This window comes from Streptomyces sp. NPDC088194, assembly GCF_040702025.1.
In the GTDB taxonomy this organism is placed as follows: domain Bacteria; phylum Actinomycetota; class Actinomycetes; order Streptomycetales; family Streptomycetaceae; genus Actinacidiphila.
On the sequence record NZ_JBFBIV010000019.1, the window covers coordinates 1 to 57,146 of the forward strand.

General features: G+C 72.7%; 49 protein-coding genes and 1 pseudogene (1 of these 50 running past the window's edge). 31 read left to right on the plus strand and 19 right to left on the minus strand.

Annotated elements, in window-relative coordinates; all coding sequences use genetic code 11:
- Positions 1-24: 24 nt before the first annotated feature.
- On the minus strand, positions 25-1,392 hold the full coding sequence (locus tag AB0399_RS12880; RefSeq protein WP_366411281.1) for a kelch repeat-containing protein: 1,368 nt from the start codon (positions 1,390-1,392) through the stop codon (positions 25-27).
- Positions 1,359-3,695, minus strand: a complete 2,337-nt coding sequence (locus AB0399_RS12885; RefSeq protein ID WP_366411282.1) for a carboxypeptidase regulatory-like domain-containing protein — start codon at positions 3,693-3,695, stop codon at positions 1,359-1,361. Before AB0399_RS12885 ends, AB0399_RS12880 begins: the two co-directional genes overlap by 34 nt.
- 546 nt (positions 3,696-4,241) lie before the next feature.
- Between AB0399_RS12885 and AB0399_RS12890 the strand changes: the two genes are divergently transcribed.
- Positions 4,242-5,348 carry a LuxR C-terminal-related transcriptional regulator gene (locus AB0399_RS12890; protein ID WP_366411283.1) on the plus strand — a complete coding sequence of 369 codons (1,107 nt, stop codon included), beginning with the start codon at positions 4,242-4,244 and terminating at the stop codon, positions 5,346-5,348.
- On the plus strand, positions 5,335-6,513 hold the full coding sequence (locus AB0399_RS12895) for a hypothetical protein (RefSeq protein WP_366411284.1): 1,179 nt from the start codon (positions 5,335-5,337) through the stop codon (positions 6,511-6,513). Before AB0399_RS12890 ends, AB0399_RS12895 begins: the two co-directional genes overlap by 14 nt.
- Before the next feature lie 44 nt (positions 6,514-6,557).
- On the opposite strand, the gene AB0399_RS12900 is transcribed toward AB0399_RS12895, so the two are convergent.
- Both AB0399_RS12900 and AB0399_RS12905 read right to left on the minus strand, forming a co-directional pair.
- Positions 6,558-8,084: a sulfatase-like hydrolase/transferase gene (locus AB0399_RS12900; RefSeq protein WP_366411285.1), complete on the minus strand. Its 1,527-nt coding sequence runs from the start codon at positions 8,082-8,084 to the stop codon at positions 6,558-6,560.
- Positions 8,084-9,259, minus strand: a complete 1,176-nt coding sequence (locus AB0399_RS12905) for an ROK family transcriptional regulator (protein ID WP_366411286.1) — start codon at positions 9,257-9,259, stop codon at positions 8,084-8,086. Before AB0399_RS12905 ends, AB0399_RS12900 begins: the two co-directional genes overlap by 1 nt.
- 192 nt (positions 9,260-9,451) lie before the next feature.
- Between AB0399_RS12905 and AB0399_RS12910 the strand changes: the two genes are divergently transcribed.
- The 3 genes from AB0399_RS12910 (at position 9,452) to AB0399_RS12920 (ending at position 14,620) form a co-directional block, all read left to right on the plus strand.
- Positions 9,452-10,945, plus strand: a complete 1,494-nt coding sequence (locus AB0399_RS12910) for a sugar porter family MFS transporter (protein WP_366411287.1) — start codon at positions 9,452-9,454, stop codon at positions 10,943-10,945.
- A gap of 95 nt (positions 10,946-11,040) precedes the next feature.
- Positions 11,041-13,302: a DUF4838 domain-containing protein gene (locus AB0399_RS12915; RefSeq protein ID WP_366411288.1), complete on the plus strand. Its 2,262-nt coding sequence runs from the start codon at positions 11,041-11,043 to the stop codon at positions 13,300-13,302.
- Positions 13,303-13,741: 439 nt separating this feature from the next.
- Positions 13,742-14,620, plus strand: a complete 879-nt coding sequence (locus AB0399_RS12920) for a formylglycine-generating enzyme family protein (RefSeq protein WP_366411289.1) — start codon at positions 13,742-13,744, stop codon at positions 14,618-14,620.
- Positions 14,621-14,699: 79 nt separating this feature from the next.
- Here AB0399_RS12920 and AB0399_RS12925 read toward each other — a convergent pair whose 3' ends face one another.
- On the minus strand, positions 14,700-15,329 hold the full coding sequence (locus AB0399_RS12925) for a TetR/AcrR family transcriptional regulator (protein ID WP_329372701.1): 630 nt from the start codon (positions 15,327-15,329) through the stop codon (positions 14,700-14,702).
- Positions 15,330-15,428: 99 nt separating this feature from the next.
- Here AB0399_RS12925 and AB0399_RS12930 point away from each other — a divergent pair, with 99 nt between their 5' ends.
- The 4 genes and pseudogenes from AB0399_RS12930 to AB0399_RS12945 form a co-directional block, all read left to right on the plus strand.
- On the plus strand, positions 15,429-16,091 hold the full coding sequence (locus AB0399_RS12930) for a CatB-related O-acetyltransferase (RefSeq protein WP_366411290.1): 663 nt from the start codon (positions 15,429-15,431) through the stop codon (positions 16,089-16,091).
- Between the two features lie 84 nt (positions 16,092-16,175).
- Entirely contained in the window at positions 16,176-17,387 is a 1,212-nt protein-coding gene (locus AB0399_RS12935) for a macrolide family glycosyltransferase (protein WP_366411291.1), read from the plus strand.
- A gap of 144 nt (positions 17,388-17,531) precedes the next feature.
- On the plus strand, positions 17,532-17,837 hold the full coding sequence (locus tag AB0399_RS12940; RefSeq protein ID WP_366411362.1) for a hypothetical protein: 306 nt from the start codon (positions 17,532-17,534) through the stop codon (positions 17,835-17,837).
- Positions 17,750-17,947, plus strand: a pseudogene (locus tag AB0399_RS12945) (hypothetical protein); the annotation flags it as partial. The gene AB0399_RS12940 and the pseudogene AB0399_RS12945, both read left to right, overlap by 88 nt.
- A gap of 23 nt (positions 17,948-17,970) precedes the next feature.
- Here the strand turns inward: AB0399_RS12945 and AB0399_RS12950 are convergent.
- A complete protein-coding gene (locus tag AB0399_RS12950; RefSeq protein WP_366411292.1) occupies positions 17,971-18,549 on the minus strand; it encodes a TetR family transcriptional regulator in 579 nt (192 codons plus the stop codon).
- A gap of 80 nt (positions 18,550-18,629) precedes the next feature.
- Between AB0399_RS12950 and AB0399_RS12955 the strand changes: the two genes are divergently transcribed.
- The 3 genes from AB0399_RS12955 (at position 18,630) to AB0399_RS12965 (ending at position 20,163) form a co-directional block, all read left to right on the plus strand.
- Positions 18,630-19,403 (plus strand): oxidoreductase, encoded by a 774-nt coding sequence (locus AB0399_RS12955; protein WP_366411293.1) that lies wholly within the window; start codon positions 18,630-18,632, stop codon positions 19,401-19,403.
- A 33-nt stretch (positions 19,404-19,436) separates the two neighbouring features.
- On the plus strand, positions 19,437-19,805 hold the full coding sequence (locus AB0399_RS12960; RefSeq protein WP_366411294.1) for a VOC family protein: 369 nt from the start codon (positions 19,437-19,439) through the stop codon (positions 19,803-19,805).
- 148 nt (positions 19,806-19,953) lie between these two features.
- On the plus strand, positions 19,954-20,163 hold the full coding sequence (locus AB0399_RS12965; RefSeq protein ID WP_366411295.1) for a hypothetical protein: 210 nt from the start codon (positions 19,954-19,956) through the stop codon (positions 20,161-20,163).
- On the opposite strand, the gene AB0399_RS12970 is transcribed toward AB0399_RS12965, so the two are convergent.
- Complete coding sequence (locus AB0399_RS12970) at positions 20,154-20,342, minus strand: hypothetical protein (protein ID WP_366411296.1); 189 nt, start codon at positions 20,340-20,342, stop codon at positions 20,154-20,156. The two genes, AB0399_RS12965 and AB0399_RS12970, sit on opposite strands and share 10 nt — an antisense overlap.
- A gap of 490 nt (positions 20,343-20,832) precedes the next feature.
- On the opposite strand from AB0399_RS12970, the gene AB0399_RS12975 reads away from it, so the two are divergent.
- Together AB0399_RS12975 and AB0399_RS12980 are read left to right on the plus strand one after the other, a co-directional pair.
- Complete coding sequence (locus AB0399_RS12975) at positions 20,833-22,863, plus strand: PQQ-binding-like beta-propeller repeat protein (RefSeq protein ID WP_366411297.1); 2,031 nt, start codon at positions 20,833-20,835, stop codon at positions 22,861-22,863.
- Between the two features lie 452 nt (positions 22,864-23,315).
- Positions 23,316-24,149 (plus strand): PIG-L family deacetylase, encoded by an 834-nt coding sequence (locus tag AB0399_RS12980; RefSeq protein WP_366411298.1) that lies wholly within the window; start codon positions 23,316-23,318, stop codon positions 24,147-24,149.
- A gap of 118 nt (positions 24,150-24,267) precedes the next feature.
- On the opposite strand, the gene AB0399_RS12985 is transcribed toward AB0399_RS12980, so the two are convergent.
- Together AB0399_RS12985 and AB0399_RS12990 are read right to left on the minus strand one after the other, a co-directional pair.
- A complete protein-coding gene (locus AB0399_RS12985) occupies positions 24,268-25,497 on the minus strand; it encodes an amidohydrolase (RefSeq protein WP_366411299.1) in 1,230 nt (409 codons plus the stop codon).
- 66 nt (positions 25,498-25,563) lie between these two features.
- Entirely contained in the window at positions 25,564-26,241 is a 678-nt protein-coding gene (locus tag AB0399_RS12990; protein WP_329372720.1) for a FadR/GntR family transcriptional regulator, read from the minus strand.
- A 246-nt stretch (positions 26,242-26,487) separates the two neighbouring features.
- Between AB0399_RS12990 and AB0399_RS12995 the strand changes: the two genes are divergently transcribed.
- From AB0399_RS12995 to AB0399_RS13035, 9 genes are all read left to right on the plus strand, one after another.
- Positions 26,488-27,450, plus strand: a complete 963-nt coding sequence (locus tag AB0399_RS12995; protein WP_366411300.1) for a TIM barrel protein — start codon at positions 26,488-26,490, stop codon at positions 27,448-27,450.
- Positions 27,447-28,319 carry an ABC transporter permease gene (locus AB0399_RS13000; protein WP_366411301.1) on the plus strand — a complete coding sequence of 291 codons (873 nt, stop codon included), beginning with the start codon at positions 27,447-27,449 and terminating at the stop codon, positions 28,317-28,319. The genes AB0399_RS12995 and AB0399_RS13000 overlap by 4 nt, the downstream gene beginning before the upstream one ends.
- A 14-nt stretch (positions 28,320-28,333) precedes the next feature.
- Positions 28,334-29,350, plus strand: coding sequence for an ABC transporter permease (locus tag AB0399_RS13005; RefSeq protein WP_329372726.1), 1,017 nt, complete (start codon positions 28,334-28,336; stop codon positions 29,348-29,350).
- Between the two features lie 28 nt (positions 29,351-29,378).
- Entirely contained in the window at positions 29,379-30,422 is a 1,044-nt protein-coding gene (locus tag AB0399_RS13010; protein ID WP_329372727.1) for an ABC transporter ATP-binding protein, read from the plus strand.
- A complete protein-coding gene (locus tag AB0399_RS13015) occupies positions 30,419-31,504 on the plus strand; it encodes an oligopeptide/dipeptide ABC transporter ATP-binding protein (RefSeq protein ID WP_366411302.1) in 1,086 nt (361 codons plus the stop codon). Before AB0399_RS13010 ends, AB0399_RS13015 begins: the two co-directional genes overlap by 4 nt.
- The gene (locus AB0399_RS13020) at positions 31,501-33,132 is read left to right on the plus strand and encodes an ABC transporter substrate-binding protein (protein WP_366411303.1); all 1,632 of its coding nucleotides are present in this window, start codon (positions 31,501-31,503) and stop codon (positions 33,130-33,132) included. The genes AB0399_RS13015 and AB0399_RS13020 overlap by 4 nt, the downstream gene beginning before the upstream one ends.
- A gap of 206 nt (positions 33,133-33,338) precedes the next feature.
- Complete coding sequence (locus AB0399_RS13025; RefSeq protein ID WP_366411304.1) at positions 33,339-34,412, plus strand: TIM barrel protein; 1,074 nt, start codon at positions 33,339-33,341, stop codon at positions 34,410-34,412.
- Positions 34,413-34,463: 51 nt separating this feature from the next.
- Positions 34,464-35,279: an aspartate/glutamate racemase family protein gene (locus AB0399_RS13030; RefSeq protein WP_366411305.1), complete on the plus strand. Its 816-nt coding sequence runs from the start codon at positions 34,464-34,466 to the stop codon at positions 35,277-35,279.
- Positions 35,280-35,346: 67 nt separating this feature from the next.
- Positions 35,347-36,843 carry a chlorohydrolase family protein gene (locus AB0399_RS13035; protein ID WP_366411306.1) on the plus strand — a complete coding sequence of 499 codons (1,497 nt, stop codon included), beginning with the start codon at positions 35,347-35,349 and terminating at the stop codon, positions 36,841-36,843.
- Positions 36,844-37,390: 547 nt separating this feature from the next.
- Here the strand turns inward: AB0399_RS13035 and AB0399_RS13040 are convergent.
- A complete protein-coding gene (locus tag AB0399_RS13040) occupies positions 37,391-38,419 on the minus strand; it encodes an FAD-binding oxidoreductase (protein ID WP_366411307.1) in 1,029 nt (342 codons plus the stop codon).
- Between the two features lie 260 nt (positions 38,420-38,679).
- On the opposite strand from AB0399_RS13040, the gene AB0399_RS13045 reads away from it, so the two are divergent.
- Positions 38,680-39,606: a DUF4862 family protein gene (locus AB0399_RS13045; RefSeq protein WP_366411308.1), complete on the plus strand. Its 927-nt coding sequence runs from the start codon at positions 38,680-38,682 to the stop codon at positions 39,604-39,606.
- A gap of 150 nt (positions 39,607-39,756) precedes the next feature.
- Here the strand turns inward: AB0399_RS13045 and AB0399_RS13050 are convergent, their stop codons facing one another.
- Both AB0399_RS13050 and AB0399_RS13055 read right to left on the minus strand, forming a co-directional pair.
- Positions 39,757-42,333, minus strand: a complete 2,577-nt coding sequence (locus AB0399_RS13050; RefSeq protein ID WP_366411309.1) for a glycosyl hydrolase family 28-related protein — start codon at positions 42,331-42,333, stop codon at positions 39,757-39,759.
- Between the two features lie 123 nt (positions 42,334-42,456).
- On the minus strand, positions 42,457-42,735 hold the full coding sequence (locus tag AB0399_RS13055) for a hypothetical protein (protein ID WP_366411310.1): 279 nt from the start codon (positions 42,733-42,735) through the stop codon (positions 42,457-42,459).
- A 400-nt stretch (positions 42,736-43,135) separates the two neighbouring features.
- Between AB0399_RS13055 and AB0399_RS13060 the strand changes: the two genes are divergently transcribed.
- Positions 43,136-43,357, plus strand: a complete 222-nt coding sequence (locus AB0399_RS13060) for a choice-of-anchor Q domain-containing protein (protein ID WP_366411311.1) — start codon at positions 43,136-43,138, stop codon at positions 43,355-43,357.
- A 49-nt stretch (positions 43,358-43,406) separates the two neighbouring features.
- Here AB0399_RS13060 and AB0399_RS13065 read toward each other — a convergent pair whose 3' ends face one another.
- Positions 43,407-44,813 carry an alpha/beta fold hydrolase gene (locus tag AB0399_RS13065; RefSeq protein ID WP_366411312.1) on the minus strand — a complete coding sequence of 469 codons (1,407 nt, stop codon included), beginning with the start codon at positions 44,811-44,813 and terminating at the stop codon, positions 43,407-43,409.
- 69 nt (positions 44,814-44,882) lie between these two features.
- On the opposite strand from AB0399_RS13065, the gene AB0399_RS13070 reads away from it, so the two are divergent.
- A complete protein-coding gene (locus AB0399_RS13070) occupies positions 44,883-45,485 on the plus strand; it encodes a TetR/AcrR family transcriptional regulator (RefSeq protein WP_366411313.1) in 603 nt (200 codons plus the stop codon).
- Positions 45,486-45,707: 222 nt separating this feature from the next.
- Entirely contained in the window at positions 45,708-46,319 is a 612-nt protein-coding gene (locus AB0399_RS13075; RefSeq protein ID WP_366411314.1) for an AAA family ATPase, read from the plus strand.
- A gap of 126 nt (positions 46,320-46,445) precedes the next feature.
- On the opposite strand, the gene AB0399_RS13080 is transcribed toward AB0399_RS13075, so the two are convergent.
- Positions 46,446-47,396, minus strand: coding sequence for a hypothetical protein (locus AB0399_RS13080; RefSeq protein WP_366411315.1), 951 nt, complete (start codon positions 47,394-47,396; stop codon positions 46,446-46,448).
- 513 nt (positions 47,397-47,909) lie between these two features.
- On the minus strand, positions 47,910-48,353 hold the full coding sequence (locus AB0399_RS13085) for a MarR family transcriptional regulator (RefSeq protein WP_329372759.1): 444 nt from the start codon (positions 48,351-48,353) through the stop codon (positions 47,910-47,912).
- Between the two features lie 313 nt (positions 48,354-48,666).
- Here AB0399_RS13085 and AB0399_RS13090 point away from each other — a divergent pair, with 313 nt between their 5' ends.
- The 3 genes from AB0399_RS13090 (at position 48,667) to AB0399_RS13100 (ending at position 51,148) form a co-directional block, all read left to right on the plus strand.
- Entirely contained in the window at positions 48,667-49,440 is a 774-nt protein-coding gene (locus AB0399_RS13090) for an SDR family oxidoreductase (protein WP_366411316.1), read from the plus strand.
- Between the two features lie 188 nt (positions 49,441-49,628).
- A complete protein-coding gene (locus AB0399_RS13095) occupies positions 49,629-50,498 on the plus strand; it encodes an SDR family oxidoreductase (protein WP_366411317.1) in 870 nt (289 codons plus the stop codon).
- Entirely contained in the window at positions 50,495-51,148 is a 654-nt protein-coding gene (locus AB0399_RS13100; RefSeq protein ID WP_329372765.1) for a hemerythrin domain-containing protein, read from the plus strand. The genes AB0399_RS13095 and AB0399_RS13100 overlap by 4 nt, the downstream gene beginning before the upstream one ends.
- A gap of 695 nt (positions 51,149-51,843) precedes the next feature.
- On the opposite strand, the gene AB0399_RS13105 is transcribed toward AB0399_RS13100, so the two are convergent.
- Complete coding sequence (locus tag AB0399_RS13105; protein ID WP_329372769.1) at positions 51,844-52,323, minus strand: STAS domain-containing protein; 480 nt, start codon at positions 52,321-52,323, stop codon at positions 51,844-51,846.
- Between the two features lie 127 nt (positions 52,324-52,450).
- Here AB0399_RS13105 and AB0399_RS13110 point away from each other — a divergent pair, with 127 nt between their 5' ends.
- Positions 52,451-52,765: a helix-turn-helix domain-containing protein gene (locus AB0399_RS13110; protein ID WP_329372771.1), complete on the plus strand. Its 315-nt coding sequence runs from the start codon at positions 52,451-52,453 to the stop codon at positions 52,763-52,765.
- A gap of 185 nt (positions 52,766-52,950) precedes the next feature.
- Here AB0399_RS13110 and AB0399_RS13115 read toward each other — a convergent pair whose 3' ends face one another.
- The 3 genes from AB0399_RS13115 to AB0399_RS13125 form a co-directional block, all read right to left on the minus strand.
- Entirely contained in the window at positions 52,951-54,060 is a 1,110-nt protein-coding gene (locus tag AB0399_RS13115) for a glutamate--cysteine ligase (protein ID WP_366411318.1), read from the minus strand.
- Positions 54,061-54,317: 257 nt separating this feature from the next.
- Positions 54,318-55,343 (minus strand): glutaminase A, encoded by a 1,026-nt coding sequence (gene glsA / locus AB0399_RS13120; protein ID WP_366411319.1) that lies wholly within the window; start codon positions 55,341-55,343, stop codon positions 54,318-54,320.
- 96 nt (positions 55,344-55,439) lie between these two features.
- On the minus strand, positions 55,440-57,146 hold the 3' portion of the coding sequence (locus tag AB0399_RS13125) for a helix-turn-helix domain-containing protein (protein ID WP_366411320.1). It continues 66 nt past the right edge of the window; 1,707 of the gene's 1,773 nt are visible here — the last part of the coding sequence; its start codon lies off the right edge, out of view; the stop codon is at positions 55,440-55,442.

The following is a 57,146-nucleotide window of genomic DNA, read 5'->3' on the forward strand; positions in this document are numbered from 1 at the left end:
GGCCCGTTCCGGGCGGGGAGGTCCTCAGCCGCCCGTCGGGTGGCCGGCGGGCCGGGCCGCGACCGTCAGCGTGACGGGCAGCGGCGCGATCGCGTGCAGCGCGTCGCTCTCGAATCCGAGCGACCCGGCCACGGTCCCGGGGCGGTCGCCGCTCAGCCGTACGGTCACGGTGACCGAGCGCCCGGCCGGGACGGTGACGGTGCCGCGGCTCAGCGAGAGCCACGGCAGGTGGACGGGTCCGGCCTGGTCGTAGCCGGTGAGCCGGTAGGCGCCGGTCAGGGAATCGTCCGCGGTGACCCCGCCGACCGAGTAGAGCCCGGTCGCCCCGGCACCGTAGTACTGCGGCCCCGGCAGGTCCGGCAGCTGGGCCCACCAGTCGGCGGCCGGGTCGTAGGCGAAGGCCCGGGCACTGGCGGCCTGGCCGTCCTCGACGATGCCGCCCGCGACGACCAGTTCGCCGTTCGCCGTGGCGGCCGTCGCGCACTGCGCGTCGACGGGCAGCGCGGCGATACGGTGCCAGCGGTTCGCGGCGGTGTCGTACCCGAAGGCGTCCGTGGTGGCGCCACCCGCGGTGACGCCGCCCGCGCAGTACAGCTGCCCGCCGGTCGCGCCGCACTGCGTGTTCATGATGTTCTCGGGGTAGTCGGCCGCCTTGCTCCACGTGTCGGTCGCGGGGTCGTAGACCGCGACGACGGCGGTGGCGTCGGCGCCGGTGGTGAGCCCGCCCACCTCGTAGATCCTGCCGTCGAGCACGGCGGTGGCACCGGCGATCGTGTACGGGTCGGGCGCGGCCTCGGTCCAGCTGTCGGTGGCCGGGTCGTAGACCTGGGTCGCGGGCTGCACCGTGAGCAGGGGTCCGACACCGCCGGTGACGTAGAGCTTCCCGCCGACGAATCCGGACCCGGCCGCGGCGACGGCGTGGGGTGCGTCGGCCTTCCGCTGCCACGCGCCGCTGCTCGGGTCGTAGGCGTAGAAGGTGTTGGTGACGTCCTCGGTCCCGGCGCCCAGGCCGGCGTAGACGACGCCCTGGTCGGTACCGGCGACGCCCTGCACGGACGGGGTCGGCAGATCGGGCAGGCCGGTCCAGGCCGGCGCCGGGGCACCGGTCCGCGCGGCGGCCGGGGCCGTGGAGGTCCCGTGCGGGGCGGCGGTCCTCGTGCTGCCGATGCCGTGCCCGGCCCGGGCGGCCGCGGCCAGAACCGAGGCCAGCGGCCGGGCGGTGCCCTGCTTCAGCGGCACCGCCTGCTTGGTGGCGGGGACCCCGGACGGCGCGGACGGCGTGCCAGCCGATGCGGCGCCGTCCGATGCGAACTGGTCGATGCGGACGGTCGCGGGGCCGTCCCCGGAGTTGGTGAGGGTCAGCTTCCTGGTCGCCGAGCCGTGCGGGCGCACGGTCGCGCGGCCAGCTTCACCGAGGCGCGCGCCTGGTCGTAGTAGACGAGCGAGCCGGTGACGGTGCGGTGACCGGTGGCAGGGGAGAACAGCCAGTAGAAGGCGTCGGAGCCGCCGCCGGGTCCCGACCCCGCGGCCGAGGTCGCGCCCGCGGTGGTGCCCGCCACGGCGACGGACACGCCGTCGAGCGGACGGCCGGTCCGCGCGCTGGTCACGTCGCCGGCCACGAGGGTGCCCTTGTCGAGGTGCAGCCACGCCTGCGCGAGGGAGACGTCGGCGATGTCCCACCAGCCCACGGCGGAGTTGGTGTAGTGGAAGCGCAGCCGGACGGACCGGTCGTTCCCGGCGGCCGGTACCACGGCGTGCTGCGCGCCGGACTCCCTTCCGTCGCCGGTCCAGACGGTCTGCCAGGTCGCCCCGCTGTCCGCGGTGGAGTCGATGCTCGCCAGACCGCCGGCCTGCACGGTGCGGAAGGCCAGCAGCAGGGACTTGCCCGCCGGCAGCGCCGTCGCGGGGGTCAGCAGGGTGGAGTCGGTGTCGCCGCCGGACATCGCGGACGCGAAGCCGAGCGTGGGGTCGGCCGTCCAACTGGACGGGTCGGGGGCGTGGAAGGTCCAGGGATCGCCCTTCGCGCTGGTGGTGCTCCAGCCCGCCGGGAGAGTGCCGGTGGCGAACTTCTCGGTGGCGGACGTGGCCGTCTTCTGGGTGTAGCCGGGGGCCGAGCCGTCGGACGCGAGCAGTTGCGCGTCGAGCCCGATGTCGTGCGCGACGTTCCCGGAGCCGACCTTCACCTGCACGTCGCGGTGGGTGTAGCCGGGGATCGCGGAGGTCACGTGCAGGGTGTAGCTGCCGTTCGCCGGGACGTCCACGGAGTAGGCGCCGGTGTAGAAGTCGCTGCTGAAGGGCGCCGTCTCGGAGCCGTCGTCCAGGGCGAGGGTCGCGCCCAGCGGCCAGCCGTGGCCCGAGGCGTCGGTGACCTTGCCGCTGAGCGTGACCATCGCCCGGCGGGCCAGCACGAAGTCCCCGGCCGTGGTCGTGCCGGTGGTGACGGTGGCGGCGTGCGCGACGGAGGTCCAGCCGAACTCGGCCGCGGTGACGGTGTAGTCGCCGACCGGCAGCGGGAGGCTGTACGTGCCGTCGCCGCGGGTCGTGGTGCGGCCGGACCCCGCCCCCGTCGCGGTCACCCGCACTCCGCCGACGGGCGCGCCCGCCTCGTCGGTGACCTTGCCGGCGACCGTACCGAAGTCGGTCGCCGCGAAGGCGGTGGTGCCGTCGGGGGTGCCGAGCCCGGTCGGGCCGTCGTAACCCGGGCCCGCCGTGCACAGGTAGGCCGTGGTGCAGGTGCCGTTGGAGCCGGAGGTGACGTCGTTGAGCGCACCGGGCCGCGCGTACGGGAAGGTGTTCGGGTGGCCGTGGTCGGCTATCGGCCCGGCCAGCGCGTAGACGGATGCGATGACGGGGGCCGCGACGCTCGTGCCGCCGTACTGCGCCCAGCCGTCGCCGCTGCTGCCGTAGGTGTCGTAGACGGCCACGCCGGTGTGCGGGTCGGCGACGGCGGAGACGTCCGCGACGGACCGGTTCCCGCAGCCGGTGTCGGTCTGGAAGGACGGCTTGGGCACGTAGGCGGAGCAGCCGGAGCCCGCGCCCGACCACGCCGTCTCGGTCCAGCCCCTCGCGGTACCGGCGTCCCTGGTCAGCGCGGTGCCGCCGACGGCGGTGACCTCAGGGGCCGCCGCCGGGAACTGGACGCCGTATCCGTCGTCACCGGAGCTGGCGACGACGGCCACGCCCGGGTGGTCGTAGTGGGCGTCGGCGAACGCGGCCTCGGTCCCGTCCTCCGAGCCGCCGTAGCTGTTGGAGATGTACGTGGCGCCGAGCGCGGCTGCCTCGTCCACGGCCGCGGCGAGGTCCGCGAGGGAGGCCGAGTCGGCCTCGACCAGGAGGATGTCCGCCTCCGGGGCGACGGCCGACACCATGTCCAGGTCGAGCGAGGTCTCGGTCGCCCAGCCCGCGTCGGGGGTCGGGTAGCCGTTCTGCGAGCCGCGCTGGTCGACCTTGGTGAACTGGCCGGGCTGGAGCGCGGGCAGGCCGAACTGCGTGCGGTAGACGGCCAGGTCGGCCGCCGCGGTCGGGGCGTCGTAGGCGTCCACGATGGCGATGGTCGCGCCCCGGCCGCCGTCCGCCGGGAGGTGGTACGCGCTGAGCAGGTCGCCGGGGCCGTAGCCGGAGGGCGCGACCGCCGCGGCCTTGACGCCGGTGCCCGCGGCGGTGCCGTCGACCCGCTTGGCGAAGCAGCGGGCCACGCCCTTCGCCTTGGGGGCCGCGCAGGACGACGTGACGGCGCCGGTGCGCTTGGGGGCGCGCGAGCCGGGGGCGGTGGACGTGTGGACGGTCGTGCCGGAGGGCTTGCCCGCGGGCTTGCCGGCCGGGGCTTGCGCCGCAGCGGCCGTTGCAGCCGGGGCCGTTGCCGGGGCTGTCGCCGGCGCCGCGGATTGCGGCGCGGGTCGCGGCGCGGCGGCCTCGGCCGTACCGAGAGGGCCCGCGGCGCCCACCGCGAGGGCGGCGGCGAGGAGGACGCCGAGGGCGCCCGCGGCTCGTCGTCGCCGGGTTCGTCCGGGCGGGGGGCCGCCCGCGCCGTGGGGGAGGGAGGGAATTCGCACCTTGCCACCAAAGTGGTCGGGGCGGCCGGGTACGCCGCCGGGTCGATTCGTGTGGGGTGGGAAACCGGGCAGTCGGGGTCAGGTCGCGGCAGCGATGCTTCTCGCCGGAGATCACGCAGGTCAAGAGCGCTCTACGCCAGTGTCGTAAAGTGCTATGTCAGCGGCGGGAATTGCTGTCACACTCGGCGGATGCTCAACGTCCTCGGTCTGACCGCCGCCGAACAGGCCCTCTACGAGCTGCTGTTGACCCGGCCCTCGGTCACCGAGGCCGAACTCGGGCCACCGCCGGAAGCCGCAGGAGCCGAGGGCGGGGCCGGGGCCGGGGCCGGAACCGGGGCCAGCGCCGGAGCAGGAACCGAGGCCGGAGCCGAGGCAGCCGCCGGTGCCGCGCCGGGCACCGCGGTGCGCGCCAGACTGCGCCGGCTGGAGCAACTCGGCCTGGTCGCCCGGCTTCCCGAGGACCCGCCGCGCTACGTCGTCGCCCCACCGGGCGACGCCCTGGACGAGGTGCTCTTCGCGCGGGACCGCGAACTGGCCGCCGCCCGGAGCCGGGTGGCCGAACTCACCGCGCGCGCCGCCCGTCCGCCGACCGTCACCGACCCCCTCGACCTGGTCGAGATCGCCCACGGCCCCGAGGCGGTGACGCGGTGGCACGAGCGGCTCCAGCGCGGCGCCCGCAAGGAGATCAGGGCCTTCGACTCGCCGCCGTACATCAACGACCACCACGCCAACCCGCTGGAGTTGGAGCAACTGCGGCGCGGCATCCGCTACCGCGCGATCTACGACCGGCGCGCCCTCGGCCTTCCCGGCGGAGTCGCGTTTCTCGACGACTTCACCTCGGCGGGGGAGATCGCCCGGGTCGTCACCGACGTGCCCATCAAGCTCGTGCTGAGCGACGAGCCGCTGGCGATGCTGCCGCTGCGCGAGGCGGCCGCCCGCGGGGACTGGCTGATCGTGCACGGCTCCGTGCTCTACGACGGGCTGTCCGCGCTGTTCGAGACCTACTGGGAGCGTGCGCTCCCGCTCCGGTTCGCCACCGGCCCGGGCGACGGGCCGCAGGACGGCCCCTCCCCGCTCGACCGGGCCCTGCTGACCCTGCTCACGGCGGGCCACACCGAGGACGTCATCGCCGAACACCTCGGCTGGCACAAGCAGACCGTCCGCCGCCACCTGGCCGACCTGATGCGCCGCCTCGACGCCACCTCGCGCTTCCAGGCCGGCTACCAGGCGGTGCGCCGGGGCTGGCTGCGCCCGGACCACGAAGCCCCCGGGGGCGCCGCCGATGCCGGACACTGACGACCGCCGCGGGCTCGCCGCCCCCGAACGGGAGGGCGCCGCCGGGCAGTTGCGCGCCCTCGGCGTCGGGGCGGCCGAGGAAGCGGCGTACGAACTGCTGCTCGTCCACCCCGCCGCCGAACTGGCCGCCTTCTGGGACCGCCCCGAGGATCTGGGCGCGACGCTGGCGGCGCTCGAACGTCAGGGCCTGGCCGCGCGCGAACCGGGGCCCGTCCCGCGCTACCGGCCCGCGCCCCCGGCGATCGCGCTGGGCAGGCTCGTCGCGGAACGCGAGCAGCGGCTGCGCGAGGCCCGCGAGCACCTGGCCGAGTTGACCGACCGCTACCACCGGCGCCAGATCGCGGCGCCTGACCCGGAGGTGGTCGTCGAGGTCGTCACCGGCCGTGACGCCGTACTCCAGCGCACCGCCCAGGTCCAGTGGCGGGCCCGCGAGCAGATCCGCTGCCTGGACGACGCGCCGCGGGCCCGCGGCGCCCTCGCCGACGATCTGCGGCTGCTCGGGCTCGGCATCGACCTCCGGGCGATCTACGGCAGTTCGGCGATGGAACGGGCCGACGCGCTGAGCGAGGTCGAGCGACTGGCCGCCGCCGGGCAGCGCGTCCGGGTGCTGCCCGCCGTGCCGATGCGGCTGTACCTGGTGGACCGGGAGGTCGCCGTGGTGCCGCTGCACGGTGCCGCCCGCGCGGCCGGGCACCGCGACGACGCGGGTGCCGGGCTCGACGCCGTGGTCATCGTGCACCCCTCGATGCTGCTGGACGCCCTGTCCGGCCTCTTCGAGAGCCTGTGGGACCGAGCCCTGCCCCTGCCGCTCACCCTCGGCGAACCGGCGCAGGCGGCGCGGATGGCGCAGGCGGCGCAGATGTCGGGAGCCGCGGAGACAGCGGCGGCGGGGGCGGCGGGGGCGGCGACCACGGCGGCGGCCCCGGACACGGCGGCCTCCGAGGACGGCAGGCTGCTCTCGCTGCTGCTGGCCGGCCTCACCGACAAGGCGAGCGCCCGCCAACTCGGCGTGAGCCAGCGCACCGTCCAGCGCCGGGTCGCCGCCCTCCTCGATTCCCTCGGCGCCCGCACCCGCTTCCAGGCCGGCGCCCGGTTCGCCCTCCACGGCCTCGACCCGGGCACGCCCCCTCCCTCGGCACCGCCGGGGACCGCACCCGGGCCCTGACGCGGCGGGGCGTCACCTGGCCGGGTGGGCCTCGGCGTTCCGGCTCAGCCGCGCAGGGCGGCGCCGGTGTCGTCGGGTGCGGCGTCGACCGCGTCGTAGTCGCTCTTGGAGGTGTTCGCGAGCGGTACGTCGAAGCGGGTGGTGGCGGCCATCCACTTGGCGAAGACGGTGTCACCGCGGGCGGTGAGCGCCTCGTACAGGCGCAGGCTCAGGTCGCGGCGCACCTGGTCGTAGGCCGGCACCTCGTGCACGTTGGTCAGCTCGTGCGGGTCCCTGCGCAGGTCGTAGAGCTCGTTGACGGACTCGGGGTTGACCACCAGCTTGAAATCCGGGGTGCGCAACATGCGCTGCTGGTAGTGGAAGTGGTGGCCGTGGAACTCCGCCACCAGGTCGGTGCGCCAGTCCGCGGCCTCCTGACCGTGCACCAGCGGCAGCAGGCTGCTGCCGTCGACAGCGGCCGAGGGATCGAGGCCGGCCAGGTCGAGGATCGTGGCGGTGCAGTCGGTCAGGGTGGTGAAGTGGTCGTCGACCCGGCCGGCGGGGGCGCCGGGGACGCGGAGCAGTCCGGGGATGCGGTAGATGTCGTCGTACATCGCCGGGCCCTTGTCGTTGAGGCGGTGGGCGCCGGTGAACTCGCCGTGGTCGGCGGTGAAGAAGACCGCCGTGCGGTCGGTCTGGCCCAGCTCGTCGAGGACGTCCAGCACCCGGCCGATCTCGGCGTCGATCATCGAGACGTAACCCCAGTAGACCGCGATCAGTTTGCGCCACTCGTCGGGGGAGAAGCTGTCCGCCGACCAGTAGGTGCTGTACTGCTGCTGGACCGGCGGCTTGCCCTGGAAGTTCTCCGCGAACGAGTCCGGCAGCTCGACCACGGCGGGGTCGATCAGGTCGTAGTACTCGTCGGGGATGAGGTACGGCAGGTGGGGGCCGTAGAAGTGCAGGGAGAGGTGGAACGGGCGGCCGGTGGCGGCGTAGCCGCGCAGCATCTCGATGGCGCGGTCGGCGAGGAAGTGTTCGAAGGTCGCCTCCACCGGCTGGTCGAGACGGGCGGCGAGGAGGTGGCCGGGGCGGTCGCCCGGCAGGGTGCCGCGTATGCGGTCGCGGATGCTGACCGGGGGCAGGCCGCGTGCGGCGAGCCAGTCCTGGTACTCGCTGTTCAGCACCGGGTTGATGGCACCGGGCAGGTACGGCCCGTCGAACCCGAAGTCGGCGGGCCGGCGCGTCTCCCCGACGTGCCACTTGCCGACCTGCCCGACCTGGTAGCCCGCGCCGCGCAGGGCCTGCGAGAAGGTGAACTCGTCCTCGGCGAGGTCGGTGCGGTAGCCGATGTTCCACTCGTCGTTCGCCAGCAGGCGGTGCCGGAACGGCGACTTGCCGGTCAGCAGGCTGGCGCGGGCCGGGGTGCAGATGGCGGTGGGGGTGAAGGCGTGGGTGAAGCGGGTGCCGCCGGCGGCGAGACGGTCCAGGTTCGGGGTGCGCGCGTGGGGGTTCCCGTACGCGCTGATGGTGTCGATGCGGTGCTGATCCGTCATCAGGAAGAGGATGTTGCGGGCCTGTCGGGGCGTGTCCATCAGTGCTCCTGGGGTGGAATGCGGCCCCCGGCGTCGTCGCGGGGCGCGGTGCGGTAGGGGTGGTAGCCCTCGAGGATCGGCGAGTTGTGGTAGACGAGGGCGAGGGCGCCGGTGACGGCGGCGGTGTCGCCGGCCCGGGCGCGGCCCACCTGCACGCTCTCGCGCATGGCCGGCAGCAGGTGGGCGTCGAGGGCCGCGGTGAAGGCCCGCTCCGCCTCCGGCGGGGCGTACGCCAGCATCCCGCCGAGGACGACGCGGGAGATGTCCATGGTCGTCACGGCGGCGCCGACGGCGCGGCCGCAGAGTTCGGCGGCCCGGGTCAGCTCCTCGGCGAGCGCGGGGTCCGCGGCCAGTTCGGAGAAGGGCCGTCCGGCCCGCTTGACGCGGGCGCGGCGCAGCAGCACCGGCAGCGCGGTGTACGTCTCCAGGCAGCCCCGGGCGCCGCAGCGGCAGGCGGGCCCCTCCGGGTCGATCCGCACGTGGCCGACTTCGCCGGCCGCGCCGGTCGCGCCGCGGTAGAGGCGGCCGCCGATCACGATGCCCGCCCCGACGCCCTCGCCGAGGTGGAAGTAGAGCAGGGAGCCGGTGACGAGGTCGGTGCCCCAGCCGGTCTCGGCGAGCGCGGCCAGGCGCAGGTTGTTGTCGACGTGCACCGGCGCGTTGAACTCCGCGGTGAGGCGGTCGGCCGCCACCCGCCAGGCGGCGTCGGGGGCGGACTGCCCCACCGGTCCCGCGACACCCATGCCGATGCCGGTGAGGTGGGTCGGTTCGATGCCGTGCTCCTGGTAGAGGCGCCGCACCTCCTCGATGGCGATCCGCGCCCGGTCGAGCCAGTTGAGGGCCGCCCGGTGGCTGCGGACCGCGGTGCCGACGATCTGCTGCTGCGCGTCGGCGACGGCGACCGCGGTGGACGCGATCTGGAAGGCCACGCCGATGGAGCGGACGCTGCCCTGGGACAGGACGACGAGCCGGGTGGGGCGGCCGGGCCCGGCCCGGCGCTCCTCGGCCGCGGGCCGGTCCACGACCACCCCGTCGGCGAGGAGTTCGGCGACGATGCTGGAGACGGTGGCGCGCGACAGACCCGTGCGCGCGATGATCGCGGCCCGGCTGATCGGCCCGGAACGCAGCAGGGCGAGGACCTGCTCAGTGTTCAGGCGCCGCACAGATCCCTTCATATTTTGTCAATCTCCTCGACACAATCCAGGGGGACGGAGCGGGTCTCACCGTACACAGATGCCTGGTGATCGCAAGTTCGCGACTCACCGTGAAATTAATTATGTCCAAGTTGTAGACAGAAAAAAACGGGTCCCGCACGCTGTTCCGCACGGCGAACCACCGAGCGCAGGGACAGGGGACAGGTCATGGTCATGGGCCGAATGGACACCGGGTCCGGGAGAGGCGCCGGGTCCGGCAACGCCAGAGGCAACGGCAGAGGCGGAGGCAGCGGCAGCGGCACCGGCCGCGGCACCGGGTCCGGGGGAGGCACCGCCCTTTCGGCGCCTCCGGCGCGGTCGGCGGTCCTCGCGGTCGGGCTGGCCGGCAGCGCCGTCGGGCTCATCTACGGATACGACACCGGCGCGCTCGCCGGAGCCCTGCTCTCCCTGAAGCGCGACTTCGGTCTGAGCACCCACATGCAGGAGACGGTCACGTCCGCGGTCGGGGCCGGCTCCGTCATCGGCGCGGTCCTGGCGAAGTCGGCCTGCGACCGGCTGGGCCGGCGCCGCACCATGTACGCGGTCTGCATCGGGTACGTGGTCTTCTCCGCGCTGTCCGGCCTCGCCCCCGACCTGGCCACCCTGCTCGTGGCCCGACTGCTGCTCGGCGTCGCCATCGGCGGTTCCGTGGTCGCGGCGCCCGTGTTCGTCGGCGAGTCCTCCCCCCTGCACCTGCGCGGCCGATTGCTGGTCTGCTACCAACTCGCCACCACCGTGGGCATCGCCGCGTCGTACTTCGCCGACCTCGGGCTGGCGAACGGCGGCCAGAACGACTGGCGGTGGATGCTGGGCATCTCGGCGCTGCCCGCCGCCGTCGTCACCATCCTGGTGGCCCGCCTGCCGGAGACCGGCCACTGGTACCTGATGCACGGCCGCGCCGAGGAGGCCGCGGTGTCCCTCGCGCGGACCCGCGGCGCCGAGGAGGTACCGGCGGAGTTGGAGCGGATACGCGCCTCGCTGGCGGCCGGCAAGCCCGGCACCGTACGCGAGTTGCTGCGCCCGCCCTACCGGCGCGCGGGCCTGTTCGTGGTCGGGCTCGGCTTCTTCGTCCAGGTCACCGGGATCGCCGCGATCGTCGCCTACAGCCCCCTCATCTACAAGAAGGTCGGCTTCACCAGCGACCACGCCGCGATCATGGTCACCGCGATGGTGCAACTCGCGGCGATGCTCGGCGAAGTGCTGGCACTGGTGCTGGTGGAGCGGGCCGGCCGCCGCCCCACCCTGCTGACCGGCATCACCTTGATGGCCGTGGCCAACGCGGTGCTGATCGCCGCCTTCGCCTGGGGGGTCGGCCGTGGCGCGACCGAGGTGATCGCGGTGACCGGCGTGGTCCTGTTCCGGATCGGCTACTCGGCCGGGTTCGGCGCCATGGTCTGGGTCTACGCCTCCGAGGCGCTGCCCGCGCGGCTGCGCTCCACCGGCGCCTCCCTGCTGCTCACCGTCGACCTGCTCACCAACCTCATCATCACGCTCACCTTCCTGTCCCTGCTCACCTCGCTCGGCGGCGTCACGGCCTTCGGGCTCTTCCTCGCGCTGTGCCTGGCAGCCGCCGTCTTCGCGCTGCGGTTCGCCCCCGAGACCCGAGGCCGGACCCTCGACGAGGTGGAGGGCTTCTGGAAGCGGGGCGGCCGCTGGCAGGCCGACTGAGGCGCGGTCCGCTGAAAATCCGTCCGTGCCGCCGCCACCTCGACGGGCACCCCACCCCACCCCGTCCCACCGTTCCGGAACCGAGGAGACCTCGCATGCACCGTCCGCAGCCGAGCCGCCGCAGTGTCGTCGGCATGTCCGCAGTCCTCGCCGCGAGCAGCACGCTCGCCGGGCAGCTTCTCAACGCGTCCGCGGCGTCGGCGAGTTCGCCCGGGCCGGCGGGTTCGGCAGGTCCGGCCGCGGCGGGCTGCCGGGTCGGGCGCGGCGGGCGCGCGCAGGGGCACGTCGTGTGGTGGGCGGCGTCCGACACCTCCCAGGCGGGTCCCCCGGCGTCTTCCCCGGTGGCCTTCGCGGCGGCCGAACTCGCGCGCTACCTCGGCCGCGTCATCGGGGGGAGCGTCCCGGTGGTCCGGCTCGCGAACCCCTCCGGCACGGCGCCGTACGGCCTCGCCTTCGTCCGCGGGCAGGTGCCCACCGCGGACGTCCTGGCGGCCGCCTCCCGTGACGCCGAGGCCCTGGGTTCCCAGCCCGAGGACAGCTGGACCGTCACCACCGGCACGGACTTCTCGGTGCTCACCGGAGCCGGCGAGCGGGCCTGCCTGTTCGCCGCGTACGGGCTGCTGCGCCAGGCCGGTGTCGAGTTCTTCGCCCCGACCTTCTCCTTCTACCAGGGCGCGGCCGAGTCGGTGCCCCGCTCGCCCGACCTCGTCCTCGGCTCCGGCACCACGCACCGGTCGCCGCAGTGGGCGCTGCGGCGCAAGTACGTGGAGGAGGGCTGGAGCATCAACACCGGCGCCCTCGTCGCGCTGGTCGACTGGATGGCGAAGCAGGGCCTGAACACCCTGGTCTTCCCCTACGACTACGGCGGCTTCGGCTCGACCCGCTACGACGACTTCCGCACCGCCCTCGCCCCCGAGATCGCCCGCCGGGGCCTGGAGCTGGAGGTGGGCGGGCACGGCTACCAGTCGTTCCTGCCGCAGTCGACGTACCCGCAGTACTACACGTCCGGCACCAACGTCTTCGACGTGCAGAACGGCGCGGCCGTCGACCAGTACGTGCACAACGTGCTCGACTACCTCACCACCCGCCCGGAGATCGGCATCTTCGACTGCTGGCCGCCGGACAGTGCCGTCTGGCCGAAGGCCGCGCTCACCGCGTACGGCACCGCCGGCAACGCCGAGACCGTGGTCGTCAACGCGGTCGTCGCCGCGCTGCGCGACGCGGCCCCCGGTGTGCGGGTGGAGCGGATCGCCTACGGCGCCGCCATCGACCCGCCCACCGGCGGCCACTCCTTCGACCCGGACGTCATCGTCGACTTCGCCCCCTACGGCCGCACCTACTCCGCCGCCCTCGACGACCCCTCCTCCACCACCAACGCGGGCTACCTCGCCCTGCTGCGGCAGTGGCGCGACGCCCACGAGGGGCCGCTCGCGGTGTACGACTACTCGCGCCGCTACCGCTGGCGGCAGCTGCCGGCCAACGTCCTGCCGGTGCTGGCCCGGGACGCCGCCGTGTACCGCTCGCTCGGCCTGAGCGGAATCGGCTGCTACGCCGAGCCCGCCGACTGGCTGTCCGCCGAGGCCGTCCACCTCTTCGCGGCACACAGCGCCTGGGACCCGGCGCTGGACGACGGGCAGTTCCTCGGCGCCTACCTCCCGGCCCGGTTCGGCGCGTCGGCCGCCGCCATGGCGGACTACTTCGCCCGGACGACCGCCGACCCGGATCAGCTCGGCTCCGCGGCACCGTCCTTCCGGGACAGCTACACCGCCGCGCGCGCCGACCTGGACAGCGCGCGCAGGGCCGTACCCGCGGGCAGCCCGCGGCGGTTCGTGCTGGACCGCCTGGACCAGGCCGCGGAGATCTCGCTGGCCGATGTCGCGATCTCCCTCGCCGCTTCCGGGACCGCCGCCGAGCGCACCGAGGCAGCCGACCGCTACGAGCAGCTGACCCTGCGGCACCGCTTCGACGGCGTCCAGTTGGACTGCTCCTACGTGGCGAGCCGGTACGGCGAGGACCGCGACCGGGTCGCGATCGCCCACGAGTACCGCGCGCCGGCCTGGGGCTATGCCGAGCCGTCCCGGCTGGCCCTGCCCGCGGGCGGCACCGCCGTACTCACCGTCCACGCGCAGGACGTGGACTACCGCGGGCACCGGGTCCAGTGGCGGCTGACCCTGCCGGAGGGCGTCACCGCCGACCGCACCTCGGGCGTGCTGGAGGCGCACGGCGAGCGACAGGGCGCCGTGGCGGTCAGGCTCGACGCCGGGCCGGTGCCGGCGACCGGGGACCGCTCGATCGTGGTGGCGTTCAGCAGCTCGGGCACCGAACTGACGAGTGTCACCTGCACGTTGACGACGTGACGACCTGACAGCGTACCGACGTGACGACCATGCGGCGCGGGGCCGGCGGAGTCCGGCCCGCGCCGCGGCCCACCAGGCCGCGCCCGACGGGGCGGCCCGCACCACAGGACCCCATGTGATTGACGCCGAGACACCCGCGTCCGCTCACGGCACCGGACCGGCCGGCGGCACCGGACCGGCCGGCGGCTCCGGGCAGGCCGCGGGCCCCCGACCCTGCTGCGCACCGCGGCGCACCGGCCCGCCGCCGGTACCGACGACCACGCCCGGACCGACGACCACGCTCGGACCGCCGACTCCGCTCGGACCGCCGACTCCGCTCGGACCGCCGACTCCGCTCGGACCGCCCGCGCGGCCTGAATCGCCCGCGCGGCCTGAACCGTCTGAACCGCCCGCGCCGGCGGAGCGGACCGCCGGCCCGCGGGCGGGCCTCCAGTCGCCGGTGCCGCTGCCCGGCGGCGAGTTCGCCATGGGGGACGCCTTCGACGAGGGGTACGCCGCCGACGGCGAGACCCCGGTGCACCGGGTGCGCCTGCGCCCCTTCGCCCTCGACCCGACCGCGGTCACCAACACCGAGTTCGCCGCCTTCGTGGCCGCCACCGGCCACGTGACGGACGCCGAACGCTACGGCCAGTCCGCGGTGTTCCACCTGGCCCTCGCGACGCCGGCCAAAGCGGTGCTCGGCCGCGTGCAGGCGGCCCCGTGGTGGGTGAGCGTGCGCGGCGCGGACTGGGCGCATCCCGGCGGACCGGACTCGGGTATCGAGGACCTGCTGGACCACCCCGTCGTCCACGTCTCCCACCGCGACGCCCTCGCCTACTGCCGCTGGGCGGGCAAGCGGCTGCCGACCGAGGCCGAATGGGAGTACGCGGCACGCGGCGGTCTCGCGGGCCGCCGGTTCGCGTGGGGCGACGAACTCACCCCGGGCGGCGAGCACCGGTGCAACATCTGGAACGGCGACTTCCCCACCGTCAACACCCGCGCCGACGGCTATCTGACCACCGCACCCGCCGCCGCCTTCCCGCCCAACGGCTTCGGGCTGCGGAACATGTCCGGCAACACCTGGGAGTGGTGCGCGGACTGGTTCTCGCCGTACTACTACCGCCGCTCGCCCGACGAGGACCCCCAGGGCCCGCGCTTCGGCCAGGGCCGCGTGATGCGAGGCGGCTCCTACCTGTGCCACGACTCGTACTGCCACCGCTACCGTGTCGCCGCCCGCTCCGCCAACACCCCCGACTCCACCGCGGCCAACCTCGGCTTCCGCTGCGCCGCGGATCTCGGCGCGGACCAGGGGCCACGGGAGGTCCAGGCCAACCCGTAGCCCCGGTTCCGCCACGGCGGGAGCGGTGCGGGGGGTTTCGGGAGGCGCGGACCAGCGGGGTCGGCTCGCCGCAGGGCTCCTATCGCACGCTCTCGTCCCGACCGACGCGGAAGGCCCCCGCGGCGGCCGCCAGCACCGCTGCCAGCGCGGCGCGTTCCGGGAGTCGCGGGTCGGGGTCGGCGCGCAGGAGGACCAGCTGGTGGTAGAGAGGCGCCGTCGCGGCGATCAACAGGCTGCGCGCGTCGATGTGTTGTGCGGGGAGTTCGCCGCGCGCGAGGGCGCGCTCGACCAGGATCTCGCACTGGTCGTACCGGTCCTTCCACAGCTGCGTCTGGGCCCGCGCGGCCTGTTCGGAGTGGAACGAGGCGGCCATCAGGGCGACAGCGAACGACGGCCGTACGAGCAGGGATTCCTGGATCTCCTGGTTGAGGGCCGTCAGGTCGCCGCGCAGCGAGCCGGTGTCCGGCGGCTGCCAGTCGATCTCGCCGGCGGCGGCGATGACGTCGACGAGCAGGCCGCCGACGTCGCGCCAGCGCCGGTAGACCGTGGCGCGGTGCACGCCGGCCCGCGCCGCGACCCCCTCCATCGTGAGTCCTTCGTGACCGCGTTCGGCGAGTTCGGCGCGCACCGCGTCGAGCACCTGGGCGCGGACGCGGGCGGTGCGACCGCCAGGACGGCGGTCCGACGTCGGGTCGAGTGGGTCTGTCATCGGCGACCAGTATCCGGTTGATCGGGGTGGCGGGGCTGTGCCAGCATCTTAACGCGACAGTTGTCGCTCTAAGCCCGCCCGAGAGGAACCGCCGCCACGATGCCGCCCGTGCCCGCCGACCCCGCCGACCCCACCGTGCTCCACCCGATGCCCGGGCACCCGCGGGTGGTCCTGCTCAAGCCACTGGTGACGTCGCCGCTGATCGAGGTCGGCGACTTCTCCTACTACGACGATCCGGACGACCCGACCGCGTTCGAGACGCGCAACGTCCTCTACCACTACGGCCCCGAGCGGCTGGTCATCGGCAGGTACTGCGCGCTGGGGACGGGCACCCGGTTCCTGATGAACGGCGCCAACCACCGGATGGACGGTCCTTCCACCTTCCCGTTCCCCACCATGGGGGGCTCCTGGGCGGAGCAGTTCGACCTGATCACCGACCTGCCCGGCCGGGGTGACACGGTCGTCGGCAACGACGTGTGGTTCGGCCACGGCGCCACGGTCATGCCCGGGGTGCGCATCGGCCACGGCGCGATCATCGCCGCGGGCGCCGTGGTCACTGCCGACGTCCCCGACTACGGCATCGCCGGCGGCAACCCCGCCCGGCTCATCCGCACCCGCTACGACGCCGCGGACATCGCCCGGCTCCTCGCGGTGGCGTGGTGGGACTGGCCCGTGCAGCACATCACCCGGCACGTGCGGACGATCATGTCGGGGACCGTCGCCGAGTTGGAGGAGGCCGCCGCGCAGCTCGACCAACCCTGACACCGCGTCCTCGGCGAACCCCCGTCGTCGCCGTGCCGCCCGTGCCGCCCGCAACCCTCCCGCGCCAGAATCGAGTGATCGCCCATGTCCCGTCGCCGCGCCCACATCGCGATGGTCGGCGTCCCCCTCGTCAGCCACGTCCTGCCCAGCCTCGCGCTCATCCGTGAGCTGGTGGCCCGCGGGCACCGGGTCAGCTACGCCAACGACCCGCTCGTGGCCGACCGGATCGAGTCCGCGGGCGCGGAACCGGTGCCCTGCACCTCCACGTTGCCCGTCGTGGACAACGACTGGCCGGCCGATCCCATCGCCGCGGCGAGCCTCTTCCTCGACGATGCCGTCCAGGCACTCCCGCAACTGCGCGCCGCCTACGACGCCGATCCGGCCGACCTCTACCTCTACGACATCGGCGCCTACGCCGCGCGCGCCCTCGCCGAAGCGCAGGACCGTCCCCTCGTGCAGCTGTCCCCGACGTTCGTCGGCTGGGACGGCTACCAGGAGGACGTCGGGGCGCAGTTGCGGAAGCTGCCGGGCGCCGACGCGTACCAGGACAGGTTCGCCCGGTGGCTCGCCGGCTGCGGTGCGACCACCACGGACGTGGACGCGTTCTGCGGTCCGCCCGGCCGGGCCCTCGCCCTGATCCCGCGAGCGATGCAGCCGCACGCCGATCGGGTCGACACCGACACGGTGACCTTCGTCGGCCCCTGCTTCGACACCCGAGCGGACCCGGACGGCTGGACCCGCCCGGCCGGTGCGGACCACGTGCTGCTGATCTCGCTCGGCTCGGCGTACACCCGCCGGCCCGCGTTCTACCGGCAGTGCGTCGCGGCCTTCGGCGACCTGCCCGGCTGGCACGTCGTCCTCCAGATCGGCAAGTACACCGACCCCGGGGAACTCGGCACCCTCCCGCCCAACATCGACGTGCACTCCTGGGTCCCGCAGCGGGCGGTGCTGGAACAGGCCGACGCGTTCCTCACCCACGCCGGCATGGGCGGCTGCGGCGAAGGGCTCCTCGCCGGCGTTCCCATGATCGCGGTGCCGCAGGGAGCCGAGCAGTTCATGAACGCCGACCGGCTCGTGGAACTCGGCGTCGCCCGCCGCGTGGACACCGACGACGCGACCCCCGAGACCCTTCGCGCGGCGCTGAACGACCTGGTCACGGATACGGAACGTGCCGACCGGTCCCGGCAGTTGCGGGCCGCCGCCCGGGGAGAGGGCGGTACCCCGCGCGCCGCCGACCTCATCGAGGACATGCTGCCCTCCGCCGTGGTCCCCGCGACGGGCCGCGGGCCGCGGTAGCCGGCCACGGGCACCCTTACGGTTGATGCCTTTCGGCTGTCGAGTGAAAGCCGCCTGTCGCGGCGAAAGGGGGCCGAGGTGCCGACCGAAGAGCGGCGCGAGGCGATTCTGCGGATGGTCGAACGCCGGGGGTCGGTCACGGTGATGGACCTCTCCGGGGAGATGGCGGTCTCGACCGTCACCGTGCGCCAGGACGTACGGGAGCCTCGCCGGAAACGGGCTGATCACCCGGGTACACGGCGGCGCCATGTCGCCGGCCGCGGCCCGGGCGCCCGCACCGAAGACCTCCGGCGGCCCGCGCCCCGCCGCCGCACCCGGGCAAGAACGTCGGACTGGTGGTCCCGCCGGGCGGCTACCACTACGCGGCCGTCGCCCAGCTGCGTGCCGAGGACCACGACATCCGCGTCGAAGATGGCGCCCGGCTCTCCCCGCTCAAGCACCGGAACCTGAACCTGCTCGGACGCTACAGCCTCTCCGCGAGCGTCCCGGTCGACGGCACCCTGCGGCCGCTGCGTGATGCGGACGTCCCGGACCCGGAGGAGGACGACGACGGGCAGGAGCAGCACGCCGCGCGCGCTTCGGTTCAGGTCGCGCGCGGGACGCCGTGGCGCAGGCCGTCGAGGAGGAGGTTGGTGATCTGGCGGGCTTCGTCGAGCCACCCGTCGCTCACGCGCATGGCGCAGATACCGCCCAGGGCTCGTAGCAGGGTGGGGCCGGTGACGTCGCCGCGGACGGTGCCGGCCGCGGCGCCGGCGTCGAGGAGGCGGGTGAGGGCGTCGCCCATATGGGTACGGGCGACGCCGAAGACCGGTGAGTCGCTCGCCATGATGCTCTCCAGCGCGACGGACATGCCTTTGCCCACGGCCGCGTGGTCGACCAGCAGGAGCAGGAAACGGCGCAGGGCCTCCGCCGGGGCGTGGTGCTCCAGCAGCTGCTCGGGTGCGGCGCACAGGTCGTCGACTTCCTTGCGGTAGACCTCCTCGATCAGTGCCTCGCGGGTCTCGAAGTGCCGGTAGAGCGTTCCGACGGCGACTCCGGCGCTGCGGGCGATCTCTTCCACGTGCGCGTCGGTGTCGCCGGCGAGGAACGCTTCGCGGGCGGCCGACAGCAGGGCTTCGCGGTTGCGGCGGGCGTCGGCGCGCAGCGGGCGTGGTGACGGCAAGGGACCTCCATAAGGTGAGTCCGGTTCCGTTTATGTGTATCGTTTCCGGAGTCAGGTTCATCTTACGGAAGGGCCATCCGATGCCGATCACCGATGAGGGGCTGGAGGGCCTACGGGTCCTGGTCACCGGCGGCAGCCGGGGCCTGGGTGCGGCGACCGTGCGCCGGTTCGTCGCCGCGGGCGCGACAGTGCTGACGGCCTCCCGCAGCCGGCCCGGAGAGAACAGCGGCGCCACCTTCATGCCGGCGGACCTCTCCACTCCGGAGGGGGTGGCCGACCTCGGCCGCCGCGTCATCGACCACGTGGGCGGCGTGGACGTCCTCGTGAACAACGCCGGCGCGGCGAGCCCCCCGGCACCGACTCTGAGCCGGTCGGACGAATCCTGGCACGCGGACCTGGGGATGAACCTCCTGAGCGCCGTGCGCCTGGACCGGGCCCTGGTGCCGGGCATGGTCGAGCGAGGCTCCGGCGTCGTCGTGCACATCTCCTCGATCGCCAGCCGGCTGCCCCAGCGCACGGAAGCCTCCTACGCCGCAGCGAAGGCCGCACTGAACGCCTACAGCCGAGAACTGGCCACCGAGGTCGGCGAACACGGAGTGCGCGTGGTCTGCGTTCTTCCCGGCTTCGTCGTCACCGACGGCGCCACCGCCCACCTGCGGCACATGGCCGAGCAGCAGGGCGTGACCGCGGACGAGATCACCCGCCGGATCGTGGACCACCTGAAAATCCCCATGGACCGCCCCGGAGACCCCGAGGACGTCGCCGAGATGATCGCCTTCCTCGCCTCCAGCCGCGCGAAATGGCTCACCGGAGCACAGTTCCGCGTCGACGGTGGCATCCTCCCCACCGTCTGAACACCAGCCGGCACCAAGAACAGGACCACCATCATGTCCCTCACCCTGACCTCTGTGATCATCGACGCGGCCGACATCGGGACGGAGGGTGCCTTCTGGCACCGCCTGCTCGGCGGATCGACCACCACCACGCCCACCCACCACTTCATCCAGGCACTCGGCCTGCCCGTGATCGTCGTCCAGTCCGCCCCCGGACACACCGCCCCGGGATGGCCGGACGGCGCCCCCCAGCAGATGCACCTCGACTTCGGCGTTGAAGACCTCGCGACCGCAGACCGCGCCGCCGTCGACGCCGGTGCCACGCGCCTGCGCCCCACAGAGGAGTCCAGCTCGGACGCCGGCACCGGCAGCCGTGTGTACGCCAGCCCCGCCGGACATCCCTTCTGCCTCCGCGCGGCCTGAGACTGCCATCGCTCATCGTGGGCGCCTGTCGTCAGACGATCGAATGACGACAAGCGCGGCGGGCATCCAATGAACCCGGTGATTCCGGGGCCTGACGGCGGCTCCGATCCAATGGGATCGATCCTATGAGGGCTGACGACAGGGTTGGATGACACCCGAGGTCCGACGCGGCGGCAGGCGCGGGAACAGCGTGGCCCATCTCGTCTACAAGCGGGTGTCGACCGACCAGCAGTCCACCGCCCGCCAGGACCTCGTCCTGGCCGAGGCCGGTATCGAGGACCCGATTGCCTTCGAAGAGGACCCGGGTACCTCCAGCCGCCTCCACCCGCTCCAGCGCCCGAAGTTCGGCTACGCGTAGCCGGGCGACACCGTGTCCAGCGAGACCTCCAGCGCGAGCTGACGTACGACGGACTGCGGGCCGCCGAGGCCAAGGGCAGCAAGGGCGGACGCCGCCCCGCCGTCGCGGTCGACGAGATCGGCACGGTCCGCACCTCGTACTTGGAGGGCCGCTCGATCGCTGCCCTCGCCCGCGACCACGGCGTCAGCCGCGGCGCGATCCGCACGGCCGTCGCCGACCTCTGAGCGGGCCGCGCTCGACCAGGGCGTGACCGTACGGCGGGGCCAGGGCTACACCCTGCCCGTCAGAGCCGTCCCCTCCACGCACCGACAGTTCCTCGCCCGCTGCCAGCCGCTCGACAGCGGTCACGGACTCCCCGCGATCCCGGCCCAGCGCAAGGCACCCCCCGAGTACGAGAACCGGGCCAGCACGCTCACACCCGGGCCGGGATCGCGGATGTCCTGCTGCGGCCGGTGCTGAACGTACGGGCCTCCAGCGGGCCCACGGTCGGCGACCGGTAGGCAGGAGCGGCAGGGCTGGGACTGGGGCTGGGGCACTGCAACTCCCGCGCGCTTTCGTTTCGTTCGCAACGCGTCGTTCATTCGAAGAGTGAAAGCAATACTCCTTGACGACGTTTCGTATGAAGCGAATGATGACGGATGCGAAAGCGCTTACCTAGGAGGAGCCCGCATGACCGAACCGTTCTCCACCACCCGCCGCCGCCTCTTGCAGTTCGGTGGCGCCGCCGGGCTGGCCGCCGCCGCCAACTCGCTCGCCGCTCCGGGCGCGGCCGCGGCGACCGCTTCGTCACGCGGCCCGCGCACGACCGTGACCGACCTGGGCCCGGCTGTCGTCCAGTACTCCCTCATGAGCGGACTGCTCGTCGGCGACACCGTCTACATCGGATCGCGCAACCTCGCCCCTGCCCGGGTGATCGGGTTCCACCTGCCGACCCGGAAGGTGGTCTCGGTCACCGATCTCGACGCGGCACCCGATCCCACCATCCAGGCGCTCGCGGCGGACCCGACCGGCCGGTACCTCTACATCGGCGTGCTGCTCAAGGGCGACCAGGGCAAGCCGAACCTCTTCCGGTGGGACCTGACGACGCCGGACAAGCCTGCGGTGGGCATCGGCAGGACGGGCGGGGACCGCGACATCCGCGCGCTGGCGGTCGCCCCCGACGGAACGGTGTACGCGGTGGGCGGCGTGACGGGAACGCCGCCCGCGCTGTGGGAGTACGACCCGGCCACCGGTGCGACCACCAGCCTGGGTGTCGCCAATCCGCTTGCCACCGAGGCCGAGGCCGTCGCGGCCACCGACACCGCCGTCTTCGTCGGCTCGGGCAGCGTCCTGGTCGGCGGGGGCGACGCGAGCAAGGCGGCGCTGTTCGCGTTCGACCGGACCAAGCGCACGTTCACCTCGGTGGTGCCCAAGGAGATGGAGCAGGACCCCAGCCTGCGGTGCCTCGGCGTCGTCGGCGGGAACCTGGTGGTCGGCACCTCGGGCGGGGCCGATCCGGCGAAGCTCGCGGTGATGGACCTGGCGGACCTCTCCTCTTACACGGTGGTGAGCGTCAACGGCACGACCGCCAAGTGCTTCACCGCCGACACGGACCGGATCTACTTCGCCACCGACACGGGAGTGTATTCCTACTCGTTGGCGGACAAGGCGGTCTCCGCGGTGGAGTTCGACGGACCGGATCTCGGAGAGATCTGGGGCGTGGACCACACCGACGGGAAGCTGGAGGTCGTCTCGGCCTACGGGTTCGTCGCCGAGATCGATCTGGCCGCCGGCACCTCGGTGATCACCGACCTGGGTACGGCAGGCGCTCCCGCGGACGCGGAGGCGGGCATGGGGATCGCGGCCGGCGGCGGATACGTCTACGTCGGCGGCACCGGCACCCTCGCCCGGCACGACCTGCGGAGCGGAGCCGTCGTCAATCTGCGGGCGCCCGGCGAGGTCAAGGACGCCGAGGTGATCGGCGGCCGGCTGTACACCGGCCAGTACGACGCCCTGGGCATCTGGGAGTACGACCCCCGCGCAGGCGGGCAACCGCACCAGATCGCGCAGTTCCCCAGCGTGCAGAACCGGCCGATGGACACCTCCTGGGACCCGGCCAACAAGTTGCTCCTGCTCGGCGTGCAGTCCGACACCGAGGGCGGCGGCGCCTTGTGGACGTACGCGCCGAGGACGGGGAAGTCGACCTCGTACGTCAACCCGATCGACAGCGTCCAGCTCGTCGCGGCGGTGGCGAACCGGGACGGCGTCGCCTACCTGGGCGGTGACAACGAGGCCGCCACGGGAGCGCGCGGCACCGTGGTGGCCGTCGATCCGGTCACCGGCCGCGAGCTGTGGCGCCTGGAGACGGGGCAGCAGAAGGGGGTGACGGCCCTCGCGGTGCAGGGCCGCCACCTCTACGGGCTGACCAGGGACGGCGTGCTGTTCGTCATCGACCTGCACACCCGGCAGTTGCTGCACACCGCGGACGTGAGCAGCGTCAGCCGCGGCTACGCGGCCCTGGTCACCAATCGCGGCACCGTCTACGGCGTCTCGATCACCACGCTCTTCCGCTTCCACCCGAAGACGTTCGCCGTCAGCACCGTCGTCCCCGGCATCAACGGCATCTGGTACAGCGAACCGCACGTCAACGCCCACGACGGCAAGCTCTACACGCTGCGTGGCCACAACCTCGTCGAGGTGGACGACCGCCCGCCGCGATGACCGGTGGGGACGCTCAGGGGAGCGGCCGCGCCGCCAGGCCCGACGCGATCCGGCGCAACTGCCGGGCCGCGCCGGGCAGGGCGGTGACGGCGGTACCGGCCGTCACCGCCGAGCGGGCGACGCCGCCAAGATGTTCGGCCCCGAGCGCGTGGTGGTCGCGTTCACCCCGGAGATGAACCTGCCGGAACTCGCGGCCCGCGTGGAGCGGGCCTTCCGCAGGCAGTACGAGCTTCCGGGCGGGCCCGAGCCTGCGTGCACCCGCGTGCCGCGCAGCCGTATCGGGAACAGCAGGTCCGGCCGTCGCCGTTGCACCGATCGACGGCCCGGCGCCGTACGCGCGGGGGATACGGTGATCACAAGGTCGTCCGCCCTCGCGCGGAACCGGGCTCCGAGGTGGCGGTACGCCTGCCGCGCACCGGGACCACGACACATTTCTGCAGAAGGACTGTTTGATGGCTGACCGGCCCCTGACGCTCATGGCAGTGCACGCCCACCCCGACGACGAGGCCACCGGAACCGGGGGAGTCCTCGCGCGGTACGCGGCGGAAGGCATCCGCACGGTCCTGGTGACCTGTACCGACGGCGGTTGCGGTGACGGACCGGGAGGTGTCAAGCCGGGCGACCCCGGCCACGATCCGGCGGCGGTCGCCTCGATGCGCCGCAAGGAACTCGAGGCGAGCTGCGACGTCCTGAAGGTCGGCGATCTGGAGATGCTCGACTACGCCGACTCCGGAATGATGGGCTGGTCGAGCAACGACGCCCCCGGGTCCTTCTGGCAGACCCCCGTGCAGGAAGGCGCGGCCCGGCTCGCGGACCTCATGCGGGAGTACCGCCCCGATGTGGTCGTCACCTATGACGAGAACGGCTTCTACGGCCACCCCGACCACATCCAGGCCCACCGCATCACCATGGCGGCGCTGGAGATGACCGACCTGACCCCGAAGGTGTACTGGACCACCATGCCCCGCACGATGTTCCAGCGGTTCGGCGAGGTCATGCGCGAGCTGGACGAGGACATGCCGGAGCCGGACCCCGCCGAGGCCGCCGCGGTGGCCGAGATCGGGCTCCCCGACGATCAGATCACCACATGGGTGGACACCACGGCGTTCAGCGGTCAGAAGTTCGACGCGCTGGCCGCGCACGCCAGCCAGGGCGAGAACATCTTCTTCCTCAAGATGGGCAAGGAGAGGTTCGGCGAGTTGATGGGCATGGAGACCTTCGTCCGGGTCCAGGACACCACCGGCGCGGCCACACCCGAGAACGACCTCTTCGCCGGCCTGCGCTGATCCGCCGGAGCGCGCTGATCCGCCGGCCCGCGCTGATTCGTCGGCCCGCGCTGATTCGTCGGACCGCGCTGATCCGCACCCGCCCGGCCGCCGGCCCGGCCCCGCCTGCCCCCGGGGCTCAGACCAGCACACCGTCCTCGGCCACGACCCTGCCCTGGCGGATGACGACACGGTCCTGCGGCCGGTCCATCACCGCGCTGGTCACCGTCTCCCCGGAGAGCAGGACGAGGTCGGCGGCGTCGCCCTGGGCCAAGCCGCGGGGTTCCGGGGCGGCGGCCGTCCAGGCGGCGCCGACCCCGCTGCCCGCCAGGACCGCCCGGCCGCCCACGGTGGCCAGCGCGACGCAGCGCTCGATGTGCTCGTCGCGCCGCAACTGGTTGGTGAACGCGAGCTGCCAGGTGCGGCCGAGGATGTCGCCGTCGCCGAACGGCGACCAGTAGTCCCGAATGCCGTCCTGGCCCAGGCCCACCCGCACGCGGTGCTCGGCCAGCAGTTCCAGGGGCAGCGTGCGCCGGCCGCTCGGGGCGATCGTGGTGAGGGCGATGTCGAGTTCGGCGAGCTGGGTGACCAGTTCCTCGACCCGGGGGGCCTGCGACGTGGCGAGCGCGAAGGCGTGCGAGATCGTCACCTTGCCCCGCATGGACAGGGCGCGGACCCGGTCGAAGACGAGGCCGAGCGTGAAGGCCCCGAGCTCGCCCTCCTCGTGGAGATGCAGGTCGAGGCCGGTCTGGTGGCGTTCGGCCAGGCCGAAGACGATGTCCAGGTGCTCGACCGGATCGCGATCGAGGCCGCAGGGGTCGATGCCGCCCACCAGATCCGCGCCGCTGGCGAGCGCGTCGGCCAGCAGGTCGGCGGTGCCGCGGTCGCGGACGATCCCGGCCTGCGGGAAGGCGACGACCTGGACCGTCGCCCGGTCCTGGTGCGCTTCGCGCGCGGCGAGCACGCCATGGAGGCGGTCGAGGCCGGATTCCGTGTCGACCTGGGCGTGGCTGCGTACGGCGGTGGCGCCCGAGGCGATGGTCCTGCCGAGGGTGTGGGTCGCCCGCTCGCTGACGCTCGCCTCCGCGGAACGCCAGTTGGCCCGGTCGTTCTCGATCAGGCCCTCAAGACCCGGCCCCGCGGTGTGCGGGCGGAACGGCAGGCCGAGCCGGGTGGAGTCGAGGTGGGCGTGCGCGTCGGTGAAGGAGGGCAGCGCGATCCGCCCGCGCCCGTCGATGACGCCCGGCTCGTCCCGCGCCGCCCCGCCGCCGGCCGGCAGCACCTGCGTGATCCGGCCGTCCTCGACGAGGAGGTCGCTCGGCTCGCCCGCCCAGGGGCGTACGTCGATGATCTTCTTCGGACTCGTCATGGCTCTCCGTAGGTTGTCAGCGGGGCAGGCAGGGCAGGCAGGGCAGGCGGGGCAGGCGGGCCGGGGTCACTGCAACGCGCACTGCTGCTCCTGCCCGGCGATGATCGACAGGACGATCTCGGAGGCGCGCGCCGCGTCCCCCGCCCTGATCGCGTCGAACAGGGCCTCGTGGTCGTCGCCGCCCTCGCCGACGGCGTGTTCGAGCGACCGGACCGTGTCCAGGGACTCCCGCATGGCCAGCGAGAGCCCCTCGTAGAGGTCCAGAAGCAGGGAGTTGCCGGCGGCCTTCGCGACGGCCAGGTGGAAGGAGACGTCGGCGTCGACGAAGGTCGACTGGTCGCCCGTGGAGGCCGCCTCCCGCCGGCGCCGCAGGATGTCGGCCATCGCCTCCAGGTCGTCCTCGGTACGCCGTGCGGCGGCCAGTTGGACCGCGGCCGTGTCCAGCCCGCGCCGCACTTCGAGGACGTCCCGGGTCTTGCTGTCGGTGAGCTTGCGGTTGAGCGCCACGGTCGCCTCGTCGACCGCGATCACATACGTGCCGTCGCCCTGCCGTACGGAGAGCAGGCCGGCGTAGGTGAGGGCGCGGATGGCCTCGCGCAGCGGCGCTCGGCTCAGGCCCATGGTCTGGGTGAGTTCCGCCTCGGACGGCAGCCGGTCACCCAGCGCCCAGTTCCCCTCGCGGATCTGGTCGCGGATCTCCTCGATGGCGACCTGTACTGCGGAAACGCGGTTGAAGCGTGGCACTTAACCCCCCACCTTCCTGGTGGTCAGCCGGGCCCTCGCCGGTGGAGCGGCGACCGAGGCGATGCCATGTCGTGCGGCTCGGAGGATCTGCCGAAAGTCCATCGAGGTCCCTATCCAGAAACATCAGACGTCTGGTAATCAGATTACATGACGACCACGTCCCCGCGTATCGCCTTCGATCAAACCGAGTCCCGAACCCTCCCTGACCGAGCCTCAGATCCGCGCACGACCAAGCGTCTTGGAGCCATGTGCGGCCCGGTCCAGGGCATCGGCGCGGGCGACTGGCCGGCGGCCCTCGACCTGGCCGGCCAACTGGGCCTGGGCGGCGTGCTCTTCGCCGACCCTCGCGCGGTCAGTCCTTCGCTGGACCGGGCCGAACTGCGGGCGGCCCGGCAGGCCGCCGACGAGCGCGGCCTCTTCGTCGAAGCCGGGGTGGGCTGCCTCGGCCCGCACGGCGACCACGCCGAACGCGTCGCCGAACTCACCGCGATGATCGGTGCCGCCGTGGCCCTGGGCTGCGACCGGTTCTTCGCCTACACCAGGACCGAGCGGCAGCGCGCCTCACCCCCGCACGCCGAGCAACTGGCAGAGATCCAGCGGACGTTGGCCGCTCTGCGGCCGGTGCTGCTGGAACACGGCTGCCGGCTCAACGTGAAGACCCACGAGGACCTCTCCTCGGACGAGGTGATCCGGCTGGTCGAGACCGCCGGCACCGACGTGTTCGGGGTGAGCCTCGACGTGGCGAACCTCGTCGTACGCGCCGAGGACCCGGTCGAGGTGACCCGGCGGCTCGCGCCCTACGTCCACCAGACCCATCTGGAGGACGTCGCGCTGTACTTCACCCCCGCCGGTCTGCGCCGCGAACTGCGGCCCTGCGGCGACGGAGTGCTCGACTGGACCGCGATCCTGGACACCCTCGTCCGGGACGCTCCGGCCCGGCACCTCGTCTTCGAGCAGCATCGCGGGCAGTTCGACACGGAGATGTTCCGGGACGACTGGTTCGACGCGGAACCCCACATCAGGCCACGGGAGCTGGCCCGCCTGGTGCGCGCCGCGGTGCGCTGCGAGCGCTCGGCGGCGGAGCAAGGCGGCCGGCAGCCGGTCGACGCCGCATCGCGCACCGACAGCGCCGGGTACCGCGCCGAACTGCGCCGAAGCATCACCCACGTGCGTTCCGTACTGGTCACGACCTCTGGAGAGCAGCCGTGACAACCATCGCCTCGACCCGGCTGCGCGCCGTGCGCCGCCGGGTCTCAAGAAACGACAAGGTCCTGGTGGTCGCCCTGAGCGCGCTGGGAGTCCTCGCCCTGGTCGTGGTCTTCGGCCCGCTCGTGTGGCCGGACAACTCCAACACCGTCGATCTGGCCCAGCAGTTCACCCCGCCCTCGGCCCACCACCCGCTGGGCACCGACAACCTCGGCCGGGACATGCTCGCCCGGGTACTGGTCGGCGCGCGGGCCTCGCTCGGCGCCGGCCTGGTCGTCGCCCTGGCCGGGGCGGTCCTCGGCTGTGTCACCGGCCTGCTCGCCGGGGCGCTGGGGGGCTACGTCGACACGGTCCTGACCTGGCTGACCAACTCGATCCTCTGCTTCCCCTCGATCATGCTCGCGATGGCGGTCGTGATGGCCCTCAAACCCGGCATACCCGCGGTCGTGATCGGCCTGTCGATCCACTCGTTCCCCTGGTACATGCGCACCCTGCGCAGCGAGGTCATGCGGATCTCCGCCAAGGACTTCGTCAAGTCCACCCGGGCGATCGGGGCGACCCAGCGCCGAACCCTGTTCGTGCACATCTTCCCGCACCTGATCTCCACCATCGTGCTGCAGATGGCGGCCGTCTTCGGCGCGGCGGTCCTCTCGCTCGCGGCACTGGGCTTCCTCGGCATGGGCGCCCAGCCGCCGACCGCCGAACTCGGCTCGATGATCACCGACGGCCAGCAGTTCTTCCTGACCGGCCAGTGGTGGGTCGCGGCCTTCCCCGGTCTCGTGCTGCTCATCGCCGTGACCCTGACCACCGTCGTCGCCGACCGGACGCGCGAGATCCTCGACCCCCGCGGCGAGTACATCGTGGCCGACTGACGAGAGGGACCCTGATGCTCGCCACCGTCTCCAAGCGCCTCGCCGTCGGGATCACCACCATCCTCGGCGCGCTGGTGTTCTCCTTCCTCATGCTGCGCAAGCTGCCCGGCGACCCGGCCCGGCTCGTCGGCGGTGACCTCGCCAACCCGACGACGATCGCCAACATCCGCGCCTCGATGGGACTCGACAAGTCGCTGCCGGCGCAGTTCTGGGACTACCTCACCGCGCTCGCGCACGGCAACCTCGGGTTCTCCTTCAGCACCGGCCAACCGGTGGCCGGCCTGTTGCGCTCCCGGCTGCCGGCCACGATCGAACTCGGCCTGACCGGCGTGTTCATCGCCGTGGCGTCGGCACTCGTCTTCGGCGCCGTCGCGGTCTTCCGCCGCAAGAAGGGCGCCGACGTCTCGCTGCGGACCACCTCGTCGCTGGCGATGGGCTCCCCGCCCTTCTGGCTCGCCCTCGTGGCCATCCTGCTGCTCTCGGTCAAGCTCGGGATCTTCCCCGGCCCCGAGGGACGGCTGTCGCCGGGCAGGGCCGCCCCGCACGACGTCACCGGCCTCTACACCGTCGACGCCCTGCTCGCCGGCCAGTTCGCCACCTTCCTCAACGCCGTCTGGCACCTGATCCTGCCCGGCTGCACCATCGCGGTCGGACCGTTCGCCTTCCTCAGCCGGCTGTTCCGGTCGCAGCTGCGGAACACGATCCGGGAGCCGTTCGTACTGGTCGCGCGGAGCCGGGGCATCACCCGCCGGGCCGCCTTCCTGCGCCATGTCGTGCCCAACTCGCTGCTTCCCCTGGTGGCCGCCACCGCGATGCTCCTCGCCGAGCTGATGACCGGCAGCGTCCTGGTGGAGAAGGTGTTCGGCTGGCCCGGCGTCGGCTCGCTGACGGTCGACGCGATCCTCCAGAAGGACTTCTCGGTCGTCCAGGGAGTCATCGTGCTGAGCGCCTTCCTCTACGTGGCGGTCAGCTTCCTGGCCGACGTCACCTACTCCACCATCGACCCCCGCATCCGAGTCGGCGCCAAGTGAGATGACAAACCGGACAGGAGCCGAGCTGATGGCTCAGACACCAGCAACCGCCGCCACCACACCCCCTACCGACGCCCTGCTCCAGGTCAGGGGCCTGCGCACCGAGTTCGCCACCCCCAGGGGAAAGGTGGCCGCCGTACGGGACGTCAGCTTCACCGTCCACCGCCGCGAGCGCCTGGCGATCGTGGGGGAGTCGGGCTCGGGCAAGTCGGCCATGGCCATGTCCATCGTCGGCCTCCTCCAGCCACCCGGCCGGGTGACCGAGGGGGAGGTGCTGCTCGACGGACAGGATCTGCGCGGGCTCACGGACTCCGAGATGTCCCACGTCCGCGGCCGCCGGATCTCCCTGGTCTTCCAGGACCCCATGAGCGCGCTGGACCCGATCCGCAGCATCGGCTCCCAGATGGTGGAGGGCATCCGCGCCCACCAGGACATCACCCGCAAGGCCGCCCGGAAGCTGGCCGCCGACCTGCTCGGCGAGGTCGGCGTGGTCAACGCCGCCCACCGGTTGGCGGACTACCCGCACCAGTACTCCGGCGGCATGCGGCAGCGCGTGCTGATCGCGATGGCGCTCGCCAACTCGCCCGAGCTGGTGATCGCCGACGAACCGACCACCGCGCTCGACGTGACCACCCAGGCCCAGGTACTGGAACTGCTCGACCGCCTGGTGACCGACCGCGGCGCCGCCCTGATGCTGATCACGCACAACCTCGGCATCGTCGCCGGCTACTGCGACTCGGTGAAGGTCATGTACGCCGGCCAGCTGGTCGAGGAGAGCCGCAGCCGGGACCTGTTCTCCGCGGCGGCACACCCCTACTCCCGCGAGCTGATCAAGTGCGTGCTGAGGACCGACCAGGTCCCGCAGGGGCGGCTGTCCACGATCCCCGGCGCGCTCCCCGACCCCACCCTGCCCATCACGGGCTGCTCCTTCGAGCCGCGCTGCCCGGCCGGCCGCGGCAAGCCCGACTGCCGCAGCCGGGAACCGGTGCTCGTCAGCCTCGGCGCGCCGGGCGCCGAGCGCGCCACCAAGTGCCACTTCCCCGGCACCGAAGAGCTGGAGGACACCGAATGACTTCCCCGCCAGTCCGGCAGGCCGCCGAACCCGACGTGCTGCTGCGCGTCACCGACCTCACCAAGTCCTTCGGCGGCAGGCGCGCCGGCGTCGGCACCCGCAGGACCGGGCAGGTGCACGCGCTGCGGCAGGTCTCCTTCGAGGTGCGCCGGGGCGAAACCCTCGGACTCGTCGGCGAGTCCGGCTCCGGCAAGTCCACCGCCGCCTCGTGCGCGCTGCGGATGACCGACCCCGATTCCGGCTCGGTCGTCTTCGACGGAGACGACGTCGGGAAGATGTCGCACGCCGCGCTGCGGAAGATGCGCTCGCGGGTGCAGATGGTCTTCCAGGACCCCTACGGCTCGCTGGACCCGCGCTTCTCGGTACGCCGGCTCGTCGAGGAACCACTCCTGGTGCACGGCGAGCGCGACCCCGCCGTCCGGCGGGCCCGAGCCCTGGAGATGCTCGAACGGGTGGGCCTGTCGGCGGAACTGGCCGAACGCAACGCCCACGCCTTCTCCGGCGGCCAGCGCCAGCGCATCGCCATCGCCCGCGCGCTCGTCCTCCACCCCGAACTCCTCGTCCTCGACGAGCCGGTGACGGCCCTGGACGTGTCGGTGCAGGCCCAGGTCCTCAACCTGCTGGCGGACCTCCAGTCCGGACTGGGCCTGACCTGCCTGTTCATCGTGCACGACCTCGCCGTGGCCCGGTACGTCTGCCACCGCATCGCGGTGATGTACCTCGGCGAGATCGTGGAGGTCGCCGACTCCGACGAACTGTTCGCCAACCCGCTGCACCCCTACACCGTGACGCTGCTGCTCGCCGCGCCCGTCCCCGACCCCGACGTCATGGAGCGCAGCCGGCGCGCCCTGGACACGGCCAAGCCGGCCGCCGGTCCGGCGCCGGCCGAGGGCTGCCCCCTGCTGCCCCGCTGCCCGGTCGGCGCCGGCCGCCCGGACTGCGCGCAGCGCCGTCCGCGGCTGCGCGAGGTCGTCCCCGGACACCAGGTCGCCTGCCACTTCCCGGGCGAGATGCAGGAGCAACTCGCCCGGCGGGCCGGCGCCCAGAGCCGTACCCCCACGCTCGGAGAGGAGGACAAGTGACAAGAACCGATCGGATACCGGCCCGTCCCCACCGCCGCACCCTGCTCGCGGTCGGCCTCGCCGCCACCGCGGCCATGACCGCGGCCTGCGGCGGCTCGGACGTCAACGGCGCGGGGGCCGGCTCCGACCGCCCGTTCACGGTGAACTGGGCGACGAGCATCTCCAGCCTCGACCCCGCGTTCTCGTGTCCCGGCGACGACAACTCCCTGGCCGGCAGCTTCTACGGACGGCTGGTCAAGCAGTCGGTCACCGCCGACAAGGACGGGTTCACCACCGCAGACCCCGACCCGTCGAAGGTGGAGCCCGACCTCGCCACGAGCTGGAAGGTCTCCGACCAGGGGAAGACGTACACCTTCACGCTGCCCGCCGGAAAGACGTTCGCCAACGGCGACCCGCTCGACTCCAACGCGGTGAAGTACTCCCTGGAGCGCACCGTGAAGATGGGTGCCTGCGGCGCGCTCTCGCTCCAACTCGGCATCACCGACCCACCGTTGATCACCGGTGTGGACGCGCCCGACGCGACCACCGTGGTGCTGCACCTGCGGAAGGCGTATCCCGAGATCCTCTACAGCCTGTCCCAGAGCCGCGGCTCGATCTACGACCCCAAGCCGATCGAGGCCCACGGCGGCGTCAAGGCGGGCAGCCCGAACCAGTGGCTGCAAAGCCACACCGCGAGCAGCAGCGGACCGTACGTCCTACAGACCTACGTCCCCAACAACCACGCCGTCCTGGTACGCAATCCGCACTACTACGGCACCCCGGCCATCGAACCGAAGGTCCAGGTCAACTTCATCCCGTCGATCCCGACCCTGCTGCTCCAGGCCGAGAACAGCCAGGCCGACGTCACGCTCGGGCTGCCACCGCAGAGCTTGCACAGCGTCAGCGGCAAGTCCTGCTGCAAGGTCGTCAGCGCGGGCAGCGCCACACCGGTCACGGTCTCGCTGAACAACCAGGGCCCCGTCACGGGCAACGCGAAGTTCCGCGAGGCCCTGACCTACGCCATCCCCTACCAGCAGATCATCTCCAAGCTCGTCTACGGCTACGGCGACTCCTACTACGGCCCCGTGGTGCCGGGCATGGCCGGCTACAACGCGTCCCTCGAACCGCCGCGGGCCTACGACCCCGCCAAGGCCAAGCGGTTGCTGGCCGCATCGGGCCTGAAGTCACCCCACCTCGACCTGATGATCAACCCGCAGTCGCCCGGCGTGTCCGACCTCGCGGCGCTGCTCCAGTCCGTCTGGCGCGCCATCGGCGTCAAGGTGAACCTCGTGGCCAAGCCGCCGGCCGACTTCAGCACGCTGTTCAACAACGGCACCTACCAGTCGGCGCTGCTCTTCGAGTCCAGCACACCACTGGGCAGTTACGAACTGCGCAAGAAGACCACCTGCGGCAGCAGCTTCAACAACCAGCACATCTGCCTGCCCGGCAGCAAGCCGCTGCTCGCCCAGCTCAACAGCGTCACCGACCCGGCGCAACAGCAGCAGCTCATCGACCGGATCAGCACGCTCTGGGTGGACAACTCGCCGACGATCATCCTCTACCGGGCCCGGTTCACCGCCGTCCTCGGCAGGAACGTCAAGCACTTCGCGTACGCCGGGAACCTGCCCCTCGCGCAGTGGGGCCGATAGCCCGCCCGCACCCGGCGCCCCGCGCCGTACGCCTCACGTATTGCGCGTGACGCCTTACGCCTTACGCCTTACGCCTTACGCCTTACGCCTCACGCCTCGCGCCTCGCCGTGAGGACCCAGCACCCAGTACCCAAGCGGCCGGCACCCCGCGGCCGCACGCGACTCGGCCCAGCGGCCGAGCCAGAAGTCACAAGGAGAACCCCGCCATGAAGATCGGTGTCGACGGCCGGAAGATCCCCGGCGCTGCGGACCGTACCCCCCTGGAGATCCTCGGATACGCCCGTGACCTGGGCATGGAGGGCGTGTACTTCCGCACCGTGCTCGACATCTCGCCGACGCTCGACCTCGGCGTGCTCCGGGAGGTCCGCCGCGAGGCGGACACGCTGGGCCTCTACCTCCAGATGGGGCTCGGCAAGGTCAACCCGTACGCCGCGGCCGAGGCCCCGGAGATCCGCAGGCTGGGCGAGGGCGACTACACCCGCGGCATGCTGCGCATGCTCCAGGCGTGCCGCGAGGGCGCCGACTGCGGTGAGTTGTGGGTCGCCTGCTGCAACTACAAGGCCGACCTGCCCGGTTACTACGCCATCGACCGGTTCCGTACCGACGCCCCCTGGGCGGACCAACTCGTCGCGATCGAGAAGTTCCTGGGTCTGCTCGCGCCGGCCGCCCGCGACCTGGACTGCCACCTCAACATGGAGACCCACGAGGAGATCACCACGACCGAGGTGGTCCGGCTGGTCGAGTCGATCGGGCCGGACGTCATGGGGATCACCTTCGACACCGCGAACGTCATGGTGCGCGGCGAGGAGCCGGTGGCCGCCGCGCGCCGGGTCGCCCCGTACGTCCGGGCCACGCACCTGCGCGACTCGATCCTCCAGCGCACCGGCGTCGGCCTCACCCGGACCTTCTCGCCCTGCGGCCTGGGGGTCATCGACTGGGCCGGCCTGCTCGGCGCGCTGCTGGAGCACGCACCCGACCTGGACGCCTCCATCGAGCCCGCGGGACCGACGCTGGCGATCCCGATCGGGATCGCGGACGAGAGCTGGCGTGCACTGCACCCCGATCTCGTGGAGGACGAGGTGACCGAACTGGTCCGCCTCGCGGACGACTACGCGCGACGCTCGGCCGACGGTGCGGTGCCGTCGGTGGAGGACTTCCGCGCGACCCCGTTCGACGGTGAGGACTTCGTCCTGCGCAGCGCCGAGCATCTGCGCGAGACGCTCGCGACCCTCCAGGCACCCGGCGCGACGGCCGGCACGACGGCCGGCGAGAACCGCTGACGTGACCGTGCCCGCAGGCCAGAAACGCCACCGTCCCCAGCGAGGTTCGACGTGACCAGTCAGCACAGCCCTGCCGGCGCGAGCCCGGTGCCGAACCCGGACTCGGACCCGATCCGGGTCCTGGTCCTCAACTGCAATGTGACCGAGTCGATGACCGAGGTCATCGGGGAGTCGGCCCGGGCCGCCGCGGGCCCGGGGACGGTGGTCACCGCCGTCTCACCGGAGTGGGGAGTGGTCTCGGCCGAGGGCTATCTGGACAGTTTCATCGCCGCGACGGCCATGCTCGACCGGCTCGCCACCTGGCCCGGCGCCATGGACGCGGTCGTGCTGGCCGGCTTCGGCGAGCACGGGCGGGAGGCCGCCCGCGAACTGCTGGACGTACCGGTGGTGGACATCACCGACGCGGCCGCGCACGTGGCGCTGATGCTGGCGCCCCGCTACGGCGTGGTGACCACCCTGGCCCGCTCCGTCGTACAGATCCAGGACAGCCTGCGGACGGCCGGGGTGGCGGACCACTGCGTCGGCGTGCTCGCCGCGGGCGTCCCGGTCCTGTCGGCCCACGCCGACGAAGCCCGTAGCCGCGAGGCCGTGCTGGCGTGCGGCCGCCGGCTGATCGACTCAGGCGCCGAGGCGCTGGTGCTCGGCTGCGCGGGCTTCGCCGGCCGCGCGGCCTCCTTCGAGCAGGAGCTGGGCATTCCGGTGATCGACCCGGTCGCCGCCGGGCTGCTCTTCGCCGAAGGGCTGGCCCGGCTCGGCCTGCGGACGAGCAAGGTGTCGACCTTCGCCCGACCGCTGCCCAAGTCCCGTCCGGGCTGGGGCTCCGAACCGCACCGGACAGCCGCCGTCCAGGACACCCACCCCGTCTGACATTTCGCGGGCCCCCGCGGCAGACGCAAGCGAACGGCGGACCCGTCCGGGTCCGGAAAGGAGACACATGACCACCACGGTGCACGCGCGCTACGTGCTCGGCTACCGCGAGGGCGACCATGTGCTGATCGAGGACGCCTCCGTCGTGTACGACGGTGCGCGCATCGTGTACGCGGGACCGCGCCGGGACAGCACGGCGGGGGAGACGATCGACCTGGGCGAGGCCCTGGTGACACCGGGCCTCATCGACCTCGACGCGGTGTCGGACATCGACCACGCGCTGCTCGACTCCTGGTCCGCACCGGAAGCCGCCGCGGGACTCCAGTGGTCGGCGGAGTACTTCACCCACCGCCGTCACGACGTCTTCGACCAGGAGGAACGGAACTTCATCCGGCAGTACGGCCTCGCCCAGCTCCTGCTGCACGGCATCACGACCTGCATGCCGATCGCCTCGGAGACCCACAGCTCCTGGGCCGAGACCTACCAGGACGCGGTCGGCATCGCCGAGGCGGCCCGCGCCCTGGGCATCCGCGCCTACGTGGGCCCCAGCTACCGCGCGGGGGTCAACGTGGTGCGCGGCGAGGGCGGGCGGGAGGTCCGGTGGGAGGAGCAGCGCGGGCTCGCCGGCCTGCGGGACGCCGAGCGCTTCCTGGAGTACGCCCGGTCGTCCGCGGGCGACGGCCTGGTCCGGGGCGCCCTGCTGCCGTGCCGGATCGAGACCATGACCCCGGAACTGCTCGCGGCCACCGCCGAACTGGCCCGCCGCCACGACGTGCCGGTCCGCCTGCACTGCATGCAGGGCACCGTCGAACTCGACCTGCTCCGCCGCGAGCACGCCGCGACACCGCTGGAGATCATCGAACGTGCGGGCCTGCTCGGCTGCCGGCTGCTCCTGCCGCACGCGACCTACGGTGCGGGCGGCGGGACGCGGGGGGCGGCGCCCTCGGACAGCGAACTGGAGACCCTCGCCCGCGCCGGGGCGTCGATCGTCCACTGCCCGTCGACGTCCCTGCGCTACGGCATGGTGCTGGACAGCTTCGACCGGTTCGGCCGGGCCGGGGTGAACATCACGCTCGGCAGCGACAGTTTCCCGCCCGACCTGTTCCGCGCGATGGATGTGGGGTCCAGCCTCACCAAGGTGCTCGAAGGCCGGCTCGACGCAGGCGACCCGGCCGCGTACTTCCGCGCGGCGACGCTCAACGCCGCGCGGGCCCTGGGCCGCGACGACCTCGGGCGGCTCGCGCCCGGTGCGCAGGCCGACCTGGTCGCGGTCCGGCTCACCGACTTCCGGCTCGGTGTCCTCGACGACCCGCTGCGCACCTTCCTGATGTCCGGCTCGCCGCGCGACATCGCCCTGACGGTAGTGGCCGGACGCACCGTGGTCCGGGACGGCGAACTGCCGGGGCGCGACGTGACCGCCATGCAGAGCCGGGCGCAGCGGCTCTTCGGCCGGATGCGGGCGGGCTACGGCGAGCGGAACGCGCACCGCCGTGCCGCCGCCGACCTCTTCCCTCCCGTCTTCCCACGGCTCCCCGCAGGGTCCGCCGCAAGCGAGGCGCCGTGACGGACGAACTCCCGCGACGTGCACGGCCTCGGCGGTGGTGGTGCGCCACGCGTGGCGGCCGCTGCCGCATCCGCCCCGCGGCCGGGCCCGCCGACCACGGCGTCAGACCCGGGGTCGCGTGCGCGGGGCGGCCGGGACCTTGTCGTCGGCTGCGTGACAGCCGAACGTCTGGCCCGCCGTCGTAGCGCGCCCCACCGGCCGCTCGATGTCGTCCTGGACGGCCCGCGCGCCCGACCGGAGCAGCCGGCGGGCCAGGCACCGGGAGATCACCGGCCGTGATCCGGGCGGGGCGCATCGCGTCCTACCCGCGCGTTCACGCCGACAGGCGAGGGCGACTGGCGCAAGAAGCCGCGCGAGCAGGCCCCCATGCCTCCGGGTTCAGCGCACGGGAGCCGTTCTGCCGATCGGTGGCCTCGCCGACGTCGCGACGACCGTGTCCCGAGGGAGTTCGGGACGAGCCCACTCCACCGTTCCCGGCGGGGCGAGGCACGCCCGGCACGGCCCGGCGCGGCCCGGCACGGAGACAGGGGCGGCCAGGGAGCCCGTCTCACCGCGAGAAGCGGTCGGGGCGGCAACCCGAGAGAGCCGGCTCGACGGTTCCGCCGACCAACTCCCGCGCGACCAGGCGGCCCACGGCCGGGGCGAGCGTGACGGCCGAGTGCATCGCCGCCACGTAGAGGCCGGGGACCTCGGCGACCGGGCCGATGATCGGCTCACCGTCGACCGGCATGGGGCGTACTCCGATTCGGGTGCTGAGCAGTTCGACGCTCCCGGCGCCGTGGAAGGTGGACCGGACGGCGGCGAGGGCCCGTTCGGGGGAGTCCGCGGCGGCGATCAGCCGGTCCGCGGCGACCTGCCGGAGATCGAAGTCCTCGGTGTTGACCACGGTGCGGACCAGGTCGGCCGGGGCGCGGAAGCGGAGCAGCGGGCACGGCGACGGCTCGACCGGGACGTGCACGCCGAGCGGCGCGCCCAGCGCGGCCGTGGCAACTCCGGCCGCCAGCACCACCGTCGTACCGGCGAGGGGTCCTGCCGCCGTGTCGACCCCGGCGATCCGGCCCGCCGTATCCCGGCGGACCGCGGTCACCGGCGTGTCCGGACGCACCCGGGCTCCATGGGCGCGAGCGCCGGCGACCAGCCGCTCGGTCACGCCCACCGCGTCGACAGCGCCGTCACCCGGCGCCCAGACCGCCCACTCCGGCGGCTGCCGGAGGGCGGGTTCGAGCGTCGCCACGGTGGCCGCGTCCACGATCGTCTGCCCTGGCCCGGCGTCCGGCGCGCTGCCCTGCCCGGTCCAGCTCAGCGAGCCGGACCAGGTCACCGGTAGTCCCGGCAACTCGGCCCCGAGCCGGTGGTACTCCGCCGTCGTGGTGGCCCGCAGCTCCGCGGCCGGACCTGTGCGCACGCCGGACGACCCGATCCAGGCGAACGAGTCCGCCGTCACTCCCGCGCCCGGCCGCCCGGCGTCGACCAACGTCACCGTCGCGCCCGCCCGGGCGGCGTGGTACGCCACCGACGCGCCGACGATACCGGCACCGACGACGATCACGTCCCGACTCACCTGTGGGCTCAACACGTTCACGACCCTAGCGTCCGCCCGCGCGCCCTGACGGGCCGACGCCTGCCGCCCGACGACCGGAGTCCGCCCGCGTTGCGCACCAGGACGACCAGGACCAGGACGACCAGGACCAGGACCAGGACCAGGACCAGGACCAGGACCGCGACCCGGCGGAACCCGGGCGGACAACGCGCGGCTCCCCGGCGACGACCCGGACGAGCCACCCCCGTACGGTCTCACCGGAGAACCGTGCACGGAACATTTGGAGACCTGACACCATGACCACAGAACGGCCCGCCGCCCTGGTGGGCGCGTACGCGGCGCTGCCCTCCCTGCCAGCCGACCAGGAGCGCTTCTACGACGGGCTCGCCGGTCGGGGGATCGCCGACGGGCTGGAGATCCCGTTCCGTGATGGTCTCGGTGTGGACATCCGCTGGCTGGCCGCACAGATGCGGGGCCGCTTCACCCGATCGGTGATCACCCTGATTCCCGGCACGATGGTGCGGGTGGGGGCCACGGGTGTCTTCGGGCTCGCCTCGAAGGACGAGGCCGGACGGAGTGCGGCGCTCGACTTCCTCCGCGAGGCCCGTGTTGTCGCCGAGGAGCTGAACCAGCTCACCGGCGAGCAGTCGGTCTCCGCCCTCCATATCCACACCGCGCCCTCGAAGACCGCTGCCCGGGAGATGTTCGCCCGTTCCCTCGACGAGATCGCGGCGGGCGCACCCGCCGAGGGCGCCTGGTCCACCCGGCTCGTCCTGGAGCACTGCGACGCGTACGCGCCGGATGTACCGGGCGAGAAGCGGTTCCTGCCGCTGGAGGACGAGATCCCCCTCGCACGGGAGGCGGGGATCGGTGTCACCGTCAACTGGGGCCGTTCGGCGATCGAGGCCCAGGACCCGGGCCGGCCGCTCGCCCAGGTCGAACGGCTCGCCGCCGAGGGCCTGTTGGAGGGCGTCATGTTCTCCGGCGCCGGGCCGGCCGGCAACGGGTACGGGGGAGCGTGGGCGGACGCGCACCTGCCCCTCACCGAGGACGAGCCCACCTCCCTGATGGACGCTGACGAGGTACGCCGCTGCCTGCGCGCGGCCGAAGGGGCGTACTCCTACGCGGGGGCGAAGATCCAGGTCCCCGGTGGCGCCACCGTCGACGAGAGGCTCGCGATGGTGGGCCGCGTCATGCGGCTCCTGGCCCAGCAGACCTCGTAGCGATGGTGTCCCGTTCACCCCGTGACCGGTGTCCCGTGACCCGTGATCCGTGATCCGTGATCCGTGATCCGTGTCCCGGTGAGCGGTCCGCCCCCTCCTGCCCGCGCCATGCGGGCAGGAGGGGGCGGCGCGGCTGCGTGTCGGGGTGCGTCACGCGCCGGGGAAGATCTGGAACTCCGAGAGCTGGGCCGCGCTCCACCCGGTGTTCGCGGTGAAGCTGAGGCGGACGTAGCGGTCGCTGCTGCCGGACGGCAGGCTGATCTTCGCGGTGTTGCCGGTCGACGGGTCGAAGGTGTAGCCGGCCGAATTCACCAGCGTGGTGTACGTGTTGTTGTCGGTGCTGCCGAGGACGGACAGCGTCTCGGTGCGCGTGTTCCACGCGGTGGCCGGCGGGAGGTCCAGCGTGACCGAGCCGATCGACTGGGCGGAGCCGAGGTCGACGGTGAGGGTCTGCGGGTATCCCGCCCCGTCGGAACTCTCCCAGTAGCTGCTGGTGTTGCCGTCGGTCGCGTTCGCCGCCACGTAGGTCTGCTCCGAACTGGTGGCGGTGGTCGGCTGGTTGAGCGCCAGGTTGGTGCCGGCCGTCACGCCGGTGCCCGCCAGCGCGATCGTCAGCGGGCTGCCGGGGGCGTTGCTGGCCACCGAGAGCGTGCCGGTGAGCGGGCCGCCGCTGGTCGGCGCGAAGGTCACGCCGACCGTGCAGGACCCGCCCGCGGCGAGGGAGGTGCCGCAGGTGTTGGTCTCGGTGAACGGTCCGGTGGCGGCGATCGAGGAGATCGCCGCGGCCGAGGTGCCCGGGTTCTTGATGGTCACGCTCTGCACCGCGCTCTTGCTGCCCGAGGCGACGTCGCCGAAGGAGAGGCTGGTGCTCGACGCGTTGAGCGAGCCGGCCTGCACCGGGTCCGGGAAGGTGGTGAGCACCGGCGTGGTGCTCCAGCCGGAGTTCCCGCTGCCCAGGTTGAAGGTGTATGCGCCCGAGACCTTGCCCGGGTAGCTGTAGTTGTACGCGCCGGACACGCCGATGCCGCTCGCCGTCAGACCACTGACGCTCGCCGCGCCGCCGGTCTCGGCCTGGAAGACCGTGGTCCCGGTGTTGGTCACCTTCACGTTGCTGATGTTCAGCCCGTTGGCGACGTGGCCGGTGCCGTCGCCGCCGACGATCTCGAACGCCTCGTACGGGCTGTCCAGGATCGCGCCTCCCGAGTAGTTGACGGTCACCCCGGTGAAGTCCGAGTCGTAGGGGTCGAACTGGACCGCGCCCATCGGGTGGCTCCAGTTCGGGTTCATCTCCCCGGACCGGATCACGTAGTTGCCCGAGACGGTGATCGTGCCGGACAGCGGCGAGAAGGGCTGGAGGAACGCCTCGTTGGAGATGTCGATGCCGGAGCCGAGCGGTTCGGTGTCCGCCACGACGTTGTTGGAGATGGTGTTGTTCGAGCCGCCGTAGTCGGCGATGCCGTTGGCCAGCGTCGGCTGCACGATCGTGTTGTTGCTGAAGGTGATGCCGGAGTCGGCGGTCGGGTAGGACCAGATCGCCAGGGCGTCGTCGCCGGAGTTGCGGATGAAGTTGTTCTTCACCGTGCAGTTGGTGGCGTTGCCGTTGAAGTTCAGGCCGTCGGCGTCGGTGGACTCGATGACGGTGTTCTCCACCGTGCAGCCGCTGTTGCCGTACTGCAGCCAGAATCCGACGTTGGTGTCCTGGACCCACAGGCCGTCGACGGTCCAGTTGCTGCCGAGCGAGCCGTCGATCGCGTTGGACGTCGAGTCGTCGTGCCGGCCGACGGTGGAGCCGAGGATGGCGAAGTTGCTCAGGTTGATCGGGCCCGCGACCGACGAGGTGTTGTCGATCAGCTCATTGGTCTTGAGCTGGGTGTACCAGTTGCCGGCGCCCTCGATCGTGCCCTTGGTGATGTTCAGGTGCGAGCTGACCAGGTACGTGCCGGAGGGGACCCAGACCGGCTCGCCCGCGCTGTTGGCCGCGGTGATCGCGTTGTTGAACGCGCTGGAGGAGTCCTTCGCGCCGGTCGGATCGGCGCCGTAGCCCGCGACCGAGACCGAGCCGGACGGCTGGGTGATCGCGGCCGGGACGTTGTAGAAGTCCGCGACGTCGAGGGTGTACGGCGTGGCCGTGTTCCCGGAGTCGACCTGCAACTTGACCGTGGTGCCGGCCGGGTAGGACTGCCCGAACGCCAACCGGGTGTCGTCGTAGAACTTGTGCGTCTTGCTGCCGGTGATGCCGCCGGTGGAGATGTAGCTGTAGGCCGAGGTCAGCGAGAGCTGCTGGCTCAGCTTGGTGCCGTTGACGTAGACGTCGAGCGTGCCCGAGGTGCCCTGCGGCACGGCGTAGTGCAGGTCGACGGCGTTGGCCGCGCCGGTCAGCGTGAACTGCACGTACTGGCCGGCCGAGGACAGCTGCACCGCCTCGCGTCCGGACGCCTCGGTGGCCAGGTCGCCCTGGGTGAAGTCGGGGCCGATGACGGTGCCGGTGTGCGCGGCGGCCTCGGCCTCGTACTCGGTGAACGGCAGGCTGGCGCCGACCCCGCTCGGCACGTTGAACGGGGACTGGGCCCAGTAGGGCGGGGTGCCGGCGGCGGCCTGGGCGGTCGCGGCGCCGAGCAGCACGGGGATCGTGGCGAGCGCGGTGGCGGCGGCCACTCCCCACGTGGTCAGCCGCCTGCGGCGGCCTGTGGGGGGAGGGCTGCCGGGTAACGCGGGGAGTTGGGACATCGGTGTCCTGTCCTTTCGGCGAAACGGTGGGTGCGGTGCCGGTGGGTCGGATACGCGCGGGGAGCGCGTCGCGTGCCGCGGGGAGCGGCGAGGGGGGCGCGGTGCTCGCGCTGCTGGTGGCGGTCAGCTTGCCGGCGCGGGCCGGGCCGGTGGTCGTTCCGATGCCGCTGCCGGGGCCTCGTCAGCCGGCTCGCCCGCGGTGTACCTCGGGCCGATCACGGACCCGTTCGTCGGCCGGGTCTCCGCCTGCACGCCGGTGTACGGCAGCCTCGCGCCGCCGCCGGTGACGGCCGTAATCGCCGCGGCCGGTGAACCGGTCACCGCGGCCACGCCCATGGCCGGCGACGCGGAGCCGCCGGCCATGGCGAGCGCGCGTCGCAGTGCTCTGGAACTCCTGAACACCTTTGACTCCTTGAGGCGCGAGAGCGAGGGCGGAGTCCGCCGTCGCCGTCTGTTGACAGTGGGGGTGGGGCAACAGCACGGATACGGGTGCGCGGTGGGGAGATGAAGTTGTCGGGGCCTTGGTCCATCGCGCGTGCCGCGCCGACGTGAGGGGGGAGCGGCGCGCTGTCGGACCACGGGACCGTGCGGGCTCGGGCTCGGACTCGGAGGTGGACTCGGTCCGGTAGTGCACGGTGGACCGTAACAGAGCTGATATGGCCGTGCAATAACTCGACAAGGCTTTGTTAGTTATTGACTTACCCGCCAGTGGGGTCGCTCGCCCGCCGGCAAGATCCCTGTCCCGCCGGCGGGCGCGCGGGGCGGCGCGGGCGGGCGCTCCGATGCGGGCCTGATCCAGGGCGTGCTCGGTGACGCCGCGGGCGCCGGTGACGTCCTGGCCGACCCCCGGTTCGCCGACCGCGACGCGGGCGACTACCGTGCACTGCCCATCAGCCCCGCCATCGACAACGGCGGGCCGGCGGCTGGGCCGACCGACTTCTACGGTGCCCCCGCGCTCGTAGGGCCCGCGTCCGACAGCGGCGCCATCGAGAGCCAGGATGCGAGGACCGGCTCCCGCCGCTGACCGCCCCGCGCGGGTGCGGGGCGGCCTGCGGCCCGGGGGCCGGCCGTCGTCACTTGTGGGCGCGGAGGAAAGCCGGGATGTCCGCACGGGTCGGGTAGTTCGGCAGCGGAGCGGGCTGGTCCTGGAGGAAGTCGCTGATGACCGTGGCGGCCCGCTGGTCGTTGTCGTCCAGGCCGTTCCACATGTGGTGTCCGACGCCGGGCATGTACTGGGTGCGCTGGATGGCCGGGTCGTCGGCGAGGACCGTGGTCTCCCACGCGCGGACCTGGGAGGAGCACTCGGCGAGCATGAGCATCGCGGGCGTGTTCGACCGCTTCAACCGGGGCGCGATGGACGGTGAGTCCTTGATCGTCTGCTGGACGCGCAGGCTCGCCGCGGCGCTGAAGGAGAAGTTGTCCGGTGTGTCCTCGACGGGGATGCGGTGCGCGTCCTTGGCGCAGTAGCCGGACGCGGTGTCGCTGCCGAGGTCGGCCGCGGTGAACGCGTTGTCGCCCTCGGCCTGGCCGACGAGTCCGGTGTCGGGCCGGAGCAGTCCGAGCCGCATCAGGCCGAACGCGACGGCGTACCGCGGGCGGTGGGTGGAGCGCGGCCCGGTCATGGCCGGTGCGATGCCGCGCGCCGACGGCCGGCCCTTGTTGCCGGACAGGTGCGCGGTGGGTCCGTCCACCGGGCCGGGTTCGGCGATCACCGCCCGGTGGAAGTGCGCGGAGACGGCCGGGTCGGCCAGGGCGCGGGTGAGCACGACGGCGCCCGAGGAGAAGCCCACGACGTCGACCCGGCCCTTCCCGAGCCGTTCGACGAAGGCGCCGAGGTCCGCCACGGACCGGGTGATCGAGTACTGGTCCATGGGCAGCAGATCGCTGCGGCCGCCGCCGGCCTGCTCGTAGGCGTAGACGTCGTAGCCCTGCCGGGCCAGGAGTTGCAGGAAGCGGTGGTCGAGCACCGAGATGCCGCGCACCGGGCCGCCGTTGAGGTAGACCAGCGGCACGGGGTGCCGGCTGCCGCCGGCGGCGGGCGGGTAGTGGTAGACCGCGACGCGGCTGCCCGTGGCCAGGCTCCAGTGCTGCGTGGCCACGAAGGGCAGGGCCGGCGGATAGTGCCGCGCCGTGGCCACCGTCGGCACGCACACCGTGGCGGTCAGCGCCGCGGCGAGGACCACCGGCACGAACGGCACGATCCGCCGTCGCCACGTCCGGCGCCTGCCGCGCCACAGTGCGGCGGCGGCCGCGACGGCGAGAGTCGTCCCCCACGCGACGACGCCCGAGCCCGCTCCGTCGGTGGCGACGATCAGCGCCAGGAAGACGGCGATCAGCCCCACGACGGCCGCGAGTGCGGCCAGCAGGCGGCCGGTGATCCGGCCGACGGTGCGGATGGCGGTGCGGCTGCCTGTGCGACTGGCTCTGCGACTCGTGGCGGAGCCGGTCCTGCGTGCGGCACGTATGGCGGAAAGTGGCACGAAAAGCCCCCGGTTTGTTTTGAAACGACGTTCTAAAACGATGTTACCAAACCAGGTAGACTGCTCGGCGTGGGAAGGCCGCGAACGAACGACGACGCCGTCGGAGAACGGCTGGTGTCGTGCGCGACGGAGATGTTCGCCACGCACCGCCCGGAAGGGGTGACCGTCCGGGCCCTGGCCGCCGCCGCGGAGACGTCGACGGGGGCGGTGTACACCCTGTTCGGTGGCAAGGACGGGCTGGTCGCCGAGGTGCGCGGCCGGGCGGTGGCCGGCTTGTTCCAGGACCTGTCGACGGTCGCGGTGTCCGGCGACCCGCTCGCCGACCTGCGCGCGCTGGCCGCCGCGTACCGGGGGTGGGCCGTCGCCCACCGCCACCTCTACGCCGTGCTGTTCGGCGGTGCGCAGCGCTTCGACCCCTCGGGCGAGGTGGGCTCCGGTGACCCGGTCAGGCCGCTGCTCGCGGCGATCGACCGGGCCGTGGCGAGTGCGGTGCTCGCGGGCGAACCGACGCTGATCGCCCTCTCGTTGTGGGTGACCCTGCACGGGCTGGTGTCGCTCGAACTGGCCGGCGCGCTCGACTCCGCGACGCTGGATCGGGCGTTCGGATCGACGATCGACGCGACGCTGCGCGGGTGGGCGCCCGCACCGGCTGGCGGCCCTCCGCTCCCGTAGGGGCCCTCGGCTCACGCGCCGTGCTGCCGGCCCGAAGCACGCCGTACGCCGACACCTGGTGCGCGGAACTCCCCCGGGAAGCGGCGGATTTGCTCCCAGTGGGGACCGCGGCGCCGAGGCGGGGTCGTCCGGGTTCCTGCGTCGGAGGGCCGCACCGTCGTGGATCGGGCCCGATAGGTTGGTCGGATGGGAGCCTCTGCGCGGTATGACCGCCCTGGTCGCGTGATCTTTCTCAACGGCACGTCAAGTGCCGGCAAGACCACCTTGGCCCGCGCGATCCAGGAGGAAAGCGACGAGCCGTACCTGTACTGGGGCATCGATACGCTGTTCGCGATGGTGCCGGAGAAGTGGGCCGGCGCCCGCGGCGGGCCCTTGAGCTTCGAAGGGTTCCGCTACGACCGGTCGGAGCGTGACGAGGACGGCCGTCAGCTGATCACCGTCCGGTACGGCGACGTCGGCCGCCGGATGCTTGCCGCCGCCTGTGCGTCGGTCGCCGAGCTGGCGCTCAAGGGCTGCAACGTCGTGGTCGACGAGATGCTGCTGGACCCCGATCTGCTGGCGGACTGGCTCCAGGCGCTCTCCGGCGTGGAGGTCTGTCTCGTCGGGGTGTACTGCCCCCTCGACGTGCTGGAGGAGCGGGAGGCGGCACGGGGCAATCCGGCGGGCCTGGCGAGGGGACACCTGCGGACGGTTCACGCCCATGAGGCCAGGTACGACCTCAAGGTCGATACCAGCAGGGCTCCCGCGCAGGAGCTGGCGCGCACGGTTCTTCGCGCTCACTCGCCGGCGGTGGCAGCGGGGTGCGACGGTGGCGGGCCGGGAAGCCAGAGGTGAGGGCCCTCGTCGACGGCGCGATCGCCGGTGACCTGGACAACCTGTCGGCGTAGGCGAAGCGGCACGGGGAGAGCGGTGGCCGGCCGCACGGGAACCGAGGCCGGCCGCGGCCTTGTGCTTCCCCGCTCAGCGGCGCGCCGTGTAGGGCGGGAAGGCGGTGGGATCGGTGAGGTCCACGTCGGCGTCGGGCCAGCGCCGGCGCAGCAGGTCGGCGGTGTGACGGGCCCAGCCGGTGAGGTGGGGGAAGGCGCGATGGGCCTCGGCGGTACGGGCCGCGGCTTCCAACGTCTCGACGAGCTGGGGTCTGCTGTGGTCTCCGGGCGCGCGGGTGTCGAGGAGGGCGAACCGTTGCAGGCGGACGATCGCCCAGGAGATGCACGCCGCTGCCAGGCCGAAGCCGAACCGCAGGTCGTCTTCCGCTTGGGGAATGCCGTGGGCCAGAGCGCCGCGGTAGTGGTCGCCAAGGCGGGCGCTCAGGGGGCCACCCACAGTCATCCATGCCGGGCCGGGCACATGAAGGCAAACGGCGTCGAGGAGGGCGTGGGTGTAGCACGCTGACTCGAAGTCGATGAGGCGGGCGTCGGCGGGGCCTGACTCGTGGAGCAGGATGTTGTTCGTCTCCGCATCGCCGTTGCTGAATGCCAGGAACGGGCCGGGCTCGCTCAACTCAGCGAGAGCGGAACTGAGTTCGGTCTCGGCTCGCCCGGTGACGGGGGCGCCGAGGATCGCGGTGGGCCCGTCTCGGTGTGCCTCGTCCAGGAGCCGGGCGAACCGGTCCACGTGACCGGCCTCCGGGTTGCTCGGCCCGCTGGACGACCGTCGCGCGCGGTAGGTGTCGGCGTACCCGGCCGTGGCGGCGTTGAGTTCGCCGCGGGCGCGGGCGAAGGCGACCAGTCGATCGGAATGGGCCGCGGCTCCGTCACGGCGGAGCAGCTCGTCCAGGGCGGTGCGGGGTGCCAGATCCTCCAGAACCACGATTCCCTCGGAAAGGTCGGCGGCGACAACCCGCGGGGCGAGAGCCAGACCGAGGTCCTCGGAGAGGAACCGCAGTGCCGCCAACTCGGTGTGGAGTCGCATGGGTTCGGTGCGAGTGTCGCTCGGGTGGCTCCGCACCCATTTGACGACCACGGTCCTGGGGACCGCCGCGCCGCGGAGCGTTGCACGGGCGACGGACCAGGGCGCCAGGTGCTCCCAGGTCTCGACCCCGCCGGGTGCCCCGTAATGATCCGTCAGGAGAGCTTCGACGGCGGAGTATCGAGGGCGCGCACTCCCGGCAGGCATCTGGGCACCCTATTCCGGCGGATGGAAGGGATGTCCAGGGGATGTCCGTCAGGAGCGGCTGGAACGCCTGGCTGCCGTGCACCTTCGCGCCGGAGACCTCGGGGGGCGGCGGGATGCTCGTACCTCCTTGAGCGAGGGTTCGCGTCGCGCGGCAGGCACGCGTCCGATCGCCCAGATCGTAAGGATAGTTGACGAACAAGTCAATGAAACTGACTATGGCATCGCCGAGCTGAAGCCCGCCGGAGCCCACCGGCTCCGGCGGCTCTGGGGCGAAGGGGAAGCGAGGGCGGGCGGCCCGGTGGGGCCGGCCTACCGCGCGTAGGGGTCGGTGATCTCGCGGAGCTGATCAAGGATCTGGTGCAGCAGCGCGAAGTTGCGCGTGCCCAGGTACGCCTTCCACTCCGCGAGGATCTCGTCGAGCGTCGCCGAGGCCACCTCGACCGCCCGCCTGCCGCGCTCCTCGATCACGATCAACCGGGCGCGACCGTCCGTGGGGTCGGGGACCCGGCGGACATAGCCCAGGCGCTCCAGTTGGTCGACCAGCACGCCGGCGCTCTGCTTGCTCATTTGTGCCTGGTCAGCGAGGTCCGTGAGGCGTGATCCGTCAGGGGCGACGCGTTGGAACACCCGGCACTGGGCGAGGGTCCAGTCGTCGAACCCGGCATCCTGCAAGGCCCGGAACATCCGGTCCTCGGTGTACCGGTACGGGATGAACAGCGCCACCCCTAGATTCACCTGCTGCTCGTCGTCCATACCGCTCTCGGCTCCGTCGCCCACCTGATCCCACGAGGTTCACACCTTACGTCAATGCCGCCGGGCCGGATCGCGGCCGGCGCCGGACGCGGCGGCGCGTGCCCGGCTGCGCGCTCGCCGCGTTCCACCGCGCGCCGTCCGTCCCTCGGCGGCGCCCCGCCGACTGCTGTTGGCGTCGGCGCCGACACACGAGTACGGTAGTCAATGTTCCTGACGAAGTCGCATGGCGGCTCGATGAAGGAACGGGCGGTACGCCCGAGGACTGTGCACGTCCGGAGACCGCATCGGAGACAGAGAGAACGCAGGTATCGCGATGACATCGACATCAAACCTGACCGGCAAGCGGGCCCTGGTCACCGGAGGCAGCAGTGGAATCGGCGCCGCGATCGTGCGGCGGCTCGCCGCCCAGGGGGCCGCGGTCGCGGTCAACTATCGATCCGACAAGGACGCCGCCGAGGCGCTCGTCGGCGAACTCCGCAACGACGGGCGTGAGGCGTCGGCCTTCGCGGCCGACATCAGCGACAGGGCGCAGTGCCACGAACTGGTCGGCGCGGTGGCGTCCGAGTTCGGCGGCCTGGACCTGCTGGTCAGCAACGCCGGGGTCGAGCACTTCGGGGCGCTGGAGACCATCACCCAGGCCGACTTCGACCGCCTCTTCCAGACCAACGTGGCCGGACAGCTGTTCGTCACGCAGGCGGCGGCCGCCGCGATGGCCGACGGCGGCCGGATCGTGCTCAGCTCCTCCGTCAGCGCACGCCTGGAGGTCCGTCGACACGCCCTGTACGCGGCAAGCAAGGCCGCCATCCCGGCCATGGTGCGCAATCTCGCTCCCGAACTGGCCGAACGGAACATCGCCATCAACGCGATCGCCCCCGGCGCCACCGCCACCCGCATGGCCGGCTACGCACCCCACTACATCCACCCCGCGCTCACCGATGTTCCCTTTCCCGCACTCGTCCGCTCGATGAGCGCGCTCGGCCGGATGGCCCAGCCTGACGAGATCGCCGCCGTGGTCGCGTTCCTCCTCTCGCCGGACGCGTCGTACATCACCGGCGCCACCATCGAAGCCGACGGCGGCTGGAACTGATCCGCCGGGCCGTCGAACCCGGCCGTGGCATCGGCACTTCGAGCGTCGAGCCCGGTGGTACCGGCCGCTGGTACGGCGGGCGGGGTGTCCACGGCCGTCGGCAGGACGGCCACTCCTCGCGGGGGCGCCGGCGATCTTCGCTCCCACAGTCGTTCACCCACACCGCACACCTATCGAAGGAAAACACCATGTCCACTGTCATCACCGGAGCATCGGGTCACCTCGGCCGGCTCGTCGTCGATCAGCTCCTCGCCGGCGGCACACCGCCGGCGCAGATCGTGGCCACCGGCCGGGACGTCGACAAGCTCACCGACCTCGCACGCAGCGGGGTGACGGTGCGGCGCGCGGACTTCGCCGACCCGCTCACCCTCGACAACGCCTTCGCGGGCGCCGACACGCTGCTGCTGGTCTCCACGACGACGGTGGGGGAGCGGTTCGACAACGCCCGCAACGCCATCGACGCGGCGGCCCGCGCCGGGGTGTCCCGGATCGTGTACACCAGCATCGTCAACGCCTCGACCGCGCGCATGACACTCGCCGACGAACATCGCCGCACCGAGGAGTACCTGCGTGCCAGCGGTTCGGAGTTCGTCATCCTGCGCAACGGATGGTACTTGGAGAACTACACCGACCAGCTTCCGATGATCACCCAGTACCACGCGCTGCTCGGCAGCGCGCACGACGGTCTCGTCAGCGCGGCCGGCCGCCGCGACTACGCGGCCGCCGCCGCCGCGGTGCTGACGCAGGACGGGCACCTCGGAGCGACCTACGAGCTGGGCGGACCGGCGTTCACCCTGACCGAACTCGCCGCCACGATCAGCGACGTCCTCGGCACCCCCATCGCCTACCAGGACATGCCGGTCGCCGATTACACCGCCGCCCTGACCGCCGCGGGGCTGCCCCCGGAGATGGCTGCCGCCGTCGCCGACGCCGACGCCGGCCTGGCCCGCGGAGAGTTGTTCACCGCCCGCGAGGACCTGGTGAAGCTCATCGGCCGGCCGGCGACCACGGTGCGCGAAGCCGTCCAGAACGCCGCGACCGCCGAGGAGACACGGTGAGCACTTCTTCCGCACCCGGCGTCGACACCCACGAGATGGTGCTGATCCACCGCGTCATCCGGCGCGAGTTCGGTCAGCTCCCTCGACTGCTGCGCTCCGCGGCGCATGACCCTGCGCGGTCCAAGGTCGTCGGCGCGCACGCCCGGGAGATGCTGGACTTCCTCCACACGCACCACACCGGCGAGGACGAACTGCTCTTCCCCGTGCTGCGCGAGCGCGCCGCGCTCGACCCGGAGCTGATGGACCGGATGGACGCGCAGCACGCGCAGGTCGACGATGCCGTCACGGCCGTCGGCGCGGAACTGCCGGCGTGGACCGCGAGCGCGGACGCCGCCGCCGGCGAGCGGATGGCGGCCCTCATCGACGCCATGATGCCGACACTGATCGACCACCTGGCCGAGGAGGAGGAGAAGATACTGCCGATCGTCTCGGTCACGCTGACGCAACGCGAATGGGACGCGCTCGGCAAGCACGGCATGAGCGCGATTCCGCTCACACGGCGGCTGGTCATCCTCGGCCACATCACCGAGGAGACCGACGACGCGGAACGGGAGAGGTTCCTGAAGGTCGTGCCGGCCCCGGCCCGCTTGGCCTACAAGCTGATCGGGCACCGCCGGTTCACCCGCGAAACCACCACCATCCGCGGCTGAACCGCTCCGAGAACCAGGGCAGTTGGGCACGGCAGTGCCGGCGGAGAGGTGGCTCGTGCCCGGCCAGGCCGGGCGAGCGCGGCGCCCGGGCTCTGGTTGCCGGACGCGATGAGGAGCGTGCAGGCGCGGTCGTGGACGCCATCCGCGCCGCTGACGGCAAGGCCCGCTTCGTGGCAGCCGACCTCAGGGATGCCGCGGGCTGCCCGCGAACGGCATGCCGGCCAGGGGCGACCAGGCGCAGGTGGCCGGGTCGTAGGAGTGGGTGTGGACCGACGGGGTGGTGCTGTCGCCGCCGCCGGCGCGCTAGAGCGTCTTGCCGATCGCGCCGCAGCCGAGCCAGGCGGTCGCCCCGGGCTGGTCGGCGACCCCGGCTGAACCGACCCGGCCGGCGGCCACCACTGCCGCCGGCCGCCGACGGCTTGTCCGTCTCCCTGTGCCCGTCGGCCCGCCCACCGGGCCGACGGGTGCGCCGAGACGGAAGGTTCCGACTTCACCCATGCACGCACAGCCCGGGCCTCGCCAGACCGCACCGGCGCTTCCCCGCGACAACGAGAGGCCGCTCGACCACGTTCGCCACGACGGCGCGTAAGCCACCCGCGAGCGGGCCGAACGGGCCGCCCGCACAGTCCTCACGGCTTTGGGCGGTCAGTCGGTGACGACTTGTGCGGCGAACTCGCCACCCACCACAGCACGGCCTAAGCGTGCCGCCGTCCTGCCGGCGGTCGCCACCTGGCCGGACGCACGATCCGCAGCGTGGGCCCGGCCTCTTCGGGGCTACCGAACAGCCCGCGGGTGCCGGTGAGTTCCAGTATCCGTGCGACCGTCGGTGCCAGCGCCGAGACGGTCAGCGTGACCTCGCGGTCGATGGCCCGCGACCTGAGCCGCAGCAACATGTTCAGACCTGCGCAGTCGAAGAACCGGACGTCGCCGAGGTCGAGGTCCAGGCCGCCCGGCGAGCGTTCCAGGCAGTGCGCCAGCACGCTGCCGACGCCCGCCGCGGTGGCGAAATCGATCTCGCCGCATACGGCGGCCCGGCAGCGGCCGTTCCGCTCGACGGTCCGGATGGTGAGGCCCGAGCCGATGTCCCTGAAGGTGGCGGTCCTCGACTGCGCCGGGTCGTCTCCGTGAGCGAGCATGTGGTTGCCGGCGGCTGACACGGGTTCTGTGACGGACATGGGACCTACCCCCCTCTGTGGTTGTACCTGGCCATGAGCGTTCCCTTCCGCTCCGCGCACGTCAAGGAATACACGAAATATTGTTCATGAATTGAGCGCCAGGAACAACTCGCCGTAGGGTGGGCGGGTGCCCGAACCAGCCGACGCCCGCCCGACCTGGACCTTCCTGACCAACCACGCGCGGGTACTGGCCGCCATCGCCCGTGACCCCGGGGTCCGCGTGCGCGACATCGCGGCACGATGCCTGCTGACCGAGCGTGCGGTGCAGAGGATCATCGCCGACCTGGAAGGCGACGGTTACCTCAGGCACACGCGGGTCGGACGCGCCAACCACTACGAGATCCCCCCGGGCACCAGGCTCCGGCACCCCGCCGACGCCGGGCCCACCGTCGCCGACCTGCTCGCCCTTCTCGCCCTGGAATCCGGCGACCAGGCGGGCTGACCGCCAGCACGCCGCCGCACGGCTCGGGCGTGACGGGTCGGGCGTGACGGGTCGCGGGCGTTCATCGGCCGTCGTGTCGCCCCGTCCCCTCGTCGGGGGCATCCGCTCGAACGTCGTCCGCCTCGCGTATGCCGCGCTCATCCGACCGGGGCCGCGTGAGAGGGGAGGCGGTCCTGGCCGGGGCCTCAGGCGGGCTGTTCCGGGTCGGGCGCTATCAGGTCCACGAGGCCGTCCATGCCGCCCCGCGCGAACGCGGCCCGCTGCCGTGCGGCCCCCGTTCCGTTGCGGATGAGGCGCTGCGCGCCGGCGTTCACGCGGCCGGCGTCGCCGAACTCCTTGAGCGCGGGGGCGATGCGTTCCAGCAGCGAACCGACCACTTCGGCCGCGGACGAGGGGGTGGCGGTGCGCGGATCGACCAGGTCGGCGCTCAGGCCGCGGCGGGCGGCATGCCATCCGGCGGCTTGCAGCACGCTGGCCGGTGGGTCCAGCGGGCGGGCTCCTCGGCGGCCCTCGCGCAACGCCGTCGCCACCAGCCCCCGTGCCATACCCGCGATCGTGACCGCACTCTCGACGTCGAGCTGGACATCGGGAGCCCGAACCTCGAGCGTCGGGTATTCGTCGGACAGCCGCGCGTGCCAGTAGAGCTGGTGCCGGTCGGCGACCACGCCGGTGGCCAGCAGGGCCGCCACCCGCTCCTCGTAGTGGGCGGCGCCGGAGAAGAAGGGCGGCGGCCCGCTGACCGGCCAGCGCCCGAACACCACGGTGCGCCAGCTGGCGAACCCGGTGTCCCGCCCCTCCCAGAAGGGGGAGTTGGCGCCCAGCGCCACCAGCACCGGCAGCCAGGGCCGCAGCCGGCCGAGCGCGGCGGCTCCGGCTTCGCGGTCGGGTACGGCTACGTGGATGTGCATGCCGCAGATCAGCTGCTCGTCGACCAGGCGCGCCACGTCCGCCCGTATCTCCCGGTAACGCTGCGTGGCTGTCACGGGTACCGCCGGTCCGTCCGCCACGGGCGCGGCCCCGGTGGAGGCGAGCCGGCAGCCGGCATGGCGTGCCGCGGCTGCGACGGTCCGCCGGTACCGGACGAGATGCGAGGCGGCCTCGTCGAGTTCGGAGCACACCGGGGTGGCGATCTCGACCTGCGCCTGCAGCAGCTCGCTGTCGACCTCTTCGCGCCGCAGGCCGGGCTCCCGCTCGGCCGCCGCCTGCACCTCGCCCACGCGCGGGGCCGGCAGTCCGGTCTCCCGGTCGAGCAGCAGGAACTCTTCTTCCACGCCGAGGGTCGGACCTGTCGTCATGTGGAGCGCCTACCCCTGATCGGTGCCGGCACGACGGGACCGGGGGACTTCGGCGCTCGGACCGCAACCCCGGCCGCGCGCCGCGCCGGCGTTCACCGGCTCCGCCACGGCCGCCGCACGGACAAGGGCGCGGCTCGGTACAGCAGGCCGCTTCCGAACGGTTCGAGCACCGGCTGCTCGGGCTGTGCCCGGCGACGCGTTCTCGGGCACAGTGTGGGAACCGGAGATCACGGCCACTCCCGTCGAGGGCGTGGCGCCTACCGCGGATCTTGCGGGGCGGATGCGAAGAGGTTGAGGCCCAGCGCGCCGGACAGGTAGTGGGTCGCCCGTTGGCCTCGGACGCTGTTGCCGGCCGGGTCCAGACCGGGGGAGAACACGGCCAGCCCGCCCTTGCCGGGAGCGATGGTCAGGATGCCGCCGGATACCCCGCTCTTGCCCGGCATGCCGATCTCGTAGAGCCAGTCGCCGCTGCGCTCGTACAGGCCGGAGGCGGCCAGCGCGGCCAGAGTGTCGCGGCACACCGCGGCGTCGACGACCTGATCGCCGGTGAGGGGATTGACCCCGCCGGCGGCGAGGGTGGCTCCCATGACGGCCAGGTCGCGGGTGGTCACCGAGAGGGAGCACTGCATGGTGTAGACGTCCGTGGTCTCGATCGGATTCCAGCCGAGGCGGTGGTAGCTGTCGAGCAGCCGGGCGATGGACTCGTTGCGCTGGTTGGAGGCAGCCTCCGACTCGTACACCCGCGTGTCCAGGTCGAGTTCACGGCCGGCGAAGCGGGACAGTCCGTGGTGGACGAAGTCCCAGCGCTCGGCGGCGTCCGCGCCGGGGACCAGGCTCGTGGTGGCCAGTGCGCCGGCGTTGACCATCGGATTCATCGGGCTGCCGTGATTGAGCTCGATGGCCAGGACGGAGTTGAACGGCAGGCCGGTGTTGTTGACCCCCACCCGCCGCCGGACCGGCTCGCGCCCGAGGGCCTGGTCCACCAGGGCGAACACGAACGCCTTCGAGATGGACTGGAGGGAGAACGCATGGCCGGCGTCACCGGCGTGGCGAACGCTTCCGTGCCCGTCGGCGACGCTGAGTCCGAACAGGCTCGGATCGGCCTCGGCCAATGCGGGAATGTAGTCCGCCACGCGTCCCGAGGCGTCGTCCCGAAACCGTGCGTAGGCCGCGGACAGCGCGTCATCCACGGCTTCCGCACTGGGCAGGGTGCCGGTGGAGACAGCCGCCGCCGCACGGCCCGGCCCGGCCGAGTCGCCAGGATCGTGGATCACGCCGCCCATGGACCATGGCCTCCTCTCACGATTCACCCGCAAGCCTGCCGGGCAACTCCTCAGTCGTTCCGGACCCTGGCTACGTACGAGCGCGGGCGTATCCGTTCAGCGGGGTGTGTCGAGCACGTTGCGGATGCGGGTGGCGACGTGCAGGTTGAGGCGGGTCTCGACGTCACTGAGGTCGTGCCCGGTGATCTCGCGGATGCGCTGGAGGCGGTAGCGGACCGTGCTGCGGTGGATGAGCAGCGTCTCCGAGGTCGTGTCGTAGCTGCCGCCGCTCTCCAGATAGCGCGAGAGCGTCGTCACCAGCTCGGTGTGGTGGTGGGAGTCGTAGTCCAGCAGCTGTCCCAGCCATTCGCGGACGAAGCGGTCGGCTTCCCGTTCGCCTTCGCCGGTGCCCATCATGCGGCACAGGCCCAGGTCCTCGAAGCTGGTGCTTCCGTTCGGGTCCTGGGAACGGCGGCGGACGGTGAGGGCACGGACTGCCTCGTCGTAGGAGTGCGGCAGTTCGGTGAAGGCGTCGCACCGGCCGCCGACCCCGATCGAGCCGGCTCCGGCGCCGAGTTCGTCCGCGACGGCCCGGTACAACTCGCCTTCCGGATCAGGCCGGTCCTCGCCGGCCACGAGGACGACCGTGGTCGGGCCACGGGAGCCGACGAGTACGTCCAGGCGTAGCCGCCCGGCCGCCCGCGCCACCGCATCGCCGAGCGCGGCCCTCTCGGCCGTCCCGGGCCACTCCAGTACCGCGACCCTGTACGGCCGGTGCAGGTCGTGGCCGAGGACGGCCGCCTGGGCGAAGTCGTCGTCGGTCGTCTCTCCCGCGATCAGCCGGTCGACCAGGTCGTGGCCGAGGCGGGGCTTCAGCTCGACCAGTCTGCGTTCGTGGGAGAGCAGGGGGGCCAGCACCAGGGCGGCCTGTTCGAGCGCTGAGGTGTCCGTTCGCGTGGCCCGCTGGTCCGGATCGACGAGTGCTGCCACGCCGAGCAGATCTCCGGCCATCTCGATGGGGACGATCAGCCGGTCCCGGTCGCGGACGGCGCCGGGGTGGTGGCGCGCGTCACGGATCAGGGCGTCCTGGTCCCGGTGTCCCGAGCGGGGGCGCGGTCCACTCGTGCCCTCTCGGCAGGGTTCCCCGCCGGGCCCCGCCCAGGCCCGCGGGTTGCCGAAGCGGTCCTCGGTGAGGGCCGCGAATCCCGTGTGAGCGTGCAGTTCCCGCAGGATGCCGGTCTCGCCGCACCCGGAGGCGGCGGCACGGGAGAGCGCTTCCTGGACGGCGAGCCGCGCGGCCAGGACGGAGACGGTCGCGTCGAGTCCTGGGGTGGGTGAGCCGCCCTCGGTCCCCGGTGGGTTCTCGGTGTCCGGCAGGTCCCCGATCCCCGGCACCCCCTCCGACCCGACGCGGGCCGGATCTGCCCGGTGCCCGGTGAGGCGCGCGAGGGCGATCCCGGTCTGCTGTGCGAGCAGGTCGGTCAGGGCGGTCTCCTCGGCCGAGGGCGTGGTCAGGGATCGGACGACGAGATAGCCGAGGCAGTCGTCCCGGTATCGCAGAGCGATGGCTCGTGCCCACGGCCCGCCCGGCTCGTGCAGGTGCCGGCTGCGGCCGTCCAGCGCGTCGATCCGCCGGTCGAGCCGGTCGGCGGCCACCGCGTCGGCGACGGGCGCCTCAGCCGGGGCCCCGCCGGCGGGGCCCACCGCCGGTTTCCGCGCCGCCGCACCCCCCGGCCGGGCGGCGCCGGGAGCAGCGAGCCGGCGCGGTGGGCAGCGCCGCGCCAGACCGTCGTGCACGGTGTAGGCCGCTTCGGCGGTGAAGGG

Bases quoted from the DNA above. Each gene is read 5' to 3' on its own strand.
- AB0399_RS12890 (WP_366411283.1), top strand. From the start codon at position 4,242: ATGCTCAACGTCCTCGGTCTGACCGCCGCCGAACAGGCCCTCTACGAG.
- AB0399_RS12895 (WP_366411284.1), top strand. From the start codon at position 5,335: ATGCCGGACACTGACGACCGCCGCGGGCTCGCCGCCCCCGAACGGGAG.
- AB0399_RS12900 (WP_366411285.1), bottom strand. From the start codon at position 8,084: ATGGACACGCCCCGACAGGCCCGCAACATCCTCTTCCTGATGACGGAT.
- AB0399_RS12905 (WP_366411286.1), bottom strand. From the start codon at position 9,259: ATGAAGGGATCTGTGCGGCGCCTGAACACTGAGCAGGTCCTCGCCCTG.
- AB0399_RS12910 (WP_366411287.1), top strand. From the start codon at position 9,452: ATGGGCCGAATGGACACCGGGTCCGGGAGAGGCGCCGGGTCCGGCAAC.
- AB0399_RS12915 (WP_366411288.1), top strand. From the start codon at position 11,041: ATGCACCGTCCGCAGCCGAGCCGCCGCAGTGTCGTCGGCATGTCCGCA.
- AB0399_RS12925 (WP_329372701.1), bottom strand. From the start codon at position 15,329: ATGACAGACCCACTCGACCCGACGTCGGACCGCCGTCCTGGCGGTCGC.
- AB0399_RS12930 (WP_366411290.1), top strand. From the start codon at position 15,429: ATGCCGCCCGTGCCCGCCGACCCCGCCGACCCCACCGTGCTCCACCCG.
- AB0399_RS12935 (WP_366411291.1), top strand. From the start codon at position 16,176: ATGTCCCGTCGCCGCGCCCACATCGCGATGGTCGGCGTCCCCCTCGTC.
- AB0399_RS12940 (WP_366411362.1), top strand. From the start codon at position 17,532: ATGGACCTCTCCGGGGAGATGGCGGTCTCGACCGTCACCGTGCGCCAG.
- AB0399_RS12955 (WP_366411293.1), top strand. From the start codon at position 18,630: ATGCCGATCACCGATGAGGGGCTGGAGGGCCTACGGGTCCTGGTCACC.
- AB0399_RS12960 (WP_366411294.1), top strand. From the start codon at position 19,437: ATGTCCCTCACCCTGACCTCTGTGATCATCGACGCGGCCGACATCGGG.
- AB0399_RS12965 (WP_366411295.1), top strand. From the start codon at position 19,954: ATGACACCCGAGGTCCGACGCGGCGGCAGGCGCGGGAACAGCGTGGCC.
- AB0399_RS12975 (WP_366411297.1), top strand. From the start codon at position 20,833: ATGACCGAACCGTTCTCCACCACCCGCCGCCGCCTCTTGCAGTTCGGT.
- AB0399_RS12980 (WP_366411298.1), top strand. From the start codon at position 23,316: ATGGCTGACCGGCCCCTGACGCTCATGGCAGTGCACGCCCACCCCGAC.
- AB0399_RS12985 (WP_366411299.1), bottom strand. From the start codon at position 25,497: ATGACGAGTCCGAAGAAGATCATCGACGTACGCCCCTGGGCGGGCGAG.
- AB0399_RS12995 (WP_366411300.1), top strand. From the start codon at position 26,488: ATGTGCGGCCCGGTCCAGGGCATCGGCGCGGGCGACTGGCCGGCGGCC.
- AB0399_RS13005 (WP_329372726.1), top strand. From the start codon at position 28,334: ATGCTCGCCACCGTCTCCAAGCGCCTCGCCGTCGGGATCACCACCATC.
- AB0399_RS13010 (WP_329372727.1), top strand. From the start codon at position 29,379: ATGGCTCAGACACCAGCAACCGCCGCCACCACACCCCCTACCGACGCC.
- AB0399_RS13015 (WP_366411302.1), top strand. From the start codon at position 30,419: ATGACTTCCCCGCCAGTCCGGCAGGCCGCCGAACCCGACGTGCTGCTG.
- AB0399_RS13025 (WP_366411304.1), top strand. From the start codon at position 33,339: ATGAAGATCGGTGTCGACGGCCGGAAGATCCCCGGCGCTGCGGACCGT.
- AB0399_RS13035 (WP_366411306.1), top strand. From the start codon at position 35,347: ATGACCACCACGGTGCACGCGCGCTACGTGCTCGGCTACCGCGAGGGC.
- AB0399_RS13045 (WP_366411308.1), top strand. From the start codon at position 38,680: ATGACCACAGAACGGCCCGCCGCCCTGGTGGGCGCGTACGCGGCGCTG.
- AB0399_RS13050 (WP_366411309.1), bottom strand. From the start codon at position 42,333: ATGTCCCAACTCCCCGCGTTACCCGGCAGCCCTCCCCCCACAGGCCGC.
- AB0399_RS13080 (WP_366411315.1), bottom strand. From the start codon at position 47,396: ATGCGACTCCACACCGAGTTGGCGGCACTGCGGTTCCTCTCCGAGGAC.
- AB0399_RS13085 (WP_329372759.1), bottom strand. From the start codon at position 48,353: ATGGACGACGAGCAGCAGGTGAATCTAGGGGTGGCGCTGTTCATCCCG.
- AB0399_RS13090 (WP_366411316.1), top strand. From the start codon at position 48,667: ATGACATCGACATCAAACCTGACCGGCAAGCGGGCCCTGGTCACCGGA.
- AB0399_RS13095 (WP_366411317.1), top strand. From the start codon at position 49,629: ATGTCCACTGTCATCACCGGAGCATCGGGTCACCTCGGCCGGCTCGTC.
- AB0399_RS13105 (WP_329372769.1), bottom strand. From the start codon at position 52,323: ATGTCCGTCACAGAACCCGTGTCAGCCGCCGGCAACCACATGCTCGCT.
- AB0399_RS13115 (WP_366411318.1), bottom strand. From the start codon at position 54,060: ATGACGACAGGTCCGACCCTCGGCGTGGAAGAAGAGTTCCTGCTGCTC.
- glsA (WP_366411319.1), bottom strand. From the start codon at position 55,343: ATGGGCGGCGTGATCCACGATCCTGGCGACTCGGCCGGGCCGGGCCGT.